The sequence below is a fragment of the Arthrobacter sp. SIMBA_036 genome (genome assembly GCF_046535135.1).
Lineage (GTDB): Bacteria > Actinomycetota > Actinomycetes > Actinomycetales > Micrococcaceae > Arthrobacter.
The window spans coordinates 171,369-211,840 of record NZ_JAWRXG010000010.1 but is presented as its reverse complement, the minus strand read 5'-3'; the positions used below and the strand labels follow the sequence as shown (position 1 = coordinate 211,840).

Genomic DNA, 40,472 nt, shown 5'->3' with positions numbered 1-40,472 from the left:
GAAAAACACCCCGGTCCGAAGACCGGGGTGTAACCGATGACTCGACTCATCCGTGAAGGATGTCTCGACTCATCACATGGGTGGCAGATGAGGGATTCGAACCCCCGTAGGCGTTGCCAGCTGATTTACAGTCAGCCCCCTTTGGCCGCTCGGGTAATCTGCCGAACTTCAAAAGAAGATCACTTCCGGAGACCATTTCTTTCCGATCCGGTAACCGAAGGCAGAGATAACCTTACAGAACTTCCCGCGAAGAATCTAATCGGCAAACCCGGGCCTCGAGGCCACGGTATTTCAAGCCTGCCCGAGTATTCGGCCAGCAAGCCTCGCTTCGAACTTTTGGGCCTGCTCGGCGGTGATCTGGTTTAGCTGCACAGCACGGAGCAGATCAGTGTGGATGCCGTCCATTCGCGCGTCGGCATTAGGGACGGGGCTGAGGACTATGGATGCCGCGACGGCGGCTGCAGCAACCGCACTTGCTGCCGCTACTGCTGCCGTGCCGATAGAACCCGCTGCCGCAGAGGCGGACTTACCGACGTAACGGACGGCCTTGGTGCTCATGCTTACCTCCGGTTGTGCTCTTCCAACTTGGTACAACTCTCCGGCCAGGTCCTCGGTTCCAGCCAAGCGTGTGCTGTGAGCGAACTGTGAAAGCTGTCCACCGTTCCAACAGTGGCCGTCCGTACTAGGCTGGATGCCAGACCAACCGCCCTTACAGGGCCCCCAACCTAAGGAGAGTCATGGCAGGCGAATCCACGTTCGACGTCGTCAGCAAGGTAGACAAGCAAGAGGTCGCCAACGCGCTCAATCAGTCCCAGAAGGAAATCGCCCAGCGTTACGACTTCAAGGGCGTGGGCGCAGAGATCGATTTCAGCGGTGAAAAGATCCTGATGAAGGCCAACTCGGAGGACCGCGTACTCGCTGTCCTGGATGTGTTCCAGTCCAAGCTCATCAAGCGCGGCATCTCACTGAAATCGTTGGAGCAGGGCGAACCGTTCCCCTCGGGTAAGGAGTTCCGCCTTGAGTGCTCCATCAAGGAGGGCATCGCCCAGGACATCGCGAAGAAGATCAACAAGATCATCCGCGATGAGGCCCCCAAGTCAGTAAAGTCCCAGATTCAGGGCGATGAACTTCGCGTCACCTCCAAGTCCCGCGATGACCTGCAGGAGACCATGAATATCCTGAAGAAGTTCGACGAAGCCGATCTTCAGTTCGTCAACTTCCGCAGCTAAGTCCGTTCCGCAGGCACCGAGGGTCGCAGCGAGCAATTGTGCTCCTGCGGCCCTCGTCGTCTTCCTCAGCGTACGCTCAGATTGTGCTGTCACGGTGTGACGGTGACAACTGAACTACGCCCCGCAACCGGTGACAAGCTGGCCGACATCCAGCAGTTCGCCGAAGACCTCCGATCCTCGGATAACCCGGACGAAGTTGCCGTCGGCCTCAAGCTCCTGCTCATCCTCAAGGGCAAAAACACCTAGATCGCCAAGACGCAGCGCCCCTACCCAGCAGCGTATTGTCATTACGTCACGAAAACTTTGCGTAATGACCGCCACACAGTATTCTTTCTCATTAGGCGAGCCTAAGTACGGCTTCCCTTAGCGAAAGAATTGATCATGACCGCCAATTTCCTGATCGGCCTGCGCGAAGGCCTCGAGGCATCCCTCGTCGTTGTCCTCCTGATGACCTACCTCGTCAAAACAGGCAGGCAGTCCTTGATCCCAAGGCTATGGGCCGGCGTTGCCCTCGCTATCGCTGTATCCCTTGGATTCGGCGCCCTCCTGACCTTCGGTCCCCGTGGGCTGATCTTCGAGGCCCAGGAGGCAATCGGTGGCGGCCTGTCCATAGTGGCCGTCGCCTTGGTGACCTGGATGGTCTTCTGGATGGCGCGCACGGCGCGCAGCCTGGGCGGCGAGTTGCGCTCGCACGTGGATAAGGCGGCCGACGGCGCCGCCTGGGGACTGGTCTTGGTGGCAGCCCTGGCCGTGGGCCGTGAAGGGCTGGAAACAGCTCTGTTCATTTGGGCCGCCGCGCAGTCCACCGGAGCAAGCACTCTCCCGCTGGTGGGTGCATTGCTCGGTCTCTTGGCTGCCGCTGGCCTCGGGTACCTGCTGCACCGGGGAGTCCTGAAAGTGAACCTGGGCCGCTTCTTCACCTGGACCGGAGTTGGACTGATTATCATCGCCGGGGGCGTGTTGGCTTACGGCGTCCACGACCTGCAGGAAGCCGGCATCTTCCCAGGCCTGCACAGCCTGGCCTTCGACGTCTCAGCCGCCGTGCCGCCGTCGTCGTGGTACGGCACTTTGCTCAAAGGCACCCTGAACTTCTCCCCCGCAACCACTTGGCTCGAGGCCACGGTCTGGTTGCTGTACGTCATTCCCGTGCTGTTCCTGTACATCCGCGCCAATAGGTCTCCTGCTGCGCAACCGGTACGCAGTCCGGCTGCCGCGGTCACCGCGCACCCCTGATCCCGCTCCGCTCACACTCGCTTCCCCTCGAACCTAAAGGACACGCCCATGCCTGGCGCCGCCATGCCCGCTTCGCCCACATTCCGTAGAGTGCTTGCCGTACTCGGCGCAGCAGTCGCTGTGCCTTTGGTACTGACTGGTTGCACGGACAATGCCAAACCTGCGAGCGCAACCGGGGGCCCCATCCAGGTGAGCAGCACCGCAACCGAGTGCAAGCTGTCTGCCACCAGCGCCCCGAGTGGCAACCTGACGTTCTCCGTGAAGAACGATGGAACCGAAATCACCGAGTTCTATCTGCTCGCCGAGGATGGCTTGCGGATCCTCGGCGAAGTGGAGAACATCGGCCCGGGCATTACCCGGAACTTGGTGGTCACCGTTTCCGCTGGCAAGTACACCACGGCGTGCAAACCGGGCATGCAGGGTGACGGGATCCGCGGCTCCTTCGAGGTCACGGACTCGGGCAACAAGCCCAGCCTCAATGCCGACCACCAGAAACTCCTGGATACCGGGACCCAGCAGTACGCAGCCTACGTCAAAGACCAAAGCGAGCAATTACTCACGGGGACCAAAGACTTCGCCGCTGCCTTCGCTGCCGGAGACGCCGCCAAAGCCCGTGACCTCTATGCAGCCACGCGCATGCACTGGGAACGCATCGAGCCCGTAGCGGAGTCCTTTGGTGACCTTGACCCGAAGTTGGACGCCCGCGAGGCGGACCTTGAGCCGGGGCAGGAATGGACCGGCTGGCACCGGGCTGAAAAGGACCTGTTCCCACCCGCTGGGTACACCCCTATGACGCAGGCAGAGCGCCAGGCTGTCTCCACCAACTTGATCGCCACCACGGAGGATCTGGTCCAACGGACCCGGTCCGTGACACTGACGGCGGACAAGCTCGGCAACGGCGCCAAGGAACTCCTCGATGAAGTGGCCACCGGTAAAGTCACCGGTGAGGAAGAGATCTGGTCCCACACCGACCTCTGGGATTTCCAAGCCAATGTTGATGGCGCCCGGATCGCCTTCGAAAGTCTCAAGCCTGCACTGAAGGAAAAGGATGCGGATCTCGCCGCCTCACTGGACGAGAAATTCACCGCCCTTCAAACAGAGCTGAAAAAGCACGCCAAGGGCGACGGCTTTGCCTACTACAACGAGCTCAGCAAGGACCAGGTGCAGCAGCTTGCGGCCTTGGTCGACGCGTTGGCCGAACCCCTCTCCAAGCTCACCGCTTCGGTGGTGCTGTGAGCGGCTGCCCTTTCGGACACGGCGGTGAGGTTTCCGGCGGTGCAGCCGGGGGTGCCCCTAACGAATCTCGACAGACGAGCGGGTTTTCGCGCCGCGGTTTGCTGTCCATTGCGGGCATTGGCGGTGCCGGGGCCGTCGCCGGCTTGGCTGCCGGGTTTCTGGGCCACGACGCCGTCGCGGCCACACCGGCAGGAGCTACCGCGCCTAGCACCGATGCCGCCGTGGTGCCTTTCTTCGGCGATTATCAGGCCGGAATCACCACTCCCGCCCAGGACCGCCTCCACATGGCCGCTTTCGATGTAACCACCGAGGACCGCAAGGACCTGGTCAAGCTCCTGCGTGATTGGACCGCCGCAGCGGAGGCCATGACCGCAGGCAAGCCCACCGGCGAGACTGGCGCCGTCGACGGACCGTACAACGCTCCGCCCGAGGACACCGGGGAGGCGCTGGATCTCGCCGCCGCACATTTGACCTTGACGTTTGGCTTTGGGGCGGGGCTTTTCGAGAAGGACGGCAAGGCCCGATTCGGCCTGGAGGGCCGCCGCCCCGAAGCCCTGATCGATCTTCCGCACTTTCCCGGGGACGATCTTCAGCCCGGGCGGACCGGCGGGGACATTGTCATCCAGGCCTGCGCCGACGACCCCCAAGTGGCAGTCCACGCCATCCGCAACCTGGCCCGGATCGGCTTCGGCAAGGTCCGGGTGCGCTGGTCGCAGTTGGGTTTTGGGCGCACGTCCTCCACCTCAAGGGCGCAGGCGACACCCCGGAATCTCTTTGGCTTCAAGGACGGCACCAACAACCTCAAAGTGGAGGACAACTCGCTCTTGAACGACCATGTGTGGGTGGCTCCCGGGGACCGTGCCGGGGAGCAGTGGATGGCCGGGGGAAGCTACCTTGTGGCACGCCGTATCCAGATGCACATAGAGACGTGGGACAGGACGTCGCTTCGGGAACAGGAGGGTTTGATCGGACGCACCAAGGGCACCGGGGCGCCGCTGTCCGGAGGCGACGAGTTCACCGCTCCCGACTTCAAGCTCGCCGGGCGGGACGGAACCCCCTTGGTCCCCCTCGACTCGCACATGCGCCTCGCCCATCCCGACCAGAACGACGGCGTACGGATGCTGCGCCGCGGTTACAACTTCACGGACGGCTCTGACGGCCTGGGCCACCTGGATGCGGGGTTGTTCTTCATCGCATTCGTCAAGGATCCCAGGACCCACTACGTGCCCATGCAACTGGCACTGGCCAAGGGCGACACACTCTCCGTGGACTACCTCAAGCACACAGGCTCGGGGCTGTTCGCCGTGCCACCGGGCATTAAACAGGGTGGCTTCATCGGCGAAGGCCTGTTCTCCTAACCCGGCGGGGGCTAACGGACCGCCATTCGCTCCAGGCGGCTGATCCTCTCCTTCATGGGAGGATGCGTGGCAAAAATCCGCCGCATTCCGCCGCCACGGAATGGATTCGCGATCATGAGATGCGAAGCATTGACGAGGTTCTGGTCCTGTGGGAGCGGAATTTGTGTGACGCCATTCTCGATCTTGCGCAGGGCTGAGGCGAGCGCCAGCGGATCGCCGGTCAACCGCGCTCCGTCCTCATCGGCGTCGTACTCCCGCGTGCGGGAGATGGCCATCTGGATCAAGGACGCGGCAAAAGGTGCCAACAGTGCCATCGCGATCATGGCGAGCGGGTTTGCGTTGCGGCGGTCCCCGCCGCCGAAGAACAACAACATCTGCCCCACGGACGTGATGACCCCAGCCACCGCGGCGGCAACCGAAGATGTCAGGATGTCGCGGTTGTACACATGCATGAGCTCGTGGCCCAGCACGCCCGGAAGTTCGCGGGCGTCGAGCAAGTGCAGTATCCCTTCCGTGCAGCACACGGCGGCGTTCTTGGGGTTCCGCCCTGTGGCGAAGGCGTTGGGCGTCATGGTGGGCGAGAGGTAGATCCGCGGCATGGGTTTGTTGGCCCGCATCGAAAGCTCCCGGACGATCTGATAGAGCTGCGGGGCTTGCGCTTCGCTGACCGGATAGGCGGCCATGGAGCGAATCGCGATTTTATCGCTGTTCCAGTAGCCGTAAGCCGTGGTCGCCACACCCAGCAAGGCCATGATCCACAGCGGCGCGGCACTCCGCGTTCCGGCCCCGATGATGGCGCCCAGTCCCAGCAACACCGCCCATAGCACGCCAAAGAGTGCGGCGGTCTTGAGGCCGTTGTTGTGGTTTCGCACCGTGGTCATCGTCCCTTTCATCAGTTCGCATGTGGATTGGTTGTCAGGTGGATTAGCTAATGACCTTAACGACGACGGCGGCCGTACTGTTCCTACGGCGTCGGGTGTTTGGCATCGTACGCCGCAAATCCGGGCTGGATTCGCGCGGCCAGCAGGGCAAGGACCATGCAGACCATCCCTCCCGCGAGCAGCACCCCACCCTCGCTGAGGAATCGGGTGACCCCGCCGGCAACCAGGTCACCGATGCGTGGTCCACCGGCAACCACCACCACGAACACACCTTGCAGGCGCCCACGGAGATGGTCGGGCGTGGCCGACTGGAGAATGGTGGTTCGGAAAACGGCACTGACGGAATCCGCGATTCCGGCGAGCGCGCAGCAAAGAGCCGCGGGAATCAGCCAGGATGTCACGCCTCCTCGCCCTGATTCACCGGCCAGGAGGACCACCGGCCAAAGGCGGCGATTGAACCACCCCAGCCGATCACGGACCACACAACTGCGCTCCCCTGCCGTCGGACCCGTCCCAGCGGTCCCGAGAAGAGGCCCGCGAGAAATGCGCCGACAGCCGTTGCCGCGAGGAGCACCCCTACTGTGGTTTCACCGCCTCCGATCATCACGGCTCCGATAGCCGGCATCAGAGCGCGCGGCTGGGCGAAGATCATGGCGATGAGGTCGATGATGAAGGTCATGCGGACGTTGGGGCGTGTGCCGAGGAACCGGAATCCCTCAACCACTGAGCGAAGTCCCGGCCGTGCGGCGTCGTGGGATGGCGGCATGGCCGGGAGTCCCAAAAGGCCCCACAGCGCGAAAGTGAAACTGATGACATCGATGGTGTATGTCCAGCCGAAGCCGATGCTCGCTACCAGTACGCCTGCCAGCAATGGCCCGGCCGTCATCGAAAGGCCGAAGGTCAGCATGTTCAGTGCATTTGCAGCTGGAAGCAATTCCTTGCGGACCAATAGCGGGATGATCGCGCTGCGTGCGGGTCCGTTGATTCCCTGCGCGCCGCTCTGGATAGCTACCAGCACGTAGAGGATCCAGATGTTGCCTAAGTGCAACCATGCCTGCAGGGCCAAACCCGCCGTGGATGCCCACAGGACCAGGGAAGCAATCAGGGCAACTTTCCGGCGGTCGTAAGCATCTGACACTGATCCGCCATATAGCCCCGCAACAACGAGGGGCACCAAGGCGAAGATGCCGAGCAAGCCGACATAGAGGCTCTGTTGGGTCAGCCGGTAGACCTCCAAACTGACAGCCACCAAAGTGAGTTGGGAACCGACGGCGGCTATGGACGCCCCCAGCCACAGTCGTCGAAATGCGGGACTCTCCTTGAGGGGGGTGATGTCCGCCAATAGTTTTGCCACCGTGTAAGCCTAATCAGCGCGCACCAGCCCGGGCCGCAAGACGGGCAAGTTACGGAAGGTTTTGCTTTGTTCACGCCAAGTTAGCCACGCCTTATTGTGAACTCCTAATAATAAGTGTTTCAATGAATGCATGACCGCACTCACAGCCGAACAGGAAACATGGGCCGCTGAGCTGCGTGCCCACGGCCGGCGAGTCACCAAACAGCGCCTGGCTGTGCTTGCGGCAGTCCAGCACCACCCGCACTCTCCCGCCGAAGGAATACTCGCGGCCGCCCGCCAGGAGCTTCCCGAACTAACGGCCCAGTCCGTCTATGTGGTCCTCAGCGACCTGACTGACCTTGAGATGCTGCGCCGGTTCGAGCCACCGCACTCCCCCGCACTCTATGAAACCCGCGTGGGCGACAACCACCACCACGCCGTCTGTACCAGTTGCGGCCGTGTTGAAGACGTCGATTGCGCGGTGGGGCACGCACCGTGCCTTACGCCGCATTGGAGTGGGAACTCCAAGCCCATGACCATCCGGATCGCAGATGTCCTCTACCAAGGCATCTGCCAGGACTGCCAGTCCAAACAACAGCTTCCCGTAAACCTCACGTAACCAAGAAATAGAAAAAAGGAGAACGATGACCGCGAATATCACGCCCGTTCAGTCGACCACCCAGTCCGGTGCCCCCGTCACCTCGGACGCTCACTCGAAGTCCGTCGGCGCTGACGGTGCCATCATCCTGACTGACCACTACCTTGTGGAAAAGCTCGCCCAGTTCAACCGCGAGCGGGTCCCGGAGCGCGTAGTTCACGCCAAGGGCGGCGGAGCTTTCGGCACGTTCAAAACCACCTCGGACGTTTCCGCATACACCAAGGCGGCCTTCCTGCAGCCCGGCGTCGAGACGGATATGCTGATCCGTTTCTCCTCCGTCGCAGGCGAAAACGGCTCCCCTGACACGTGGCGCGACCCTCGCGGTTTCGCGGTGAAGTTCTACACCTCAGAGGGCAACTACGACCTCGTCGGCAACAACACCCCGGTGTTCTTCATCCGCGACGGCATCAAGTTCCCGGACTTCATCCACTCCCAGAAGCGCCTCCCGGGCAGCCACCTGCGCGACGCCGATATGCAGTGGGACTTCTGGACGCTCTCCCCGGAGTCGGCGCACCAGGTGACCTGGCTCATGGGCGACCGCGGCCTCCCGGCTTCCTGGCGTGAAATGCAGGGCTACGGCTCGCACACTTACCAGTGGATCAACGAGGCCGGCGAGCGTTTCTGGGTCAAGTACCACTTCAAGTCCAACCAGGGCGTGGACTCCATGACCGGAGACCAGGCAGAAGCACTTGCCGGCTCGGATGCAGACTTCTACATCCGCGACCTGCAGGAAAACATCGACGCCGGCAACTTCCCCTCGTGGGAACTGCACGTCCAGGTGATGCCGTATGAGGACGCCAAGACGTACCGCTTCAACCCGTTCGACCTCACCAAGGTGTGGCCGCACTCGGACTACCCGCTGATCCACGTGGGCACCATGGAACTGAACAAGAACCCGGAGAACTACTTCGCGCAGATCGAGCAGGCCACCTTCGCGCCGTCGAACTTCGTGCCGGGGATCGCGGCTTCACCGGACAAGATGCTGCAGGCCCGCATCTTCTCCTACGCGGACGCGCACCGTTACCGCGTGGGCACCAACCACGCACAGATCCCGGTGAACCAGCCGAAGAACGCTGTGCACAACTACAGCCAGGACGGCCAGGGACGCTACCTGTTCAACGCTCCCACCACTCCGGTGTACGCACCGAACTCAGTCGGTGGACCTGCAGCGGTCGAGCCGCTCTCCCCCGCCGGTGGCTGGGAGAATGATGGAGAACTGACCCTCTCCGCTCACACCCTGCACGCTGAGGACGACGACTTCGGCCAGGCCGGAACCTTGTACCGCGAGGTCTACGATGAAGCTGCCAAGGCCCGCTTCCTCGACACGATCACCGGTGCCGTCGGTGGCGTGAAGAGCGCCGATATCAAGGAACGCGCTATCCAGTACTGGACCAACGTCGACGCCGAACTCGGTGCCAAGCTGCGCGCCAACCTCGGTGCCGGCCAGACCACGTCAGACGCTGAAGCAGCCAACAAGCTCTAAGCTCTACGGCTTCTTGGGACACCCCGTCACGGATCTCCGTGGCGGGGTGTCCCTTTTCTTTTTCCACATAGCCTTAGCGGCCTATGGTTGTCGCTCGGCCCCGATCCATAGGATCTTCTCATGAGCACATTCGAGGGCATCCCCACCGCTGCATTCCGCTTCTACGCCGAGCTTGAAGAGAACAACAACCGCGAGTGGTGGTTGGAACACAAAAAGACGTACGACGACTGCGTGCGGGGTCCGCTGGCAGCTCTTCTTGCGGAGTTGGAGCCGGAGTTCGGGCCAGCCAAAATTTTCCGTCCCAATAGGGACGTCAGGTTCTCGCAGGACAAGTCTCCGTACAAGACGGCCCAGGGAGCTTTCGCTGCGATCCAGGAGGGCGTGGGCTATTACCTCCAAGTCAGCGCTGACGGTCTGTTGGTGGGCGGCGGATACCATTCCCACACACCAGCCCAACTGGCGCGCTTCAGGGCTGCAGTTGACGCTCCGGACAGCGGCTTGGAGTTGGAGCGCATCATGGACTCCGTGACCTCCGCCGGGTTTACCGTCGAGGGCGAAAAACTCAAAACCGTTCCCCGCGGTTTCGACAAAGACCACCCCCGGGGTGAGCTGCTCAAACATAAGACGCTATCTGCCCGAGAGCATCTGGGAGAGCCTGCCTGGGTCTCGACGGACGCTGCGGTGGAACACGTCGCCGCTCGTTGGGAAGCGCTCAAGCCCCTGGTGCAATGGGTCAGCGTTCATGCCGCACCGTGACGGACAGCCAGCAAGACTGTGGGTCAGAAAGACTGTGGGTCTAAAGATCGTGGCGGTTCTAAGACCGTGATTCTGATCCCAATGTGTCAGCGATGTGCGATTGCTCGGTGATGGAGGATCCATCGGTGCGGGCCAGGACTAGGATCGTAAGTGGGACCTGTAGGCGCATGCTCTGCGTGACTCTGCGGACGGTTGACCGAAATCAACTCGGGCGCAGCAATCGCGCGGGCTGTCGTGGATGTTTGTCTTTTCTATTTTTGGGTAGAACAGGCACACACGAGGGCCGCTTCGGGTGGCTGCAGCACGTCAGGTCATCAGGTTCCGCGGCAGCCAGGGCAGTCCTTGGCACTATAGAGGCGAGAAAGCAATGAACGATTTCCTTCCACTGGCAAGTGAACTTACTGCCTTGGCAGGACCAGCAGCAGGTGGTTCCCTCACGGAGGAGAACGCCGCTAAAGCCGTGCAATCCCTCGCGTACGTCCTCAAGGACTCGGTACCCCAGCGCAACAGGTGCTGGCGCGTCAATCATCAACGCCCGCGGACGCCGTGAAAGCGCAGGCGCAACGGACCCGGTAGTACTACAGGCCGACAAGCTTCAGTACATGCTCGGGATAGGCCCATGCCTGAGCGCCTGGGCAGAGCAACGCCCTATCCTCATCCAGGACATCACGAGGGAGACCCGCTGGCCGGAGTGGACGGCCCGGATCACCGGTCTTCCGCTGCGGTCCGTGCTCAGCGCCCCGCTGACAACCGAAGGAAGGCGCATTGGTGCGATCAAGGTCTACTCGTCGGCTCCCAACGCCTTCGATGATCACTCGGTATTCCTCATCGAACGGCTCGCCACCCCCGCGGCTGTGATGCTCGGCAACGCCCGGGACAGGGAAGCCACGGAGCGGATGAGCTCACAACTGGTAGAAGCCTTGTCCAACCGCGACTTGATCTCGCGGGCTCAGGGTGTGCTCATGGAACGGATGAAGCTCACGGCCAGGGAAACCCTGACCGTCATGCTCTCCGCCTCCAAAGGCGGAGACAAGCCCTTGCACGAGATAGCCCGGGAGATCGTCAACGGAATGACCAACCAGTAGGAGAACCTGTGGAGTCGTTCGATGAACCAAACGGACAAGCACCAGCAACGCGCCGGGCTATGGAAGAAGCCGGTCTCCGGCTCAACGCTGTCTGGATGCGGTACTTCAGCTTCACTGGAGAAGCCGGCGAGTACGAAATCGACGCCTACCTCAACGGATCATTAGAGCTGCCCGCCCACGAACGTGACCTCATCTCCCACGCGGTCAATGAACTCATCAAAGAGCTCCCACCGCGGCGGATGGCGCCCTACAGCGGTAAACCTCCCGAGACGCACCAAGAGCAAAATTCATCAAGCGAAAACCCCTCATGAAACCCGGGCTCCGGAAGGCGGCCCGTCCCGCGTGCTTCCGAGCAGCGCAAACCTTTACAGGCGTCCCTGCCTTGCAGGGGTCCCTTCCTTACAGGGAGCCCTTCGATCCTTGAGCGTCTGCTCCTATGATGGAAATGTGGGTGATCGCGAAGAGGACCAGCAACGTCTTCGCCAGCTCATAGCCGGCAGCGAGGACGTCAGAAGCTTCCTTGACGGAATGACACGCTATGCGGCCACACTGATGAGCCGAGCCACAGGCGCGCCAGTACAGTGCGCCCTGATTCTGTGGCGGCCCGGGGGTCCTGTAAGTATTGTCGGAAGCAGCAACGACGCACTCTGGCAGGGAGGGCTGGCATACGTGTGGGGTAACGGGCCCGCCCTGGAAGCCACGGAAACGTCCCGCCTCATCGTTATTGCCGACACGAGCCTGGACCAGCGTTGGCCGGACTACGCCAAAAGCCTTGCCTCCGCCCACATTCGGAACGTCTTAATCGTTCCCTTGGGTGTTGGGAAAGACGCGTCCGCAGCTCTGCACTTCTTCGCCGACAGGACAGGGGTCTTCACAGGGCAGGCTATCAGGGACGCAACCGGGTTTGCCGAGAGCGCGGGCCCAGCACTACGCCTCACCCTTCGCATGCCGACCTCTGGCGGGAATGACGAGGACCTGTACGCCGCCTTGGCCCGGCGGGCACCTATCGAACTCGCCAGCCGGATGATCATGTCCCGAAACAATTGCACTCGCGCCGAGGCCCGGTCGGTACTCCTCGGGAGATCCCGGAGTAACCACCAAAAACTTCAGAGTGTTGCCGAAGACATCATTGCGGGGTTCCCGGGAGGACCGCGCTTCTACCAACCTTGAAGATCGGGACCCGCCACGGCCACGTGGCAGCACCGACACAAGAGCGCCCGGAACCATTCTCTCCGGGCGCTCCATGGGGCACATACCAGTCAGCTGTCTGACAAGACAGCCCTGCCGATGTCAGACCTTGGTATAGCTGCCTTCCGACGTTCCGCGGTGTGTTTCGTCCTCGCCCGCAGGGGTGTTGACGGCGGCCTTCGCAGAGGCGAACTTCTCATTGAGCCGCGAATGGCGTTGTCCGTAGGAGAAGTAGATGACGATGCCAATGACCAACCAGATAGCGAAGAAGATCCACGTCTCTACGGCGAGGTTGGTCATCAGGTACACGCACAGGACCGCAGAAACCCAAGGGAGCACCTTACCCAAGGGAACCCTGAACGCGGGCTTGAGGTCGGGACGCTTTTTGCGGAGGACAAGGATGCCAAGGCTGACCATCACGAACGCAGACAGTGTCCCGATGTTGATCATTTCTTCCAACAGATCCACGTTCGTCAGCCCGGCCACCAAGGCAACGGCACCGCCGCAAATGATCTGCAAGCGTGCGGGGGTGGATCGTTTGGCGCTGGTCTTCGAAAGGGCGCGGGGCAACAATCCGTCCCGGCTCATTGCCAGGACAACACGTGAGAGGCCCATGAGAAGCACCATGATCACCGTGGTCAGGCCGATCAACGAACCAAAAGCGATGACCTTGGCCGCATCGGTGTTACCTACGGCCTCGAATGCCGTAGTCAGGGTGGGGTTCTTTTCCTGGGCCAGCTGGGCGTAGGAAACCATGCCGGTGAGGGCAAGTGAGACCAGAATGTAGAGCAGGGTGACCACAGCCAAGCCGCTGAAGATCCCTCGCGGCAAGGTCTTCTGCGGATTCTTGACTTCCTCGGCGGAAGTGGCCACGACGTCGAAGCCGATGAACGCGAAGAACACCAGCGCAGCACCAGCAAAGATGCCTAAGGTTCCGTATTGGGCCGGGACCGCACCAGTGAGGAAACCAAAGAAGGACTGCTTCATCACGTCGCCTGCACCAGCTCCGGCGGTCGGCTGGGAGGCGGGAACGAAGGGCGTGAAGTTGGAGAACTTGACGTAGCTGAAACCCACGATGATCACAAAGAGCACCACGGCGATCTTGATGATCGTGAAGACATTGCCCACGCGTGCGGACAACTTAGTCCCCAGGACCAGCAAGACGGTAAAGATTGCGACGATGAGGAACGCACCCCAGTAGAGGTCGACGCCGCCGATGTTCAGCGCTGGCGGAACGTCAACACCCATCAAGGCAAAAACCTTGCTGAGGTAGATCCCCCAATATTTGGCGATCACTGCCGCGGCGGTAAACAGTTCCAGGATGAGGTTCCAGCCAATGATCCACGCGAGCACCTCACCCATGGTCGCGTAGGTGAACACGTACGCCGAGCCGGCCACCGGGATCGCCGTGGCGAATTCCGCGTAACACATGATGGCCAGGGCACACGTAACAGCAGCGATGGCAAAGGAGATCGTGACGGCCGGACCGGCAAAGTTCGCTGCGGCTTTGGCCCCAACGGAGAAGATCCCGGCGCCAACCGCAACGGCCACGCCCATAATCATCAAGTCCCAGGTACTGAGGCTGCGCTTGAGCTTACGCCCGGGCTCATCGGCGTCGGCGATCGATTGCTCGATCGACTTGGTCCTGAAAATGTTCATGAAGGTGCCACATTCTGGAGGAGGCTGGTAATGGACTCATCAAGAATAGTGTCCGGCCAATGGACGGCCCCAGTTATTCCAGATACTGAGACGCCCGGATAGCCGATACCCAATAGGCGATTCACGGTTGCACGTCACGGCCCCTCGTCACATCCCCGGGACATTCCAATCCATCAGGGTAGACCTGATGAGGAACCGTTTGCCCTCGGGGGCTTCCACCGAAAACCCGCTTCCCCTGCCAGGGACCACGTCCACGGTGAGGTGGGTGTGCGACCAATAGGCGAATTGTTCCTTGGACATCCAGAATTCCAGCGGCTGCGGTTCCTGAACCGATCCGACGTCGAACCTTCCGAGGAGGACATCGGAGTCCCCGGTCAGGAATTCCCCGGCGGGAAAGCACATCGGGGACGAGCCGTCGCAACAGCCCCCGGACTGATGGAACATCAGCGGACCATGCTGGAGCCACAGTTTACGCAGGAGCTCCACGGCCGCCGCGGTGAGCGCCACCCGGGAGAAATCCTCCCCGGGTAACGTCACCGCAGCGTCCAAGCTGGGGTTGTTCATCGTGAACCTTCCCTGGTGACCGACTCCTAGAAGAAGCCGAGCTTGTTCTCGTTGTAGCTGACCAGGAGGTTCTTGGTCTGCTGGTAGTGGTCCAGCATCATGGCGTGGTTTTCACGGCCGATGCCCGAGGATTTGTATCCGCCGAAGGCAGCACCGGCCGGGTAGGCGTGGTAGTTGTTGATCCACACGCGGCCGGCCTGGATTTCCCGTCCGGCCCGGTAAGCGACGTTTCCGTCACGCGACCAAACACCTGCGCCAAGCCCGTATAGGGTGTCGTTGGCGATACCGATGGCGTCGTTGTAGTCGCTGAATTTAGTAACGGACACCACGGGACCAAAAATCTCTTCCTGGAAGATGCGCATCCGGTTGTGGCCTTCGAAGATGGTGGGCTGGACGTAGTAGCCACCGGCAAGTTCACCGGAGAGTTCGGCCCGCCCGCCGCCTGTGAGGACCTTGGCGCCTTCCTGCTTTCCGATGTCGATGTAGGAGAGGATCTTCTCGAGTTGATCGTTGGACGCCTGGGCACCCACCTGCGTATCAGTGTCCAGCGGGTTGCCTTGGATGATCTTCTGCGTGCGGGCGATGACGTCGGCCATGAAGGAATCGTAGATTCCCTCCTGGACGAGCGCGCGGGAGGGGCAGGTGCACACCTCACCCTGGTTGAAGGCGAAGAGCGTGAAACCTTCCTGGGCTTTGTCGTAGAAGGCATCGTCCCGGGCCGCGACGTCGTCGAAGAAGATGTTGGGGCTCTTACCGCCCAGTTCCAAGGTGACGGGAATGAGGTTGTTGGATGCATATTGGCTGATGAGACGGCCTGTGGTGGTCTCGCCCGTGAAAGCGATCTTGCGGATGCGCGGGCTGGAAGCCAACGGCTTTCCGGCTTCAACCCCGAAGCCATTGACGACGTTCACCACGCCCGCAGGCAGAAGGTCGCTGATCAGTTCCATCAGGACCAGGATGGACGATGGCGTCTGCTCGGCTGGCTTGAGCACCACGGCGTTGCCGGCTGCCAACGCGGGAGCCAGCTTCCACACAGCCATGAGGATGGGAAAGTTCCACGGAATGATCTGGCCCACCACGCCCAACGGTTCCTTGAAGTGGTACGCAGTGGTGTCCTCGTCGAGCTGGGAAAGGTGGCCTTCCTGGGCACGAACGGCTGCGGCGAAGTAGCGGAAGTGGTCGGCGGCCAAGGGGATGTCGGCATTGAGCGTTTCGCGGATGGGCTTGCCGTTGTCCCACGTTTCCGCAACGGCGAGCATCTCCACATTCTCGTCGATACGGTCGGCAATCTTGTTGAGAATGGCCGCGCGTTCGGTGGCCGAGGTCTTCCCCCAAGAAGGCGCAACTTTGTGGGCGGCGTCCAGGGCCAGTTCGATGTCCTCGGACGTTCCGCGGGCAACCTCGCAGAAAGCCTTGCCTGTCACCGGACTGATGTTCTCAAAGTAGGCGCCCTTGACCGGGGCAACCCACTCGCCGCCAATCCAGTTCTCGTACCGGTCCTTGAAGGTAACCTTCGAACCCTCGGCACCTGGCTGGGCGTAAACGGTCATTGCTAGCTCCTTTGCTGCGAATCACGGTGGCTGTCGCCGTTGATCCGAGCCTAGGAGCCGCTACGTTGCAGCTACGTTGCAACCTTGTGAGCCAGCTCACCGTCGATGCGTTCGAGGTCAATGACGACGGCGGCGCGGCGTGGCGAGCGCGGCGGCAGCAGCCTGAGGAGGGCCAGGCGGAGGTCGACGTCGTACTTCGCCTCAGGCAGTTCAGCGTACTTGAGGAGCGAATCGACGCTGCCGTCACTGAGCAGCGCTTCACGCAGCACGTGGGAGAGGCGCTCGCGCAAGTGCACGACGCCGGGCGCCTCCGAACGCGGCAGGACAGCACCTTTGTAGATCTCCAAGGCGATGCGGTGCGCGCCGCGCTGGAGGCAGTTCAGCACTTGCCCGGAGTCAGGAAGCAACTCGACGGGCAGCCGGTAAGGCCGTGACTCGGGAACGGCATCCGGGCTGAGCTCTTGGAGGACCTTGCGCAGACGTACCATCTCGGCGCGAAGTGTTGCCGGGGATCCGCCACCCGGATAGAGCTCGGCGCACAAGTCCTCTGCGCTGAGACCGTCAGGGTGGCTGGAAAGGATGGCCAGGAGCTCGCTGTGCCGTGCCGACAGGGAAACAGTCCGGCCCGCAATGCTGAGCAGGGCTTGGTCCCGTCCGAGCAACTGGAGGCTGTTCCGATACAAGGCCTGGTTCGGAGTCGGCAGCGCGCTGCGGCGACGCGGCCTGTCCCGAACAGCCGCGGCACGCTGCAGGCGTTCGATTCGAAGCTGCGCTTGGGCTGCAGCAACAGTTGCCTCCACTAAGGAGACCGTGTGTGGTGCCACGGCGATGTCGGTACCGGTGATGTCCACAACACCTAGCACCGCTCCGGAATCGGGGTCATGGAAGGGCACGGCGGTGCAGCTCCAGGCATGGGCAGACCTCTTGAAGTGTTCCGCGCCGGCGATCTGGATGCTGCGGTCCAGGGCAAGGGCCGTACCGGGCGCGCTGGTCCCAACGGATGCCTCTGACCAGTCGGAGCCGGCGACGAACATCATCCCTTCTGCGCGCCGCTGCATCACCGGGTCACCGTCCACCCATAGGAGCCGGCCAACGTCGTCGCCCACCGCCACCAAAAGGCCGCTGTCATGGCTGGGCTGGACCAGGAGTTTCCTGATGACCGGCATGATGGCAGCCAACGGATGGTCCTGGCGGTACTGCTCCAGCTCATCTCTGTCCATGGCGAGGGGTGCTTCGGCGAGGTCTGGATTGGCCTTCAGGCTGGCCGAACGCTGCCAGGATTCGCGGACCAATCGGCGCAGGCCGGAGATCTCGGTCGCGGAGTCGGACCGCAGAATGTCCAAGTGTTCGTGCCCGGCCAAGGCACGCTTTTGCAACAGCTTCCCGGCATCGCTACCGGCAACTGCAGGATGGACTGAATTCTTCATGGAACTCCCGTAGTGCGCCGCGCAGGTGGTGCGCGGCACAGTACCGAGGAGTCTAGTTCGTTACAGGGAGATTGTCAGCCACGCGAAATTCTGATCATGTCCTCACGTGGAACAACCTTGATGCGCTCACGAACCACGCCGTCCGGGTTTTCATCCGAAGCCGACCAGGAAGCACCCAAGGCGGTTTCGTGGGCATCGAGCCGGTTCCAGCCCTCCCAGGTGGTGTACTCGATCCCGCGATCATCCAAAAGATCGATGATCGCCTGGGGGTCGGGGTTCTGGGCGGGTGGCAGGTTCAGCCGGTCTTCCAACAGAAACCCAACAGTCTCCAAGGCATCACCCTTGGTATGCCCGATCAGGCCCACGGGCCCGCGTTTGATCCAGCCAGTGGCATAGATGCCGGGCATGTGGTTTCCGTCGGCATCCAGGACGCGTCCGCCGTCGTTCGGTATGACGCCACGGCGGGTATCGTACTCAAGCTCTTCCAGCGGCGAACCATGGTAGCCAATGGCACGGTACACGGACTGGACCGGATATTCGATGAACTCCCCCGTGCCCTTGACGTTTCCGGTGCCATCCAACTGCATGCGCTCGAACTTGATGCCCGCCACCTTTCCCGGTGTCTCCGGCGAGTCCACGATTTCAGCGGGGCTGTGCAGGAAGTGCAGGTGCAGGCGGCGGGAGGACGGCTGCTCTGACTCCGTGTGCTCCTCCACAAGCCAGTTGGTCATGGTGTTGACCATGGTCTTGATCTGGTTGTTGGTGCGTATCGCTTCGTCGGAGGCGTCGTCGAACTCGAAGTCCTCCGGGTACAACACGATGTCCACGTCCTTGCAGTGCGAAAGCTCGCGCAGCTCCAAAGGCGTGAACTTAACCTGCGCGGGACCTCGACGGCCAAAGACGTGGACGTCGGTGACCGGGGACTTCTTGAGCCCGGCGTAGACGTTGTCCGGAATCTCCGTGACAAGCAACTCTTCAGGATGCTTGACCAGCATGCGGGCTACGTCCAAGGCCACGTTGCCGTTGCCGATGACCGCAACTTCCTTGGCATCCAGTGGCCAATCCCGGGGAACGTCCGGATGGCCGTCGTACCACGACACAAAATCCGCTCCACCAAAAGATCCATCAAGCTCGACGCCGGGAATCTTCAGGTCTGCGTCCTTGATGGCACCGGTGGAGAAGATCACTGCGTCATAGAAAGAACGGAAGTCATGGAGGGTGAGGTCCCGGCCATATGTGACATTGCCCAGGAACCTGATATCGCCGCGGTCCAGCACTTTGTGCAGTGCGTTGACGATGCCCTTGATGCGCGGATGGTCAGGCGCAACACCATACCGGATCAAGCCATACGGTGCGGGATAAGCCTCGAAGAGGTCGATGCTGACCTCCACGCGGCCTTCTTTGACCTCCGCGGACTTGGTCAAGATGTCCGCCGCATAGACACCGGCGGGGCCCGCACCGATGATCGCGACGCGAAGCGGCCGTTGGGGAGTGTTATCGGTTGAGTTGGACACCGTTAGCCCTTCCGAAGCAGTGAGCCACGCCGCCGTAGGGGCGTGCAGACTCCAATTCTAGGGGTCTGCTCCGCACCGGGCCGCTTATATGGCAAGAGTCACCAAATTTCATCAACAGCCCTGTTACATTGCGGAATATTGCGCGGTCCGGCTCTGTTGCCGACAGTGTGTCTACACCGGATCAGATAGCTTCCAGCCCACCTTCCACCACGCAACCCACGACGCCGGGTGCCCGCCCGGGTACGGGGGGCAAAGCCAGCGGTGCCGGTACAACCGGTAAGCCCGTGCGTAGCGAGTCGAGGGCGGGGATCCTGTTCGGCATCGGCGCGTACGGCCTGTGGGGACTCCTTCCCCTCTATTTCTTCATCCTTCAGCCCGCCGGGGCCCTTGAGATCGTGGCCAACCGCATTGTTTGGTCGCTGATTTTCTGCGCACTTCTGATCACCGTCACGCGGGCCTGGAAGGCTTTGGGTAACGCGCTCCGGGACCGCTCCGTGTTTGGCCCCCTTGCAGTGGCCGCCGTGCTGATTGCCATCAACTGGCTGACATATACCTTCGGAGTCACTACCGGGCACGCCGTTGAAACGTCCTTGGGCTATTTCATCAACCCGCTGGTGTCCGTGCTGCTCGGCGTCTTCGTCCTGAAGGAGAAGCTGCGGCCCTTGCAGTGGGCCGCCGTCGGGATCGGATTCCTGGCCGTGGGCGTCCTGACCTTTTCTTATGGGCAGTTGCCGTGGATTGCCTTGGTGCTTGCTTTCAGCTTCGGCTTGTATGGCTTCGTCAAAAAGCGCGTCGGTCCAAAGGTGGACGCACTGACCAGCTTGTCGGTGGAGACCGTGGTTCTCGCGCCCTTCGCGGCGGTCACCATGGTGGTTCTGGGAAGCTCCGGTGCCTCGACGCTCACAACGATGGGCCCGGGACACTTCTGGCTGCTCCTGGCATCGGGCGTCATCACCGCAGTGCCTCTGTTGTTCTTCGGCGCCTCTGCCAGGCGGCTCCCGATGACCACCATCGGGTTGCTCCAGTATTTTGCACCGATCCTTCAGTTCATTGTGGCGCTGACGGTGTTCAACGAAACCATGACGCCGGCACGCTGGACCGGCTTTGGCGTGGTGTGGCTGGCCTTGGTCCTGCTGACCATCGACATGCTTCGGATGACCCGGAAAAACTCGGTACTCAAGAAACAGGCCCGCGCCTAGGCTGCGCCCGGTTTGAATCGGGCCCCGTGTGAATCGGGCCCGGTTTAGACCGGGTTAAAAAGAGGAGGGCCGGGGAATCCCCGGCCCTCCTCTTGGGTGGTGCAGCTTACGCGTTGGCCTTGATGGCCGCAGCGAGAACTTCGAGGCCGTCGATGAGCAGCTCGTCGCTGATCACCAGCGGCGGGAGCAAGCGGATCACGTTGCCGTAGGTGCCACAGGTCAGGATGATGACGCCTTCCTTGAGACACGCGGCGGCTACTGCCTTGGTGAGCTCGGCGTTCGGTTCCTTGGAGCCGGGCTGGACGAGTTCGATGGCCAGCATGGCGCCACGGCCGCGGACATCGCCAACCGCCGAAACTTCAGAGGCCAGTTCGCGGAGCTTGCCCAGGGCCAGCTCTTCGATGTGGCGTGCACGGCCGTTGAGGTCATGCTGTTCCATGGTGCCAATTGCGGCGATGGCTGCAGCACAAGCAACCGGGTTGCCACCGTAGGTGCCGCCCAGGCCGCCCGGGTGAACGGCGTCGAGCAGGTCTGCGCGGCCGGTGATCGCGGACAGCGGGAGGCCGCCGGCGATGCCCTTGGCCATGGTGATGATGTCCGGGACAACACCTTCGTGGTCAACGGCAAACCATTCGCCGGTGCGGCAGAAGCCGGACTGGACTTCGTCAGCAATGAAGACGATGCCCTTTTCCTTGGCCCAAGCGGCCAGTGCCGGGAGGAAGCCTTCGGCCGGGACGATGAATCCGCCCTCGCCCTGGATCGGTTCGATGATGATCGCGGCTACCTGGTCGCCACCGATCTGCTTCTCGATCATGGTGATGGCGCGCTTGGCGGCCTCGGCACCGGTGATTTCCGGGTTCTCTTCACGGAACGGGTAGCTCATGGGCATGCGGTAGACCTCGGGCGCGAACGGGCCGAAGTTGGTCTTGTACGGCATGGCCTTGGCGGTCAGCGCCATGGTCAGGTTGGTGCGGCCGTGGTAGGCGTGGTCGAAAGCTACGACGGCGTCGCGGCCGGTGGCCAAGCGTGCCACCTTGACGGCGTTCTCAACAGCTTCGGCACCGGAGTTGAACAGCACAGTGCGCTTGGCGTGGTCGCCCGGGGTGAGGCGGTTGAGCTGCTCGGCGACGGCGACGTAGCCCTCGTACGGAGTCACCATGAAGCAAGTGTGCGTGAAGTGCGCGGCGGCTTCCTGGACAGCGGCGACGACGGCGGGATCGGACGCGCCGACGCTGGTCACGGCGATGCCGGAACCGAGGTCGATGAAGGAGTTGCCGTCGACGTCGCGGATGATGCCGCCGTCGGCGTCTTCAACGTAGACGGGGACGCCGGAGGCGACGCCGGCCGCAACGACGGCGGAGCGGCGCTCGGCCAGTGCCTGCGACTTGGGCCCGGGGAAAGCGCCGTTGATGTTGCGCTTCTGCTCGATGCGGTACGAGAGTTCGTTCGCGGTAGTAGTCATGAGGTTGCCTTTCTGGGAATTTCGTACGGTTACGCGGCTGCGTTATGCAATCGCGTTATGCATCGAGCGCAGACATCACGTGCTTGATGCGCGTGTAGTCCTCAACGCCGTACATGGAGAGGTCCTTGCCGTAGCCGGACTGTTTGAAGCCGCCGTGCGGCATCTCAGCCGTCAGCAGGATGTGGGTGTTGATCCAGACCGCACCGAAGTCCAGATCGCGGCTCATGCGCATGGCGGTGCCGTGGTCGGCGGTCCACACACTGGATGCAAGGGCGTACTCGACGTCGTTTGCCATCTCCAGTGCTTCGGCCTCGGTGCTGAACTTCTGGACGGTGATGACCGGGCCAAAGGTTTCCATCTGGACGATGTCATCGGTCTGCTTGGCGCCTGAGACGATGGTGGGCTCGAAGAAGAAGCCCTTCTCGCCTGCGCGGTGTCCGCCGGTCTCGATCTTGCAGTTTTCCGGAAGGTTTTCCACCACGGACGTCACCGCGTTGAAGTGGTTGATGTTGTTGAGCGGGCCGAAGTAGTTGTCTTCGTCATTCTGCGAGCCGGTCTGCAGGGTCTTGGTGTGCTCCACCATGGCCGCCACCATGTCATCGTGGATTTCGTCCTGGATCAGCACACGGGTGATGGCGGTGCAGTCCTGGCCGGCGTTGAAGAAGGCAAACTCGGCGATGGCTGCCGCGCTCTTCTTGATGTCTGCATCCTTGAACACGATGGCCGGCGCCTTGCCGCCCAATTCAAGGTGGGCACGCTTGAGGCCCTTGGCAGCACCAGTGGCGACGGCGATGCCTGCGCGCACGGACCCGGTGATGGATACCAGGCCGGGGACTTTGTGGTCCACCATCATGGCGCCGGTTTCACCCGTACCGAGGACAACGTTCAGGACACCGGCGGGGAAGATCTCACCGGCGAGGCGGGCCAGCACCAACGTGGATTCGGGAGTGGTGTCGGACGGCTTCAGGACCACGGTGTTTCCCGCGGCCAAAGCAGGGCCGATCTTCCAGATGGCCATGAGGAACGGGTAGTTCCAGGGTGCAACCTGTGCCACCACGCCGATCGGTTCGCGGCGCACGTAGGAGGTGTGGCCCTCGAAGTATTCGCCGGCCGACTTACCTTCCATGATGCGCGCGGCACCGGCGAAGAAGCGGAGCTGGTCAGCGCCCGCAGCAACTTCCTCGGATGCGATGAGGGAGCGGACCTGGCCGGTGTTGCGGTGCTGGGCTTCGACCAGTTCCTCGCTGTTGGCCTCGACGGCGTCGGCGAGCTTAAGGAGCATCAGCTGGCGCTGCCCTGGGGTCACTTTCTTCCACGTCTTGAAGGCTTCCTTGGCCGCGGACATGGCAGCGTCGACGTCGGCCTGCACCGAAATGGGCGACTTGGCAACGGTTTCCCCGGTGGCCGGGTTCACGATGTCCATGAGATTCGTGCCCGTCGGCGTGACAAATTCGCCGTTGATGAAGTTTTGCAAGGTTTGAACCACGGTGTGCAACCCTCTTTCGGAGCCTGGAGACTGGATTTAGCTGATCAGAGCCTATGCCAGGCGAGGGGTCCAAGGAATAGTCAGCTGCACACTCCCCCGCGTTCGCCTTAGTGCGCTTGACCAACGCCGGGTTATCCTTTCACCATGGCAATGTCCCTCGCTTCGCTCGTCGCTGTCCCGTCCCTGAAACTCCGCCGAGCAGGGAGCGCGGAGACCACCTGGGACCAGGACATCAGCTGGGTAGCAGTGACTGAGTTGGAAGATCCGCAGCGCTTCCTGAGCGGTGGGGAATTGGTCCTCACCACTGGGTTGCGCCTCAAGAGCGCTGCCGATCAGCGTCGGTTCGTCCGGCAGGCCCAACGCGCGGGGGCCGTCGGCATCGGCTTCGGCATTGGCTTGACGCACGAGTCCGTCCCGGACGCCCTCATCGCGGAGGCAAACCGTTGGGGCCTGCCCTTGGTGGAGGTGCCGTATGAGACCCCGTTCATTGCCATCGGCAAGCTGGTGGCCGAATCCCACTCAGCCGATCACTACTCCAACCTGGAGCGGCTCCTCGCCGGGCACCAGATCCTGGCCCGCTCGCTTCTGACCGGCGGTGGCCTCAACGAACTCCTCAAGCAGCTCGGAAGCATGCTGCGGACCGATGTTGTGCTCACCCAGTTCAGCGCACAGCTCTACAACAGCGTGGCCGGCAAGCCGGCTCCGACGGCGGACGGCTGGGCCTCCTACCCCATCCCCACAGGCCGGAGGGACGCCTGCACGCTCTGGTTGCGCCAGCCCTTCGTGGACTCCGGAATAGTCAGTTATGCGCAAAACCTCATCAGCGTGGAGCTGAACAACATGGTCAAGCAACGCCAGGCCCAGCGCGCCATGGCCGGCCAGGTTTTGGACGACGTCATTCATGGCACCCTGGAGACGATCGAAGCTGCCCGGCGCTTGGCGGGGGTGGGAATCAACAGCACCCGAAAGAACGTGGTACTGGTCGCTGAGTCCTCCGCGCACACCAAACAACTGATCAGCATTTCCCTCCCCCAAGCGCTGGACGCGGGCGTCAGCGCCGTCGTCGGGAAAGACTTGGTGACGGTTATCCCGGACGATGGAAGCTCGGCGACTGCCTTGGCCAAGGGGCTCAGCGATCACCTTCAAGAGGCCGGAATACATGCGGTCATCGGCATCGGCGGGGCGTACACCAAGCCAAATGGCTTGCGCTGGAGCTACTTTGAAGCGCGCGACGCCGTGGCGCACGGCTTGCCGGTCAACGAACCGGAGCGGCTGAGCCTGACCTCGTTGTTGCTGGCCAGTGAGGACGTTCCGCTGGCCGACATGGCCAGCGAGTCGCTCACTCCGCTGCGGAAATTCGACGCCGCGCACGGAGCGGAACTGGTAACCACACTGGAAAGCTATCTCAACAACAACGGTTCGGTCGCCGCCGTCGCCGATGCCTTGACGCTGCACCGCAACACAGTCAGATACCGCTTGGCGCAGATCACCGAGCTGACCGGTTACGACCCCTCCCAGACCCAGGATCGGGTGCAGCTCTGGCTTGCCCTGGCGGTGCAGAGATTGGGTTCGCGGCAGCCGCGGTAGCCCCGTAGGGCTGCGGGGACGGCGAGAGATCCACCACAGAACCACGAACATTAGACGTCAAACGTCTAACCTTTAGCTATGGCTGTGTCGACTCCCCGTACCCCCAACACCGAAAGCCCCTCCCTGACTCCCGTTTCGGGCGGCAAGCAGGGCGTGGCACCCAAGCCGCGCTTCGTCGTCGTCGTGGGCATCATTGCCGTGGTGTTGATCGGCCTGAACCTACGTGCCGGCATCACAAGCGCGGCGGCACTGTTCCACGACTTGCAGCAGAACCTGGGCTACGGGGCGTTGGTGGCATCGATCTTGCCCTCCATTCCGTTGCTCTGCTTTGCGGTGGCCGGGATGGGAACAGCATGGTTGACCCGCCGGGTTGGAGTCGAAAAGGCGATCTTTATTGCCCTGGTGTTGCTCGCCGGCGGCCTGTTGGTGCGCGGCGTCCCGGCAACTGCCGCTTTGTTGGGCGGCACCGTGCTCGGAATGTCCGGTCTGGCTGTGTGCAACGTCGCCATGCCGTCCTTCATCCGGGAGCACTACGCGGAGCGAACCTCCATGATGACAGGGCTCTACACGTTCGCCATGTCCGGCGGCGCAACGTTCGCCGCGGCGGTCAGCGTTCCCTTGGCGCAGCAACTCGGTACGCCGTCCCTGGGCTTGGCTGCATGGGGTGTCCTCGGCGTCGCAGCGCTCCTTGGTTTCTTCCCCGTTGTCCTTCACTCGCACCGCCACGCGAGCAAGGCCGACGCCGCACGCGTTTCCATGTGGCCGCTGCTGCGCACACGCCTCGGCCTGCTGATCACTGCCATCTTCACGCTGCAAGCGTTCCTTGCCTACGCCGTCATGAGCTGGTTCGCCTACATCCTGACCTCCGAAGGCCTCAGCGCCTCCGACAGCGGGCTGCAGTTCGGCATTATGCAGTTGGTCTCCGTGGCCGCCGGCATGATCCTCCTCGCGCTCGGTTCCCGGCGCGGCATGCTTCGGCCCACGCTCTACCTCGCGAGCAGCGCCACGCTTGTGGCCATCGGTGCCACGATCTGGCTGCCTACGTCCTTGGCCGTCATTCCGGCCGTACTCTTTGGCTTCGGTCTGGGCATCTTCCCCCTGGTCCTGGTGATCATCAGCCGCAGCGGCCGGTCGACGGCGGAAACCACCGCACTCTCCACCGTCGCCCAATCCGTGGGGTACTTGATCGCCGCAATTGGCCCCTTCGGCATGGGCTTGCTCCACAGTGTCACTGGCAGTTGGGTCTTGCCCTTGGCGTTGCTTTCCATCGTTGCTGTGGCGCTCATGATTACCGGCCACCTGCTTACGAGCAAGCGCACCGCCACCAAAACGGGACCGAGGACAGCATGACCCTGACACCTTCACATCGGCCGGCGCTGGCCGAGGAGATCACCGCCAAACTCCGGGACATGATCACAACAGGTCAGTGGCCGCTCCAGGAGCGGATCCCGGCGGAGCCCGAGCTGATGGCGACCCTGGGTGTGTCGCGCGGAACCCTTCGGGAGGCCATTAAGGCCCTGGCCCACTCGGGGATGCTCGAGGTCCGGCGCGGCGATGGCACGTATGTCCGTTCCAACAGCGAAATGTCCGGCGCAGCGCAACGGATGTACGCAGAGCACACGCAAGAACACGTGGTGGAAGTGCGCCTCGGCCTTGACACCCAAGCCGCGCGGCTTGCCACCAAGCATGCCACCGCAGAAGACCTTGCTGAGATGCGCAGGTTCCTGGCCCTCCGGCGCGATGCGTGGGAAAAGGGAGACTACCCGGCGTGGGCCCGGGCCGATTGGGATTTCCACGAACGGGTTGCCTCAGCCTCCGGGAACCCCCTGCTGCATCAGCTGTACGCATCATTTGGCGGGGTCTTCCACAACGACCTGCTGCGCAGCCAGCGCGAAGACGGTTTCAACGGCCTCCCCCGGGCGGGACATGACGAGCTGATTGAAGCTCTGGAAGCCCGTGACCCCGAGGCCGCCGTCCGCAGCGTCTATAAGAACCTGGACTACAGCGTGGACCAAGGACACAACGTTCTCTAACCGTTCGCAGCGCCGTGGCACGTGCGGGCCGCTTTAACGCCGTCGCCCGACCTTAACGCCATCGCCCGACCACAGATGTGGTCGGGCAACGGTTACAGCGGAATTCAGGCAGGGATTTAGACCTCCGCGGCTACTCCGTCACGGGAGATGGTGACCATGTCCTCGCGCGGCACAACCTTGATGCGTTCCCGCTTAACCTCAACACCGTGGGATCCGCCGGCCTCCGTGGCCGCTGCGCCGAGTGCGAGTTCATGGGCGTCCAGCGCAAGCCAGCCTTCCCAACTGGTGAACTTCACGCCGCGCGCGTCAAGAAGATCCACGACGGCGTCTGCCGCGGGAACTTCCGCAGTCGGCAGGTTCTCCCGGTCCTCCAGAAGGTACGTGACTGTTTCGAGGGCATCGCCCTTGGTGTGCCCGATGAGGCCCACCGGACCACGCTTGATCCACCCAGTGGCGTAGAGCCCGGGGACGTGGTTTCCGTCGGCGTCGAGGATACGGCCGCCGTCGTTGGTAACAACGCCCTTCTTGTGGTCGAACTCCACGTCCGGCAGGGCCGAGCCGAAGTAGCCGATGGCGCGGTAGACGGCCTGGACGGGGTAATCGATGAACTCGCCCGTGCCACGGGCATTGCCGGTTCCGTCCAACTCGGTGCGCTCAAACTTGATGCCTGCCACCTTCCCCGGGGTCTCCGGGGAATCGACAATTTCAACCGGGCTGTGCAGGAAGTGCAGGTGCAGGCGGCGGGAAGCCGTGAGCTCGGAGAGGTCCTCGGGCTGCTCGGCGATCCAGTTAGTGAGCGTGCCAACCATGGTCTTGGTCTGGTTGTTGGTCTGGATCTGGCGGTCCGACTCTTCGTCGAATTCGAAGTCTTCGGCGTACAGAATGATGTCAACGTCCTTGGAGTGCGAGAGCTCGCGCAGTTCCAACGGAGTGAACTTGACCTGGGCCGGCCCGCGGCGGCCAAAGACGTGAACGTCGGTGACCGGGGAGTTCTTCAGGCCGGCGTAGACGTTGTCCGGGATTTCGGTGACCAGGAGGTCGTCTGCGTGCTTGGAAAGGACGCGGGCTACGTCCAGCGCCACGTTGCCGTTACCAAGAACCGCGATTTCCTTGGCATCCAAGGGCCATTCGCGGGAGACATCAGGGTGGCCGTCGTACCAGGAAACAAAGTCCGCGCCGCCGAAGGAACCCTCAAGCTCGATACCCGGGATATTCAGGTCCGCGTCCTTGATGGCGCCGGTGGCGAAGATGACGGCGTCGTAGTGCTTACGGAGGTCCTCGATGGAGATGTCCGTGCCGTAGTCGACGTTGCCGAAGAAGCGGATGTCGCCGCGGTCCAGCACCTTGTGCAGCGCGTTCACGATGCCCTTGATGCGGGGGTGATCCGGTGCCACGCCGTAGCGGATGAGGCCGTAGGGTGCCGGGTAGCGGTCAAAAAGGTCGATGCTGACATTGAGTTCGCCGCTCTTGACGGCCTCGCTCTTGGTCAGGATGTCCGCGGCGTACACACCGGCCGGGCCGGAGCCGATGACGGCGACGCGAAGCGGACGGTCCGCAGAACCTACGGGAGTGCTAATTGACACGGCTGTGTTCCTTCTTCTGTTCAGTTAGTGCGGACGCGGGGACGATTAGGGGTGATGGTGCTGTAATCAGCGGTCTTGAAATGCTGCGGCGCAAAGGGGCTGACACGGACGACGTCGCCGATCACGATGACCGCTGGATTGGCCACACCGATGGCTTCGGCCTGATCCGCGATGCTCCCCAGCGTACCGATAGTGACGCGCTGATTCGGCAAATACCCGTTCTCAACGATACCTACTGGAGTGTCCAAAGGCAGACCCGAGCCAGCCAAGGAAGCCGCAGAATCACGCAATTGAGCCACCCCCATGAGCAACACCACAGTGTGATCGGGCCGGGCGGGGACTTCGGACAGCTCCTCATGGCCGGTCACCACGCTGAAGCCTTTGGCCAACCCGCGGTGCGTCACTGGAATGCCGGCGGCAGCGGGAACCGAGATTGCCGACGTCACGCCGGGCACAACTTCAACCTCGACGCCGTTCTGGCGGCAGAACTCCGCTTCCTCCCCGCCGCGCCCCAAGACATACGGGTCCCCGCCTTTGAGGCGGACCACCCGTTTGCCCTGCAAGGCTTCGTCCACGAGGATGCGGTTGATCTCCAGTTGAGGCACGGGGTGGTGTCCAGGAGTTTTACCCACCTCAATGACGCGGACGTCAGGGGCGAGTTCGTTGAGCAACTCGCGCGGGCCAAGACGATCGGCAACCACGACGTCGGCCTGGCCCAGCAAGCGCCGGCCGCGGACCGTGATGAGCCCGGAGTCGCCCGGACCCCCGCCGACGAGTGCGACCGATCCTGTGGTTCCGGAAGCGTCCGGCGTGCGGTGGCGCCTCAGCGGCAGGTCCCCCGTTTCGAGGGCCGTTGCCACGGCGTTGCGGAGGGCCATGGCGCGGCGCGGATCTCCGCCGGCGTTGATGGCGATTTTGACATCGTCGACGACGGCGACCGCGGGCGTCCACGCCGCTGAGGCTTCATGGTCGGAGGCGTTGACGCACCACAACCGCTGCGCCTCGGCGTCGGCAGCCACTTGGGTGTCCACGGCGGAAGTGCCGGTGGCGGTCTGGACGAACCAGACGCCGTCGAGGTCCTCCGTGCGGTACTCGCGGCGCTCCCAGGTGAGCAGGCCGGCGTCGGATAGCCCGCGAAGGTTATCGGTGGCAACCGGAGCGACCACGGTGACTACTGCACCGGCGTCGAGCAGTCCTTTGGCCCGGCGCTCCGCGACGGGACCGCCGCCAACCACCAGCACCGGCCTGCCCAGAAGCCGCAGCGCCGTGGGGTAAATGTCCTGTATTGCCATGAAAAAACTGTAGGGCGGCTCCGTAACATGCTTCAAAGGCCCGGAAACACCCGGTAACGCTGGGTAATGCTGCGTCACATAGAGTGCGGGCCTGGAACACAGGGCCTAAAACACAGGGCCTAGAACACAGACCAGCCCGTGCGGGTGGTGAACTCGTCCAAAGCAGCGACACCGGCCACAGAGTTGCCGGACCTCCCCAGCCCTGGACTCCACACACTGATGGCGCACTTGTTGGGGACCACAGCCACGATCCCACCGCCCACGCCACTCTTGCCCGGAAGTCCCACCCGGTACGCGAACTCCCCTGCGGCGTCATAGGTTCCGCAGGTAAGCATCACGGCGTTGATCCGTTTGGTCTGCGCGGGCGACAGCAGCCGGGTGCCTTCAGCGCCGACGCCGTTGGCTGCCAGGAACCGGGTTGCGAGCGCCAGGTCTTCGCAGGTCATCGCCAAGGCACATTGGTTGACGTAGGACTCAAGGACGAGGTCCACCGGGTTCTCCAAATTGCCGCAACTGGCCAGGAAGTGTGCCAGTGAGGCATTGCGGTGGCTGTTGGCCAGTTCGGAGCCTGCCACCCGCTGATCCGCTTCAAGCGTGGCGTTTCCTGTCTCCCGCCGCAGGAGGTCCCGAACAGCCATCGCAGCACTCCCGGTGACGCTCAGGAGCCTGTCCGAAACCACGATGGCGCCAGCGTTGATGAAGGGGTTCCGCGGAATGCCGTTTTCGCTCTCCAGTTGGATCAAGGAATTGAACGGATTACCGGACGGTTCCCGGAAGACGCGCTTCCAGATGCCGTCGCCGTCGAACGCCAACACCAAGGCGAGCGCGAAGACCTTGGAGATGCTCTGGATGGAGAACTCCACGTGGGCATCCCCCGCGGAGAAAACTTCGCCGTCCCGGGTGGCTACGGAAATGCCGAACTGGTGGGGATCAACCGCGGCCAGTTGCGGGATGTAGTCGGCCACGTTTCCTTGGCCGACATGGGGCTGCACGGCCCCCACAATGTCGTCGAGGAGGTTTTGAATGTCCATGGTGTCAGCCCTTTGTGCCTGCGTAGGTCCAGAGCCTGATCTGGAGGTGGGCGAGTAGTCGTTGGTCCGCGGACTGCAGATCCAACCCAGCCACTTCGCAGGCGCGGCGGAGCCTGTAGTGGACGGTGTTGCGGTGGATGGCCAGTTCCTCGGCACACCGGTTGACGTCGCCAAAAAACTCCAGGTAGGTCAGCAGCGTCAACGCGAACTCCGGGTAGAGGCTGCAGAGCTTGGTGATCCCTTCATGCCGGAGGGTTGTCCGTGACCCGAGCAACTCCAGGAGCTCATTGGTCAGCACCGTGGTTTCAACGTCGCTGTAGGACGCAACCCTGATCGACGGCGTGGCCTCGAGCACCTTGAGGACATTCCGGACGTGGTCCAGCGTGGCGGACAATGCATCCAAGCGGGGAACAATCGGGCCAACGGCTGCCTGGACGTGGAAGTGCAGGTGGGTGGTGGCATCACGGACAATCGTGTTGACCAGCCGGTTGATGGCAGGCAGCGACTTTGCCGGGTCCAGGTCCGGGAGGATGATGGCCGTCTCAAGGCCCAAAGCTCCCACCACTGCGCCGGGACGGTATCCGGCCGCATGGATGGAGGCGAGGTTGGAGAGCTCGCCCCTGCGAAGCTGAAGACCCGCTGGGCTCTGGTCCAGACCTCCTGCGGAGATCAGCACCAGTGCCGCCGGTTTTGATGGGTCGATGCCTGCGGACTGGGCTTGGGAATGGACCTGTGCGGTGCCGCTGAGCAGGCTGGACACGCGGTCCTCGCGCATCGACTGGGACTGCTCGTTGCGGTGCCGTACCAGTTCGACGGCGGCATGGCGGGCGGCCCCGACCATCAGCCTGTCGGTGTTCGGTGCGAGGGGCTCGGCGCCCTCCTGCAACCAGATGTAGCCCATGACACGGCTACCGGCATGGATACCGATGGCTACCCGTTCCCGGAGTCCCGCTTCCGGGTTGGCTTCAACATGGACGGGCGCTTCGGTGGCTTGAAGGTGTTTGTAGACCCCGGATTCCTTGAGCAGCTTCTGGTACCGCTCCGGTCCGCGCCTGGCCAGGATGGAGAGGCGGCGTAACTCGTCCACATCATTGGAGGCAGGCGAATAGGCCAGTACTTGGTTGCCGGGGTCCTCGATCACCACGTGCCCGTTGGTCAGGGTAGCGGTGGTCTGCGCAATCGCGAACAGGTCCCGGTGGACCGACGTGGGGCTGTCCCCCGGAACATCGTTCTCGTGGATTCGGTCCATGACGATGCGCTTGAAGTTGTCCCAGCGCAGGCCCGGAGCTACCGCGATGAGTCCGATCCCGGCTGGTTCCAGCAGCTGGGCCGTGGCTTCCAGTTCGCGTTCGTTGCCTTTGACGGCAATGGCCGCGGGCCGGTAGGTCATGATCCGGCGGATAGCAGGCAGCGCCGCCCGACCGCGGGCGCCTATGAGCATCACCAGGGTTCCGGGCTGAACCCCGTCTTCATCTTCGGCATCCACGATGATCGCATCACGGACGATCCCGTTGTCCGGGTTGGGTGCCAGCAACAGCCTGGCGTTGTCCACTCCCAGGTCTTCCAGTACATCGCTTAGCAGGGTGACGACATCGTCGTCGTCGGGTTCCAGGGCTTTCAACGAAGCTGACGCTTCCTCTCCTTATTAAGTTCGTCGCATTGACTTCACCGCATTTTCACCGGCCCAGGGCATTTTTCGCCATTGAAAAATACCTGCCGGTGCATGCGCATGAACGCGCACAGCCAGCAACATTACCGGCACTTCAGCTCAGCAGTGTTGTCCTCCCAGCACAAGAGCCGGGCCGTGAATTTGGTTCGCCAGCCAGTTTCCCGAGGACCGTCTCGCCCTAGAGTTGGTGACTGTCCCCAAACGCCACGAAGACTGCCCTGGGACGCGCCCAAGCCATGGTGCCCGCGTCCTTCAGTCCGGCCACGCGTTGCGGAGTATTGAGCCACCTGACCGGTGGCGCCGGAGTCAAAGGAGACCCCCAGTGATACCCAGTCCAGCTTCAACAGAGAAAGCCGCGCCGAGCCTTCACGGCGCGTTGGCCACCGCCACTAAACCTTCCGCCGCGCACGATTTTTCCTTGGAGGAAGTCGGCTACCGAAAGACGCTCAAGCCCCGGCAAATCCAGATGATCGCCATCGGAGGCGCTATTGGAACCGGCCTTTTCATGGGCGCAGGCGGCCGGCTCCACGCTTCCGGACCGGCCCTGGTCCTGGCCTATGCGGTCTGCGGGTTTTTCGCTTTCCTGATCCTGAGGGCCTTGGGCGAGCTGGTGCTGTACCGTCCGACGTCGGGCTCTTTCGTTTCGTACGCCCGTGAGTTTTACGGCGAGAAGATGGCGTACACGGCCGGTTGGCTGTACTTCCTGAACTGGGCCATGACCTCCATTGTGGACGTCACCGCCGTCGCCCTGTATGTGAAGTTCTGGGGCCACTTTTGGGCGCCCCTCAACGATGTGCCGCAGTGGCTCGTGGCGCTCGTTGCCTTGGTGGTGGTGCTGTCCCTTAACCTCGTTTCGGTCAAAATCTTCGGCGAGATGGAATTTTGGTTCGCCCTCATCAAGGTGGGCGCATTGGTGGCGTTCCTAGTGGTGGGCGTCTGCTTTATCGTCTTTGGCGGCAGGACCGACGTCGGCATTCCGGGGCTGAACATCATCGCTGAAAACGGCGGAGTGTTCCCCACCGGAGCCGTGGCGCCGCTCCTGGCGATCAGCGGCGTCGTGTTCGCCTACGCCGCGGTTGAGCTCGTGGGCACTGCCGCGGGCGAAACAGCCAACCCCCACAAGGTCATGCCCAAGGCCGTCAACACCGTGGTGCTTCGGATCGGCATCTTCTACGTTGGCTCTGTTCTGTTGCTGTCCCTTTTGCTGCCTTTCACGATGTACAAGGCAGGCGAATCACCGTTCGTGACCTTCTTCTCCCACCTCGGCGACCCGCAGGCCGGGGCCGTCTCGGCGTCGGTGATGAACTTCGTGGTCTTGACCGCCGCGCTCTCCAGCCTCAACGCAGGGCTTTACTCAACGGGCCGGATTCTGCGCTCCATGGCGCTCAATGGCTCGGCTCCCCGCTTCACCGCCAGGATCAGCGCGTCAGGAGTCCCTTACGGCGGAATCCTCCTGACCGCGGCAATCACCTTGGTGGGCGTGGGTCTGAACGCCATAGTTCCCTCACAGGTCTTCGAGATCGTGCTTGAGATCTCGGCTGTGGGCATCATCGGCGGCTGGGCCACCATCATGTTGTGCCACATCAAACTGCAGTCCTGGGTCAAGACCGGCAAAGCCACCAGGCCCGCGTTCCGGCTCTTCGGTGCCCCTTTCACGTCATACTTGACCCTCGGGTTCCTGGCCTTCGTGCTGGTCACCATGGGCTTTTCCGAAACCGGCCGTTGGGTGCTGGCGTCGCTGCTGGTCCTTGCGCCACTGCTGGTGGCGGGTTGGTACGCGTACCGGGGCCGTATCCGCAGTGGCCTGACCGCATAGCCGTTCCGTCAGTTTGAAAGAGAAAAAACTACACATGAGCAACCACTCCCCGTCCCCCACCATTGGCACGCCCAGCCGGGCCTGGCGTTCCCGCGCCGACGCCTGGGAGTTCCTGGGATACGCCATCAAGCAATCGGCGTCGGGCCGTCACAGCGATTCGTCGGACCCGGACCTCGGCTCGCAGATCGGCCGGGCCTTCGCCCTTCTGGAGGCCGTGGAACCGTATTGGGCGCAGCCGGGGGTAGCGGTAGTGGCACAGTTGCGCCACTTCGTCGACGACGGCGATCCCCGCTCCGCGCTCGACCTCCTGTCGGGTTTGTCCAACCTTCCCCTCGCGGCCGCAACCGAGTCCGGCACCGGCGTCGTCGTCGAGCCTTTGGACGATGATGGCGTGGCCGGTGCCGGCGGCCCGGAGCGTCCCCGCTTCGAGGTGCTGGTGGTGGACACCCTGGATCACTTCGAGGCCGAATCGCTCAAAGCGGATATGGCCGCACAAGCCCGGCCTTCGGACGCCTTCACGTACGCCATCAACGTGGTGCCCAGCTACGAGGATGCTTTGGTTGCCGTCCTCCTCAACCCGGATATCCAGGCTGTCATTCTGCGCCCGGGCTTTTCATACCGCAGCACACAGCCTTTGGGCCGGGACCTCCGTAAATTCCTGGCCCCGCACTCGGACCAGGGCTTGGAGTCGGCCCGGCCACTGCGGCGCATTCTTGGTTTGGCAGAGGCTGTCTCGGGAATCCGACCGGAACTGGATGTCTACTTGGTTGCGGGTGTGTCGATCGAGTCCTTGGCAGGTTCCTTGACCAAGGGGTTCCGGCGGATTTTCCGCAGGCAGGACCACTTGGACCTGCACCTTTCCCTCCTGTCCGGCGTTGCAGAGCGATACGAGACACCGTTCTTCACCGCCCTGCAGGAATACAGCCGCAGGCCCGCAAGCGTCTTCCACGCGCTCCCGATTTCCCGCGGCGCGTCCGTTGGTAACTCCCCTTGGATCCGGGACATGGCCGACTTCTATGGGACGAATCTCTTGCTGGCCGAAACGTCTGCGACCTCCGGGGGGCTGGACTCCTTGCTTGACCCCCACGGATCCATCAAGCGTGCACAGGATCTCGCAGCCCGGGCGTTTGGTGCCCAGCGGACCTACTTCGTCACCAACGGAACGTCCACGGCCAACAAGATCGTCCACCAATCAATGCTTGCCCCCGGCGATGTGGTGCTGGTGGACCGCAACTGCCACAAATCCCACCACTACGCTTTCGTGCTTGCCGGCGCCCGTGTCTCGTACCTGGATGCATACCCTTTGGACAAGTACGCCTTTTACGGTGCTGTCCCGGTGGCAAGCCTGAAGCGGCGATTGTTGGAGTACCGGCGTGCCGGGCGCCTTCACGAGGTCAAGATGGTCACGCTGACCAACTGCACCTTCGACGGAGTGGTTTACGACGCCGAACGGGTCATGGAGGAATGCCTCGCCATCAAACCGGACCTCGTTTTTCTCTGGGACGAGGCGTGGTTTGCCTTCGCGCGCTCCCATCCGGTGTACCGCCGTCGTACGGCCATGGCGGCGGCCGCGAGCCTGACGGCGTCGTTCGCTGATCCCGCCTACGCCGCCCGGCACGCAGCACAGGCCAAGGCACTGCATGATCCGGTCACCGGCGAACCCGTTGACGACGAGGCATGGATCCGGGAGCGGCTGGTGCCTGACCCCGCCGTCGCCCGGATCCGGGTGTATGCCACCCAGTCGACCCACAAGACGTTGACCTCGCTGCGCCAAGGCTCCATGATCCACGTGTTCGACCAGGACTTCGCCTCGTCCAACAGTGAGTCTTTCCGCGAGGCGTATATGACCCACACGTCCACGTCGCCGAACTACCAAATCCTGGCGTCCCTGGACATCGGACGGCGCCAGGTGGAGCTGGAAGGTTACGGCCTGGTCCAGAAACAGTCCGACCTCGCCGTCTCGGTAGCGCAGGCTGTGGCCCGCCATCCCCTGCTGCGGAAGTACTTCCGGGTTCTCTCGTCGCGGGACCTCATTGAGGACCAGTACCGGGAGACCAGCTCAACCATGCCGTTGCGGGAAGGCCTGGCCGAGCTCCAGGACGCATGGCAGCGCGACGAATTCGTCATTGACCCCAGCCGCCTCACGCTGGACATCAGCAGGACAGGGATCGACGGCGACACGTTCCGCCACAGCTATCTGATGGACGATCACGGGATCCAGGTGAATAAGACGTCCCGGAACACCGTGCTGTTCATGACCAACATCGGCACATCGCGCAGTTCCGTGGCCTACCTGATCGAGGTGCTGGTCAAGCTTGCGGAGGGCTTCGAGGACTCTCAAGGCACCGTACGCCCCGGCTCAACACACCCCACCGGCCGAGGGTCGGTCGGGGTGGGACGGACGCCACCTTTGCCGGACTTCAGCACCTTCGCTGAGCGCTTCCGCACAGCCGACGCCTGCGAGGACGGGGACATTCGGGCCGCCTACTTCGAAAGCTATAAGCCGGATTCCACGCGCTACTTCTCAGCTGAGGAAGTAGCGGCTGCGGTCGCCGCCGGGCAGGAGGTGGTCTCCGCAGGTTTTGTCACTCCCTACCCGCCGGGCTTCCCTATCCTTGTCCCGGGCCAGGTCATCACACGGCAGACCTTGGAGTTCATGGCGGCTTTGGACACGCGGGAAATCCACGGCTTTGATCATGACCGCGGATACCGGGTGTTCGCTGACCACGTTTCGGGGACCAAGGGCGCGGAGGGTGTTGGCAGTAAGGGTGTTGGCGCAGGGCTGGTGACGGCCGCCTCGTAACGTTCGGCAGGTGGGTTCTTTCAGTTAGCATCCAGCCTCGGCTCGTAAAGTGGCTGCAGGCCGGATACCAAGCCCGGCCTGCAAGACTCGAAAGCGGAAGGAAACAGGTAGAAATGCCGACAAACCTCTCATTGAAGACCCGCCTCGGCGTAGGAGCAGCAGCCGTTTTGGCCGCCGGCGCCATCGCCAGCGTGGGCGTCAGTGCCGCCTCAGCAACATCCACGTCCCCGTCCCCGTCGGCGACATCGACGGCCGCCCCGTCCACAGGAGCCAAGGCACGCACCCACGCAGGCCTGCACGGCCTCGGTGCTTTCCTGGAAATCACGGCGAATAGCCCTCAGGCGGCCGGTGACCGTGCTGCCAAGGCAGCAACAGCACTGGTGAACCACCAGCAGGTATTCGCTAAGCTCCCCGCAGCCTTGCAGGCTGACCTGAAGGCACTCAAGGACGCCGCCCCCGCGGATCGTGTAGCCGCCGCCTACAAGATCAAGACCACCGCCCTGTCCGGCGGATACGGTACAGAGATTCAGACGCGGGCCGAAACTGCACAGAAGACCAAGACCGAAGGCAAGACCGAAGGTGCGGGCCTGCGGCAGGAGCTGCGCTCAGCGTTCACGTCGGCCAACCCCGGCGCGGGACTCCAGAAGGTCGCCGATCAGGTGATCAGCCACCCGAAGCTTTTCGCCAAGCTCCCGGCCAACCTGCAAGCTGACCTGAACACCCTCAAGGCCGCCGCACCGGCTGACTTGGATGCCCAGGCCAACAAAATCAAGGACACCGCGCTGAACGGCGGTTACGGTGCCAAGATCCAGAAAGCCGCCCAGGCCCTCGGCAAGAAAGCCGAAGCAGCGTCGGCCTCATAAACAGAAGCAACCGCTGACGGCAAAGGCCGGGCAACCCGGACGGCAGGTTCTAGCCGACCGGGTGTCCGGCCTTCCAACCGATGGCTGGTGCGATGTGCTTGGCCACGTTGCTCAGCAGCTTGGCGTTGTAATCCACGCCAAGCTGGTTGGGAATGGTCAGGAGCACGGTATCCGCTGCCTGAACCGCGGCGTCCCGGGCGAACTCCTCCGCCAGGGTTTCGGGTTCGCCGATGTAGCTCTTCCCGAAACGGGACAACGCGCCGTCGAGAATCCCCACCTGGTCCTGGCTATCCGCCTGGGCCCGGAGACCGAAGTAGTGGTTGTCGATCTCGTCCACAATCGGGATTACGCTGCGGCTGACCGAAACCCTGGGCTCGAAGTCATGCCCCGCCGCGGCCCACGCCTCACGGAACATGTGGATCTGCTCGGCCTGCAGCTCATCGAAGGGAATGCCCGTGTCCTCCGTGAGAAGGGTGGAACTCATGAGGTTCATCCCCTGCTCTGCTGCCCAGACCGCCGTCTTGCGTGTCCCTGCACCCCACCAGATCCGCTGTGACAGTCCGGGCGATTGCGGCTGGATCGGCAACAAACCGGTTGCACCGCCCGCGTAGTGCGGATCGGCCGGGGCGACGCCATGGCCGGCAATGGCCTTCCGGAACAACGTGGTGTGGCGGCGGGCCATGTCACCTGCAGCCTCGCCGTCGGCCGGGACGTAGCCGAAGTTGCTTGCACCGTTGAGTGCCGGCTCGGGTGAACCACGGCTCACCCCGAGCTGGAGGCGTCCGTCACTGATGAGGTCCGTGGCCGCTGCTTCCTCCGCCATGTAAAGCGGGTTCTCGTAGCGCATGTCGATCACGCCGGTGCCGATCTCGATCCGGCGGGTTCTTGCTGCGATCGCGCTCAGGAGCGGAAACGGTGACGCCTGCTGCCGTGCGAAGTGATGCACGCGGAAGAACGCCCCGTCGATGCCCAGTTCCTCAGCAGCCACGGCTAGCTCGATGCCCTGTTTGAGGGCCTCACCCGCCGTGGGTACCAACGAGCCGGGGACCCGGGCCCAGTGTCCGAAGGAGAGGAAGCCTATCCGTTTCTTGTGCATGCTGGGGACAACTCATTGCGCGTCCGCAGAATTCCTCAGAACTAGCGGCTGCTGCCGGCCAAAAGTCCGCGGCGCTGCAGGAGGCGTTTCTCTATCGGCCCGAAGACGATGAGTTCGATCAGGATTCCCACGGCGAGGATCAGCAAGATAGCGGCCATGACCACCCCCATATCGGATAGCGAACGTCCTTGGTCAAGGAGCGACCCCAAGCCAAAGCCGATGGTACCGCCCACCGCGATGATCTCCGCGGCCATCAGTGAGCGCCATGAGAAGGCCCACCCCTGCTTCAGGCCGCCAATGTAGCCGGGTAATGCTGCGGGAAGAACGATCTGAAGGGCCATCTGGAACCGGTTGGCGCCCAAGACTTTGCCGACGCTCCGGTATTGCGGCGGGATTTGGTCGACGCCGGAGATCAGGCCGTTGATGATGGACGGGATGGCGCCCATGAGCACCACGAAGTACACCGTGGCGTCGGTCAGGCCGAACCAGATGATCGCTGCAGGAACCCACGCAACGGACGGAAGGACCTGCAACCCTGAGATCAACGGACCAAAGGCCCGTCGAAGCGGTGCCACCTGGGCCAGCAAAAGCCCTACCGGCGTCGCAACCACCACGGAGATGAGGAATCCGATCAGGCCGCGCTGCAGGGAGGTCCACACTGTTTCCTGGACTTTCCCCTCGCCCCACAGCGCCGACAATTGGCTGAGCACATCGAGGGGACCGGGAACCTGATCGCGTCGCTTCAAGCCCAGTGAAACGTAGAACTGCCACACAAGGATGAGCACCACCAGGGCAGCGACGGGAAGCAGAATGCGCTTCCACTCGATCCCGTGCTTACGGCCCGCGTCTGATTGCAGGTTGTCCAGGCCCGCTTCAAGATCGCGTAACTCGGACGTATTGCCCTTCAAGGACGGGGAGGTGATGCGCTCAGTGGGTTCGGTCACGGGGACGGTCCGCTCGTCGGTGGTTGTGGTCTTACTTGGCATGGCGGCGGATCTCCTCGCGAAGGCGGCGGGTAATGGTCCCGGTGAGCTCCCCCGCACGACCGGCATCCGTGCGGTGCTCTTCGGTGACGTTCCATTCGGCCACCACCCGGCCCGGTCGGGAGGACAGAAGTAACACCCGTTGGCCCAACCGGACGGCTTCACGCACGTTGTGTGTCACGAACACGATGGTCCGTCCGGTTTCCTTCCAGATGCGCTCCAGCTCGTCGTGCAGGAGGTCGCGGGTGATCGCGTCGAGCGCCGCAAACGGCTCGTCCATCAGCAACAACTGCCTGTCCTGGGCCAAGGAGCGCGCCAGGGCAACGCGCTGCCGCATGCCTCCGGAGAGTTCATGGGGCCGCTTCTCTCCGGCGCCACCGAGGTGCACCAGTTCCAGCAGTTCGGTTGCCCGCAG

At 62.8% G+C, this 40,472-nt stretch carries 35 protein-coding genes, 1 tRNA gene and 1 pseudogene (1 of these 37 only partly in view); 19 read left to right on the top strand and 18 right to left on the bottom strand.

Features of this window, described 5'->3' with window-relative positions:
- Nucleotides 1-81: 81 nt before the first annotated feature.
- Nucleotides 82-163 (bottom strand) — tRNA-Tyr (locus SB659_RS15000).
- Between the two features lie 128 nt (nt 164-291).
- Complete coding sequence (locus tag SB659_RS14995; protein ID WP_410550913.1) at nt 292-558, bottom strand: hypothetical protein; 267 nt, start codon at nt 556-558, stop codon at nt 292-294.
- Between the two features lie 179 nt (nt 559-737).
- On the opposite strand from SB659_RS14995, the gene SB659_RS14990 reads away from it, so the two are divergent.
- The 5 genes from SB659_RS14990 (at nt 738) to efeB (ending at nt 5,056) form a co-directional block, all read left to right on the top strand.
- Nucleotides 738-1,229: a YajQ family cyclic di-GMP-binding protein gene (locus SB659_RS14990; RefSeq protein ID WP_284975420.1), complete on the top strand. Its 492-nt coding sequence runs from the start codon at nt 738-740 to the stop codon at nt 1,227-1,229.
- 102 nt (nt 1,230-1,331) lie between these two features.
- Nucleotides 1,332-1,475 (top strand): hypothetical protein, encoded by a 144-nt coding sequence (locus tag SB659_RS14985; RefSeq protein WP_284980255.1) that lies wholly within the window; start codon nt 1,332-1,334, stop codon nt 1,473-1,475.
- A gap of 135 nt (nt 1,476-1,610) precedes the next feature.
- Entirely contained in the window at nt 1,611-2,462 is an 852-nt protein-coding gene (gene efeU, locus SB659_RS14980) for an iron uptake transporter permease EfeU (RefSeq protein WP_410550912.1), read from the top strand.
- A 48-nt stretch (nt 2,463-2,510) separates the two neighbouring features.
- Complete coding sequence (gene efeO / locus SB659_RS14975) at nt 2,511-3,698, top strand: iron uptake system protein EfeO (protein WP_284980253.1); 1,188 nt, start codon at nt 2,511-2,513, stop codon at nt 3,696-3,698.
- Complete coding sequence (gene efeB, locus SB659_RS14970; RefSeq protein WP_410550911.1) at nt 3,695-5,056, top strand: iron uptake transporter deferrochelatase/peroxidase subunit; 1,362 nt, start codon at nt 3,695-3,697, stop codon at nt 5,054-5,056. Before efeO ends, efeB begins: the two co-directional genes overlap by 4 nt.
- Before the next feature lie 11 nt (nt 5,057-5,067).
- Here the strand turns inward: efeB and htpX are convergent, their stop codons facing one another.
- The gene (gene htpX / locus SB659_RS14965) at nt 5,068-5,928 is read right to left on the bottom strand and encodes a zinc metalloprotease HtpX (RefSeq protein WP_410550924.1); all 861 of its coding nucleotides are present in this window, start codon (nt 5,926-5,928) and stop codon (nt 5,068-5,070) included.
- A 92-nt stretch (nt 5,929-6,020) separates the two neighbouring features.
- Nucleotides 6,021-7,291 (bottom strand): annotated as a pseudogene (locus SB659_RS14960) (MFS transporter).
- Between the two features lie 130 nt (nt 7,292-7,421).
- Between SB659_RS14960 and SB659_RS14955 the strand changes: the two are divergent.
- The 7 genes from SB659_RS14955 to SB659_RS14925 all read left to right on the top strand — a co-directional run bounded on the left by SB659_RS14955 (nt 7,422) and on the right by SB659_RS14925 (nt 12,422).
- Entirely contained in the window at nt 7,422-7,889 is a 468-nt protein-coding gene (locus SB659_RS14955; protein WP_284975426.1) for a Fur family transcriptional regulator, read from the top strand.
- Between the two features lie 25 nt (nt 7,890-7,914).
- Nucleotides 7,915-9,411, top strand: a complete 1,497-nt coding sequence (locus SB659_RS14950) for a catalase (RefSeq protein ID WP_410550910.1) — start codon at nt 7,915-7,917, stop codon at nt 9,409-9,411.
- Nucleotides 9,412-9,531: 120 nt separating this feature from the next.
- Nucleotides 9,532-10,167, top strand: coding sequence for a DUF2461 domain-containing protein (locus SB659_RS14945; RefSeq protein WP_284980249.1), 636 nt, complete (start codon nt 9,532-9,534; stop codon nt 10,165-10,167).
- A gap of 367 nt (nt 10,168-10,534) precedes the next feature.
- Nucleotides 10,535-10,717, top strand: coding sequence for a hypothetical protein (locus SB659_RS14940; protein WP_284980312.1), 183 nt, complete (start codon nt 10,535-10,537; stop codon nt 10,715-10,717).
- Nucleotides 10,692-11,252 (top strand): GAF and ANTAR domain-containing protein, encoded by a 561-nt coding sequence (locus tag SB659_RS14935; RefSeq protein WP_410550923.1) that lies wholly within the window; start codon nt 10,692-10,694, stop codon nt 11,250-11,252. Before SB659_RS14940 ends, SB659_RS14935 begins: the two co-directional genes overlap by 26 nt.
- Before the next feature lie 8 nt (nt 11,253-11,260).
- Nucleotides 11,261-11,563: a hypothetical protein gene (locus tag SB659_RS14930; protein ID WP_284980248.1), complete on the top strand. Its 303-nt coding sequence runs from the start codon at nt 11,261-11,263 to the stop codon at nt 11,561-11,563.
- 136 nt (nt 11,564-11,699) lie between these two features.
- Nucleotides 11,700-12,422, top strand: coding sequence for an ANTAR domain-containing protein (locus SB659_RS14925; RefSeq protein ID WP_410550909.1), 723 nt, complete (start codon nt 11,700-11,702; stop codon nt 12,420-12,422).
- 120 nt (nt 12,423-12,542) lie between these two features.
- Here the strand turns inward: SB659_RS14925 and SB659_RS14920 are convergent, their stop codons facing one another.
- From SB659_RS14920 to SB659_RS14900, 5 genes are all read right to left on the bottom strand, one after another.
- Nucleotides 12,543-14,099 (bottom strand): amino acid permease, encoded by a 1,557-nt coding sequence (locus SB659_RS14920; RefSeq protein ID WP_410550908.1) that lies wholly within the window; start codon nt 14,097-14,099, stop codon nt 12,543-12,545.
- Nucleotides 14,100-14,246: 147 nt separating this feature from the next.
- Nucleotides 14,247-14,663, bottom strand: a complete 417-nt coding sequence (locus SB659_RS14915) for a DUF779 domain-containing protein (RefSeq protein ID WP_410550907.1) — start codon at nt 14,661-14,663, stop codon at nt 14,247-14,249.
- A 26-nt stretch (nt 14,664-14,689) separates the two neighbouring features.
- Nucleotides 14,690-16,213 carry an aldehyde dehydrogenase family protein gene (locus SB659_RS14910; protein ID WP_410550906.1) on the bottom strand — a complete coding sequence of 508 codons (1,524 nt, stop codon included), beginning with the start codon at nt 16,211-16,213 and terminating at the stop codon, nt 14,690-14,692.
- A gap of 71 nt (nt 16,214-16,284) precedes the next feature.
- Nucleotides 16,285-17,640, bottom strand: coding sequence for a transcriptional regulator (locus tag SB659_RS14905; protein ID WP_410550905.1), 1,356 nt, complete (start codon nt 17,638-17,640; stop codon nt 16,285-16,287).
- Between the two features lie 74 nt (nt 17,641-17,714).
- Complete coding sequence (locus tag SB659_RS14900) at nt 17,715-19,154, bottom strand: FAD-dependent oxidoreductase (protein ID WP_284980242.1); 1,440 nt, start codon at nt 19,152-19,154, stop codon at nt 17,715-17,717.
- Nucleotides 19,155-19,282: 128 nt separating this feature from the next.
- Here SB659_RS14900 and rarD point away from each other — a divergent pair, with 128 nt between their 5' ends.
- On the top strand, nt 19,283-20,353 hold the full coding sequence (gene rarD, locus SB659_RS14895) for an EamA family transporter RarD (protein ID WP_410550904.1): 1,071 nt from the start codon (nt 19,283-19,285) through the stop codon (nt 20,351-20,353).
- Nucleotides 20,354-20,459: 106 nt separating this feature from the next.
- Here rarD and gabT read toward each other — a convergent pair whose 3' ends face one another.
- Nucleotides 20,460-21,815 carry a 4-aminobutyrate--2-oxoglutarate transaminase gene (gene gabT / locus SB659_RS14890; RefSeq protein WP_284980240.1) on the bottom strand — a complete coding sequence of 452 codons (1,356 nt, stop codon included), beginning with the start codon at nt 21,813-21,815 and terminating at the stop codon, nt 20,460-20,462.
- Between the two features lie 55 nt (nt 21,816-21,870).
- On the bottom strand, nt 21,871-23,301 hold the full coding sequence (locus SB659_RS14885; protein ID WP_410550903.1) for a gamma-aminobutyraldehyde dehydrogenase: 1,431 nt from the start codon (nt 23,299-23,301) through the stop codon (nt 21,871-21,873).
- 144 nt (nt 23,302-23,445) lie between these two features.
- On the opposite strand from SB659_RS14885, the gene SB659_RS14880 reads away from it, so the two are divergent.
- The 3 genes from SB659_RS14880 (at nt 23,446) to SB659_RS14870 (ending at nt 26,921) form a co-directional block, all read left to right on the top strand.
- Nucleotides 23,446-24,888: a PucR family transcriptional regulator gene (locus tag SB659_RS14880; RefSeq protein WP_284980239.1), complete on the top strand. Its 1,443-nt coding sequence runs from the start codon at nt 23,446-23,448 to the stop codon at nt 24,886-24,888.
- Between the two features lie 78 nt (nt 24,889-24,966).
- Nucleotides 24,967-26,238, top strand: coding sequence for an MFS transporter (locus tag SB659_RS14875; RefSeq protein WP_410550902.1), 1,272 nt, complete (start codon nt 24,967-24,969; stop codon nt 26,236-26,238).
- Complete coding sequence (locus tag SB659_RS14870; RefSeq protein WP_284980237.1) at nt 26,235-26,921, top strand: FadR/GntR family transcriptional regulator; 687 nt, start codon at nt 26,235-26,237, stop codon at nt 26,919-26,921. The genes SB659_RS14875 and SB659_RS14870 overlap by 4 nt, the downstream gene beginning before the upstream one ends.
- A 116-nt stretch (nt 26,922-27,037) precedes the next feature.
- On the opposite strand, the gene SB659_RS14865 is transcribed toward SB659_RS14870, so the two are convergent.
- The 4 genes from SB659_RS14865 to SB659_RS14850 all read right to left on the bottom strand — a co-directional run bounded on the left by SB659_RS14865 (nt 27,038) and on the right by SB659_RS14850 (nt 32,448).
- Nucleotides 27,038-28,504 carry an FAD-dependent oxidoreductase gene (locus SB659_RS14865; RefSeq protein ID WP_284980236.1) on the bottom strand — a complete coding sequence of 489 codons (1,467 nt, stop codon included), beginning with the start codon at nt 28,502-28,504 and terminating at the stop codon, nt 27,038-27,040.
- Nucleotides 28,505-28,524: 20 nt separating this feature from the next.
- Nucleotides 28,525-29,796 carry a uroporphyrinogen-III C-methyltransferase gene (gene cobA / locus SB659_RS14860; RefSeq protein ID WP_284980235.1) on the bottom strand — a complete coding sequence of 424 codons (1,272 nt, stop codon included), beginning with the start codon at nt 29,794-29,796 and terminating at the stop codon, nt 28,525-28,527.
- 119 nt (nt 29,797-29,915) lie between these two features.
- Complete coding sequence (locus SB659_RS14855; protein WP_284975441.1) at nt 29,916-30,827, bottom strand: glutaminase; 912 nt, start codon at nt 30,825-30,827, stop codon at nt 29,916-29,918.
- Between the two features lie 4 nt (nt 30,828-30,831).
- Nucleotides 30,832-32,448, bottom strand: a complete 1,617-nt coding sequence (locus SB659_RS14850; protein ID WP_284980234.1) for a PucR family transcriptional regulator — start codon at nt 32,446-32,448, stop codon at nt 30,832-30,834.
- A 370-nt stretch (nt 32,449-32,818) separates the two neighbouring features.
- Here SB659_RS14850 and SB659_RS14845 point away from each other — a divergent pair, with 370 nt between their 5' ends.
- The 3 genes from SB659_RS14845 to SB659_RS14835 all read left to right on the top strand — a co-directional run bounded on the left by SB659_RS14845 (nt 32,819) and on the right by SB659_RS14835 (nt 37,978).
- A complete protein-coding gene (locus tag SB659_RS14845; RefSeq protein WP_410550901.1) occupies nt 32,819-34,312 on the top strand; it encodes an amino acid permease in 1,494 nt (497 codons plus the stop codon).
- 34 nt (nt 34,313-34,346) lie between these two features.
- A complete protein-coding gene (locus tag SB659_RS14840; RefSeq protein ID WP_410550900.1) occupies nt 34,347-37,115 on the top strand; it encodes an aminotransferase class I/II-fold pyridoxal phosphate-dependent enzyme in 2,769 nt (922 codons plus the stop codon).
- Between the two features lie 113 nt (nt 37,116-37,228).
- Nucleotides 37,229-37,978, top strand: coding sequence for a hypothetical protein (locus SB659_RS14835; protein WP_410550899.1), 750 nt, complete (start codon nt 37,229-37,231; stop codon nt 37,976-37,978).
- A 49-nt stretch (nt 37,979-38,027) separates the two neighbouring features.
- Here the strand turns inward: SB659_RS14835 and SB659_RS14830 are convergent, their stop codons facing one another.
- The 3 genes in view from SB659_RS14830 to SB659_RS14820 are tightly spaced (at most 41 nt apart) and all read right to left on the bottom strand, a layout consistent with a single transcriptional unit that may run on beyond the window.
- Complete coding sequence (locus SB659_RS14830; RefSeq protein WP_410550898.1) at nt 38,028-39,074, bottom strand: LLM class flavin-dependent oxidoreductase; 1,047 nt, start codon at nt 39,072-39,074, stop codon at nt 38,028-38,030.
- A 41-nt stretch (nt 39,075-39,115) separates the two neighbouring features.
- A complete protein-coding gene (locus tag SB659_RS14825) occupies nt 39,116-40,060 on the bottom strand; it encodes an ABC transporter permease (RefSeq protein ID WP_284975446.1) in 945 nt (314 codons plus the stop codon).
- On the bottom strand, nt 40,050-40,472 hold the 3' portion of the coding sequence (locus SB659_RS14820) for an ABC transporter ATP-binding protein (RefSeq protein ID WP_284975447.1). It continues 309 nt past the right edge of the window; only the last 423 of its 732 coding nucleotides appear in the window; its start codon lies off the right edge, out of view; the stop codon is at nt 40,050-40,052. The genes SB659_RS14825 and SB659_RS14820 overlap by 11 nt, the downstream gene beginning before the upstream one ends.

Bases quoted from the DNA above. Each gene is read 5' to 3' on its own strand.
- SB659_RS14995 (WP_410550913.1), bottom strand. From the start codon at position 558: ATGAGCACCAAGGCCGTCCGTTACGTCGGTAAGTCCGCCTCTGCGGCA.
- SB659_RS14990 (WP_284975420.1), top strand. From the start codon at position 738: ATGGCAGGCGAATCCACGTTCGACGTCGTCAGCAAGGTAGACAAGCAA.
- efeU (WP_410550912.1), top strand. From the start codon at position 1,611: ATGACCGCCAATTTCCTGATCGGCCTGCGCGAAGGCCTCGAGGCATCC.
- efeO (WP_284980253.1), top strand. From the start codon at position 2,511: ATGCCTGGCGCCGCCATGCCCGCTTCGCCCACATTCCGTAGAGTGCTT.
- SB659_RS14955 (WP_284975426.1), top strand. From the start codon at position 7,422: ATGACCGCACTCACAGCCGAACAGGAAACATGGGCCGCTGAGCTGCGT.
- SB659_RS14950 (WP_410550910.1), top strand. From the start codon at position 7,915: ATGACCGCGAATATCACGCCCGTTCAGTCGACCACCCAGTCCGGTGCC.
- SB659_RS14945 (WP_284980249.1), top strand. From the start codon at position 9,532: ATGAGCACATTCGAGGGCATCCCCACCGCTGCATTCCGCTTCTACGCC.
- SB659_RS14940 (WP_284980312.1), top strand. From the start codon at position 10,535: ATGAACGATTTCCTTCCACTGGCAAGTGAACTTACTGCCTTGGCAGGA.
- SB659_RS14920 (WP_410550908.1), bottom strand. From the start codon at position 14,099: ATGAACATTTTCAGGACCAAGTCGATCGAGCAATCGATCGCCGACGCC.
- SB659_RS14915 (WP_410550907.1), bottom strand. From the start codon at position 14,663: ATGAACAACCCCAGCTTGGACGCTGCGGTGACGTTACCCGGGGAGGAT.
- SB659_RS14910 (WP_410550906.1), bottom strand. From the start codon at position 16,213: ATGACCGTTTACGCCCAGCCAGGTGCCGAGGGTTCGAAGGTTACCTTC.
- SB659_RS14905 (WP_410550905.1), bottom strand. From the start codon at position 17,640: ATGAAGAATTCAGTCCATCCTGCAGTTGCCGGTAGCGATGCCGGGAAG.
- gabT (WP_284980240.1), bottom strand. From the start codon at position 21,815: ATGACTACTACCGCGAACGAACTCTCGTACCGCATCGAGCAGAAGCGC.
- SB659_RS14880 (WP_284980239.1), top strand. From the start codon at position 23,446: ATGGCAATGTCCCTCGCTTCGCTCGTCGCTGTCCCGTCCCTGAAACTC.
- SB659_RS14875 (WP_410550902.1), top strand. From the start codon at position 24,967: ATGGCTGTGTCGACTCCCCGTACCCCCAACACCGAAAGCCCCTCCCTG.
- SB659_RS14870 (WP_284980237.1), top strand. From the start codon at position 26,235: ATGACCCTGACACCTTCACATCGGCCGGCGCTGGCCGAGGAGATCACC.
- cobA (WP_284980235.1), bottom strand. From the start codon at position 29,796: ATGGCAATACAGGACATTTACCCCACGGCGCTGCGGCTTCTGGGCAGG.
- SB659_RS14855 (WP_284975441.1), bottom strand. From the start codon at position 30,827: ATGGACATTCAAAACCTCCTCGACGACATTGTGGGGGCCGTGCAGCCC.
- SB659_RS14840 (WP_410550900.1), top strand. From the start codon at position 34,347: ATGAGCAACCACTCCCCGTCCCCCACCATTGGCACGCCCAGCCGGGCC.
- SB659_RS14835 (WP_410550899.1), top strand. From the start codon at position 37,229: ATGCCGACAAACCTCTCATTGAAGACCCGCCTCGGCGTAGGAGCAGCA.
- SB659_RS14830 (WP_410550898.1), bottom strand. From the start codon at position 39,074: ATGCACAAGAAACGGATAGGCTTCCTCTCCTTCGGACACTGGGCCCGG.
- SB659_RS14825 (WP_284975446.1), bottom strand. From the start codon at position 40,060: ATGCCAAGTAAGACCACAACCACCGACGAGCGGACCGTCCCCGTGACC.